General features: G+C 70.5%; 74 protein-coding genes (2 of these 74 running past the window's edge). 10 read left to right on the top strand and 64 right to left on the bottom strand.

The annotated features are described in order from the left end of the window. The 4 genes from HUN58_RS14820 to otsA form a co-directional block, all read right to left on the bottom strand. Nucleotides 1-1,783: the 5' portion of an acetolactate synthase large subunit gene (locus HUN58_RS14820; protein WP_180225066.1), read on the bottom strand. Its footprint begins 38 nt before the window's first position; 1,783 of the gene's 1,821 nt are visible here — the first part of the coding sequence; its start codon is at nt 1,781-1,783; its stop codon lies off the left edge, out of view. A 46-nt stretch (nt 1,784-1,829) separates the two neighbouring features. Continuing rightward, on the bottom strand, nt 1,830-3,524 hold the full coding sequence (gene ilvD, locus HUN58_RS14815; protein ID WP_058742977.1) for a dihydroxy-acid dehydratase: 1,695 nt from the start codon (nt 3,522-3,524) through the stop codon (nt 1,830-1,832). 72 nt (nt 3,525-3,596) lie between these two features. Further along, nucleotides 3,597-4,379: a trehalose-phosphatase gene (gene otsB, locus HUN58_RS14810; RefSeq protein ID WP_254631507.1), complete on the bottom strand. Its 783-nt coding sequence runs from the start codon at nt 4,377-4,379 to the stop codon at nt 3,597-3,599. Next, nucleotides 4,372-5,967: an alpha,alpha-trehalose-phosphate synthase (UDP-forming) gene (gene otsA / locus HUN58_RS14805; protein ID WP_114851531.1), complete on the bottom strand. Its 1,596-nt coding sequence runs from the start codon at nt 5,965-5,967 to the stop codon at nt 4,372-4,374. Before otsA ends, otsB begins: the two co-directional genes overlap by 8 nt. Before the next feature lie 119 nt (nt 5,968-6,086). Between otsA and HUN58_RS14800 the strand changes: the two genes are divergently transcribed. Continuing rightward, a complete protein-coding gene (locus HUN58_RS14800) occupies nt 6,087-7,061 on the top strand; it encodes a magnesium transporter CorA family protein (protein WP_114851532.1) in 975 nt (324 codons plus the stop codon). Between the two features lie 6 nt (nt 7,062-7,067). On the opposite strand, the gene HUN58_RS14795 is transcribed toward HUN58_RS14800, so the two are convergent. Continuing rightward, entirely contained in the window at nt 7,068-8,219 is a 1,152-nt protein-coding gene (locus tag HUN58_RS14795) for an SLC13 family permease (protein WP_180225065.1), read from the bottom strand. A 93-nt stretch (nt 8,220-8,312) separates the two neighbouring features. On the opposite strand from HUN58_RS14795, the gene HUN58_RS14790 reads away from it, so the two are divergent. Then, a complete protein-coding gene (locus HUN58_RS14790) occupies nt 8,313-8,504 on the top strand; it encodes a hypothetical protein (RefSeq protein WP_058728987.1) in 192 nt (63 codons plus the stop codon). Between the two features lie 142 nt (nt 8,505-8,646). Here the strand turns inward: HUN58_RS14790 and HUN58_RS14785 are convergent, their stop codons facing one another. Next, nucleotides 8,647-9,825, bottom strand: a complete 1,179-nt coding sequence (locus HUN58_RS14785) for a mechanosensitive ion channel family protein (RefSeq protein WP_058742981.1) — start codon at nt 9,823-9,825, stop codon at nt 8,647-8,649. Between the two features lie 116 nt (nt 9,826-9,941). On the opposite strand from HUN58_RS14785, the gene HUN58_RS14780 reads away from it, so the two are divergent. Beyond that, entirely contained in the window at nt 9,942-11,486 is a 1,545-nt protein-coding gene (locus tag HUN58_RS14780; RefSeq protein ID WP_180225064.1) for an amino acid permease, read from the top strand. Nucleotides 11,487-11,587: 101 nt separating this feature from the next. Further along, nucleotides 11,588-11,899, top strand: coding sequence for a hypothetical protein (locus tag HUN58_RS14775; protein WP_180225063.1), 312 nt, complete (start codon nt 11,588-11,590; stop codon nt 11,897-11,899). A 58-nt stretch (nt 11,900-11,957) separates the two neighbouring features. Here the strand turns inward: HUN58_RS14775 and HUN58_RS14770 are convergent, their stop codons facing one another. From HUN58_RS14770 to HUN58_RS14755, 4 genes are all read right to left on the bottom strand, one after another. Next, on the bottom strand, nt 11,958-12,170 hold the full coding sequence (locus HUN58_RS14770) for an SCO4848 family membrane protein (RefSeq protein ID WP_180225062.1): 213 nt from the start codon (nt 12,168-12,170) through the stop codon (nt 11,958-11,960). Nucleotides 12,171-12,378: 208 nt separating this feature from the next. Continuing rightward, nucleotides 12,379-13,317: a hypothetical protein gene (locus HUN58_RS14765; protein ID WP_208745573.1), complete on the bottom strand. Its 939-nt coding sequence runs from the start codon at nt 13,315-13,317 to the stop codon at nt 12,379-12,381. Next, nucleotides 13,314-13,799, bottom strand: a complete 486-nt coding sequence (locus tag HUN58_RS14760; RefSeq protein ID WP_208745572.1) for an ImmA/IrrE family metallo-endopeptidase — start codon at nt 13,797-13,799, stop codon at nt 13,314-13,316. The genes HUN58_RS14765 and HUN58_RS14760 overlap by 4 nt, the downstream gene beginning before the upstream one ends. Further along, nucleotides 13,796-14,236 (bottom strand): hypothetical protein, encoded by a 441-nt coding sequence (locus tag HUN58_RS14755; protein ID WP_058742987.1) that lies wholly within the window; start codon nt 14,234-14,236, stop codon nt 13,796-13,798. The genes HUN58_RS14760 and HUN58_RS14755 overlap by 4 nt, the downstream gene beginning before the upstream one ends. Before the next feature lie 71 nt (nt 14,237-14,307). Here HUN58_RS14755 and HUN58_RS14750 point away from each other — a divergent pair, with 71 nt between their 5' ends. Beyond that, a complete protein-coding gene (locus HUN58_RS14750; RefSeq protein ID WP_141862067.1) occupies nt 14,308-14,970 on the top strand; it encodes a YigZ family protein in 663 nt (220 codons plus the stop codon). Nucleotides 14,971-15,328: 358 nt separating this feature from the next. Here the strand turns inward: HUN58_RS14750 and HUN58_RS14745 are convergent, their stop codons facing one another. Then, a complete protein-coding gene (locus HUN58_RS14745) occupies nt 15,329-15,568 on the bottom strand; it encodes a DUF3263 domain-containing protein (protein ID WP_208745571.1) in 240 nt (79 codons plus the stop codon). A gap of 78 nt (nt 15,569-15,646) precedes the next feature. On the opposite strand from HUN58_RS14745, the gene HUN58_RS14740 reads away from it, so the two are divergent. The 5 genes from HUN58_RS14740 to HUN58_RS14720 all read left to right on the top strand — a co-directional run bounded on the left by HUN58_RS14740 (nt 15,647) and on the right by HUN58_RS14720 (nt 17,701). Continuing rightward, nucleotides 15,647-16,030, top strand: coding sequence for a hypothetical protein (locus HUN58_RS14740; protein ID WP_208745570.1), 384 nt, complete (start codon nt 15,647-15,649; stop codon nt 16,028-16,030). Between the two features lie 28 nt (nt 16,031-16,058). Continuing rightward, complete coding sequence (locus HUN58_RS14735) at nt 16,059-16,349, top strand: hypothetical protein (protein WP_208745569.1); 291 nt, start codon at nt 16,059-16,061, stop codon at nt 16,347-16,349. Then, a complete protein-coding gene (locus HUN58_RS14730; RefSeq protein WP_208745568.1) occupies nt 16,349-16,609 on the top strand; it encodes a hypothetical protein in 261 nt (86 codons plus the stop codon). The genes HUN58_RS14735 and HUN58_RS14730 overlap by 1 nt, the downstream gene beginning before the upstream one ends. Nucleotides 16,610-16,665: 56 nt before the next feature. Next, nucleotides 16,666-16,872, top strand: a complete 207-nt coding sequence (locus tag HUN58_RS14725) for a hypothetical protein (protein WP_208745567.1) — start codon at nt 16,666-16,668, stop codon at nt 16,870-16,872. A 73-nt stretch (nt 16,873-16,945) separates the two neighbouring features. Next, entirely contained in the window at nt 16,946-17,701 is a 756-nt protein-coding gene (locus HUN58_RS14720; protein ID WP_208745566.1) for an SGNH/GDSL hydrolase family protein, read from the top strand. Between the two features lie 56 nt (nt 17,702-17,757). On the opposite strand, the gene HUN58_RS14715 is transcribed toward HUN58_RS14720, so the two are convergent. The 53 genes from HUN58_RS14715 to HUN58_RS14455 form a co-directional block, all read right to left on the bottom strand. Further along, nucleotides 17,758-19,212: an SGNH/GDSL hydrolase family protein gene (locus tag HUN58_RS14715; RefSeq protein WP_208745565.1), complete on the bottom strand. Its 1,455-nt coding sequence runs from the start codon at nt 19,210-19,212 to the stop codon at nt 17,758-17,760. 11 nt (nt 19,213-19,223) lie between these two features. Next, nucleotides 19,224-19,601 (bottom strand): hypothetical protein, encoded by a 378-nt coding sequence (locus HUN58_RS14710; RefSeq protein WP_141861714.1) that lies wholly within the window; start codon nt 19,599-19,601, stop codon nt 19,224-19,226. Then, nucleotides 19,601-19,786, bottom strand: coding sequence for a hypothetical protein (locus HUN58_RS14705; protein WP_208745564.1), 186 nt, complete (start codon nt 19,784-19,786; stop codon nt 19,601-19,603). The genes HUN58_RS14710 and HUN58_RS14705 overlap by 1 nt, the downstream gene beginning before the upstream one ends. Beyond that, complete coding sequence (locus HUN58_RS14700; RefSeq protein ID WP_208745563.1) at nt 19,783-20,208, bottom strand: hypothetical protein; 426 nt, start codon at nt 20,206-20,208, stop codon at nt 19,783-19,785. Before HUN58_RS14700 ends, HUN58_RS14705 begins: the two co-directional genes overlap by 4 nt. A gap of 3 nt (nt 20,209-20,211) precedes the next feature. Beyond that, the gene (locus tag HUN58_RS14695) at nt 20,212-20,622 is read right to left on the bottom strand and encodes a hypothetical protein (protein ID WP_208745562.1); all 411 of its coding nucleotides are present in this window, start codon (nt 20,620-20,622) and stop codon (nt 20,212-20,214) included. Then, nucleotides 20,622-21,461, bottom strand: a complete 840-nt coding sequence (locus HUN58_RS14690; RefSeq protein WP_208745561.1) for a hypothetical protein — start codon at nt 21,459-21,461, stop codon at nt 20,622-20,624. Before HUN58_RS14690 ends, HUN58_RS14695 begins: the two co-directional genes overlap by 1 nt. A 60-nt stretch (nt 21,462-21,521) precedes the next feature. Further along, nucleotides 21,522-22,166: a hypothetical protein gene (locus HUN58_RS14685; protein ID WP_208745560.1), complete on the bottom strand. Its 645-nt coding sequence runs from the start codon at nt 22,164-22,166 to the stop codon at nt 21,522-21,524. A gap of 36 nt (nt 22,167-22,202) precedes the next feature. Next, a complete protein-coding gene (locus HUN58_RS14680; protein WP_208745559.1) occupies nt 22,203-23,093 on the bottom strand; it encodes a hypothetical protein in 891 nt (296 codons plus the stop codon). Beyond that, nucleotides 23,093-24,214, bottom strand: coding sequence for a hypothetical protein (locus HUN58_RS14675; RefSeq protein ID WP_208745558.1), 1,122 nt, complete (start codon nt 24,212-24,214; stop codon nt 23,093-23,095). The genes HUN58_RS14680 and HUN58_RS14675 overlap by 1 nt, the downstream gene beginning before the upstream one ends. After that, entirely contained in the window at nt 24,207-25,109 is a 903-nt protein-coding gene (locus HUN58_RS14670; RefSeq protein WP_208745557.1) for a hypothetical protein, read from the bottom strand. Before HUN58_RS14670 ends, HUN58_RS14675 begins: the two co-directional genes overlap by 8 nt. 16 nt (nt 25,110-25,125) lie before the next feature. Continuing rightward, nucleotides 25,126-29,052 (bottom strand): tape measure protein, encoded by a 3,927-nt coding sequence (locus HUN58_RS14665; protein WP_208745556.1) that lies wholly within the window; start codon nt 29,050-29,052, stop codon nt 25,126-25,128. A gap of 376 nt (nt 29,053-29,428) precedes the next feature. Beyond that, nucleotides 29,429-29,788 carry a hypothetical protein gene (locus tag HUN58_RS14660; RefSeq protein WP_208745555.1) on the bottom strand — a complete coding sequence of 120 codons (360 nt, stop codon included), beginning with the start codon at nt 29,786-29,788 and terminating at the stop codon, nt 29,429-29,431. A 93-nt stretch (nt 29,789-29,881) separates the two neighbouring features. Then, nucleotides 29,882-30,475: a hypothetical protein gene (locus tag HUN58_RS14655; protein WP_208745554.1), complete on the bottom strand. Its 594-nt coding sequence runs from the start codon at nt 30,473-30,475 to the stop codon at nt 29,882-29,884. Between the two features lie 70 nt (nt 30,476-30,545). Next, nucleotides 30,546-30,968 carry a hypothetical protein gene (locus tag HUN58_RS14650; protein ID WP_208745553.1) on the bottom strand — a complete coding sequence of 141 codons (423 nt, stop codon included), beginning with the start codon at nt 30,966-30,968 and terminating at the stop codon, nt 30,546-30,548. After that, complete coding sequence (locus HUN58_RS14645; RefSeq protein ID WP_208745552.1) at nt 30,965-31,240, bottom strand: HK97 gp10 family phage protein; 276 nt, start codon at nt 31,238-31,240, stop codon at nt 30,965-30,967. The genes HUN58_RS14650 and HUN58_RS14645 overlap by 4 nt, the downstream gene beginning before the upstream one ends. After that, a complete protein-coding gene (locus HUN58_RS14640) occupies nt 31,240-31,605 on the bottom strand; it encodes an HNH endonuclease signature motif containing protein (protein WP_217488537.1) in 366 nt (121 codons plus the stop codon). Before HUN58_RS14640 ends, HUN58_RS14645 begins: the two co-directional genes overlap by 1 nt. After that, complete coding sequence (locus HUN58_RS14635) at nt 31,602-31,949, bottom strand: hypothetical protein (protein WP_208745550.1); 348 nt, start codon at nt 31,947-31,949, stop codon at nt 31,602-31,604. The genes HUN58_RS14640 and HUN58_RS14635 overlap by 4 nt, the downstream gene beginning before the upstream one ends. After that, the gene (locus HUN58_RS14630) at nt 31,949-32,182 is read right to left on the bottom strand and encodes a hypothetical protein (protein WP_208745549.1); all 234 of its coding nucleotides are present in this window, start codon (nt 32,180-32,182) and stop codon (nt 31,949-31,951) included. The genes HUN58_RS14635 and HUN58_RS14630 overlap by 1 nt, the downstream gene beginning before the upstream one ends. A 14-nt stretch (nt 32,183-32,196) precedes the next feature. Then, a complete protein-coding gene (locus HUN58_RS14625; protein WP_208745548.1) occupies nt 32,197-32,694 on the bottom strand; it encodes a hypothetical protein in 498 nt (165 codons plus the stop codon). Nucleotides 32,695-32,706: 12 nt separating this feature from the next. After that, a complete protein-coding gene (locus tag HUN58_RS14620; RefSeq protein WP_208745547.1) occupies nt 32,707-32,856 on the bottom strand; it encodes a hypothetical protein in 150 nt (49 codons plus the stop codon). 17 nt (nt 32,857-32,873) lie between these two features. Continuing rightward, a complete protein-coding gene (locus tag HUN58_RS14615) occupies nt 32,874-34,127 on the bottom strand; it encodes a phage major capsid protein (protein WP_217488536.1) in 1,254 nt (417 codons plus the stop codon). A gap of 21 nt (nt 34,128-34,148) precedes the next feature. Then, nucleotides 34,149-34,883, bottom strand: a complete 735-nt coding sequence (locus tag HUN58_RS14610) for an HK97 family phage prohead protease (protein ID WP_208745546.1) — start codon at nt 34,881-34,883, stop codon at nt 34,149-34,151. After that, the gene (locus HUN58_RS14605; RefSeq protein ID WP_180225061.1) at nt 34,880-36,310 is read right to left on the bottom strand and encodes a phage portal protein; all 1,431 of its coding nucleotides are present in this window, start codon (nt 36,308-36,310) and stop codon (nt 34,880-34,882) included. Before HUN58_RS14605 ends, HUN58_RS14610 begins: the two co-directional genes overlap by 4 nt. Then, nucleotides 36,307-36,513: a hypothetical protein gene (locus HUN58_RS14600; protein ID WP_180225060.1), complete on the bottom strand. Its 207-nt coding sequence runs from the start codon at nt 36,511-36,513 to the stop codon at nt 36,307-36,309. The genes HUN58_RS14605 and HUN58_RS14600 overlap by 4 nt, the downstream gene beginning before the upstream one ends. Before the next feature lie 14 nt (nt 36,514-36,527). Next, complete coding sequence (locus HUN58_RS14595; protein WP_208745545.1) at nt 36,528-38,153, bottom strand: terminase; 1,626 nt, start codon at nt 38,151-38,153, stop codon at nt 36,528-36,530. Continuing rightward, nucleotides 38,101-38,424: a hypothetical protein gene (locus HUN58_RS14590; protein WP_180225058.1), complete on the bottom strand. Its 324-nt coding sequence runs from the start codon at nt 38,422-38,424 to the stop codon at nt 38,101-38,103. The genes HUN58_RS14595 and HUN58_RS14590 overlap by 53 nt, the downstream gene beginning before the upstream one ends. 439 nt (nt 38,425-38,863) lie before the next feature. Beyond that, the gene (locus HUN58_RS14585) at nt 38,864-39,130 is read right to left on the bottom strand and encodes a hypothetical protein (protein ID WP_180225057.1); all 267 of its coding nucleotides are present in this window, start codon (nt 39,128-39,130) and stop codon (nt 38,864-38,866) included. Nucleotides 39,131-39,156: 26 nt separating this feature from the next. After that, nucleotides 39,157-39,357 carry a hypothetical protein gene (locus HUN58_RS14580; protein ID WP_180225056.1) on the bottom strand — a complete coding sequence of 67 codons (201 nt, stop codon included), beginning with the start codon at nt 39,355-39,357 and terminating at the stop codon, nt 39,157-39,159. A 321-nt stretch (nt 39,358-39,678) separates the two neighbouring features. Then, entirely contained in the window at nt 39,679-39,903 is a 225-nt protein-coding gene (locus tag HUN58_RS14575) for a helix-turn-helix domain-containing protein (RefSeq protein WP_141861760.1), read from the bottom strand. After that, nucleotides 39,896-40,336: a hypothetical protein gene (locus HUN58_RS14570; RefSeq protein WP_180225055.1), complete on the bottom strand. Its 441-nt coding sequence runs from the start codon at nt 40,334-40,336 to the stop codon at nt 39,896-39,898. The genes HUN58_RS14575 and HUN58_RS14570 overlap by 8 nt, the downstream gene beginning before the upstream one ends. Continuing rightward, complete coding sequence (locus tag HUN58_RS14565; RefSeq protein ID WP_180225054.1) at nt 40,336-41,241, bottom strand: hypothetical protein; 906 nt, start codon at nt 41,239-41,241, stop codon at nt 40,336-40,338. Before HUN58_RS14565 ends, HUN58_RS14570 begins: the two co-directional genes overlap by 1 nt. After that, nucleotides 41,238-41,531 carry a hypothetical protein gene (locus HUN58_RS14560; protein WP_180225053.1) on the bottom strand — a complete coding sequence of 98 codons (294 nt, stop codon included), beginning with the start codon at nt 41,529-41,531 and terminating at the stop codon, nt 41,238-41,240. Before HUN58_RS14560 ends, HUN58_RS14565 begins: the two co-directional genes overlap by 4 nt. A 35-nt stretch (nt 41,532-41,566) precedes the next feature. Beyond that, the gene (locus HUN58_RS14555; protein ID WP_180225052.1) at nt 41,567-42,067 is read right to left on the bottom strand and encodes a single-stranded DNA-binding protein; all 501 of its coding nucleotides are present in this window, start codon (nt 42,065-42,067) and stop codon (nt 41,567-41,569) included. Continuing rightward, entirely contained in the window at nt 42,067-42,276 is a 210-nt protein-coding gene (locus HUN58_RS14550; protein ID WP_208745544.1) for a hypothetical protein, read from the bottom strand. Before HUN58_RS14550 ends, HUN58_RS14555 begins: the two co-directional genes overlap by 1 nt. Continuing rightward, the gene (locus HUN58_RS14545) at nt 42,276-42,668 is read right to left on the bottom strand and encodes a hypothetical protein (RefSeq protein ID WP_180225050.1); all 393 of its coding nucleotides are present in this window, start codon (nt 42,666-42,668) and stop codon (nt 42,276-42,278) included. Before HUN58_RS14545 ends, HUN58_RS14550 begins: the two co-directional genes overlap by 1 nt. Then, entirely contained in the window at nt 42,668-43,975 is a 1,308-nt protein-coding gene (locus HUN58_RS14540; RefSeq protein WP_180225049.1) for a replicative DNA helicase, read from the bottom strand. Before HUN58_RS14540 ends, HUN58_RS14545 begins: the two co-directional genes overlap by 1 nt. Next, nucleotides 43,968-44,315, bottom strand: coding sequence for a hypothetical protein (locus tag HUN58_RS14535; RefSeq protein ID WP_180225048.1), 348 nt, complete (start codon nt 44,313-44,315; stop codon nt 43,968-43,970). The genes HUN58_RS14540 and HUN58_RS14535 overlap by 8 nt, the downstream gene beginning before the upstream one ends. Further along, nucleotides 44,266-45,075: a hypothetical protein gene (locus HUN58_RS14530; RefSeq protein ID WP_180225047.1), complete on the bottom strand. Its 810-nt coding sequence runs from the start codon at nt 45,073-45,075 to the stop codon at nt 44,266-44,268. The genes HUN58_RS14535 and HUN58_RS14530 overlap by 50 nt, the downstream gene beginning before the upstream one ends. Before the next feature lie 130 nt (nt 45,076-45,205). Further along, complete coding sequence (locus tag HUN58_RS14525) at nt 45,206-45,562, bottom strand: hypothetical protein (protein WP_180225046.1); 357 nt, start codon at nt 45,560-45,562, stop codon at nt 45,206-45,208. Beyond that, entirely contained in the window at nt 45,559-46,620 is a 1,062-nt protein-coding gene (locus tag HUN58_RS14520; protein WP_180225045.1) for a DNA cytosine methyltransferase, read from the bottom strand. Before HUN58_RS14520 ends, HUN58_RS14525 begins: the two co-directional genes overlap by 4 nt. Beyond that, nucleotides 46,617-46,892, bottom strand: a complete 276-nt coding sequence (locus tag HUN58_RS14515) for a hypothetical protein (protein ID WP_180225044.1) — start codon at nt 46,890-46,892, stop codon at nt 46,617-46,619. Before HUN58_RS14515 ends, HUN58_RS14520 begins: the two co-directional genes overlap by 4 nt. Beyond that, nucleotides 46,892-47,383, bottom strand: coding sequence for a DUF6378 domain-containing protein (locus HUN58_RS14510; RefSeq protein ID WP_180225043.1), 492 nt, complete (start codon nt 47,381-47,383; stop codon nt 46,892-46,894). Before HUN58_RS14510 ends, HUN58_RS14515 begins: the two co-directional genes overlap by 1 nt. A gap of 10 nt (nt 47,384-47,393) precedes the next feature. After that, a complete protein-coding gene (locus tag HUN58_RS14505) occupies nt 47,394-47,906 on the bottom strand; it encodes a hypothetical protein (protein ID WP_180225042.1) in 513 nt (170 codons plus the stop codon). Next, complete coding sequence (locus HUN58_RS14500) at nt 47,903-48,328, bottom strand: hypothetical protein (RefSeq protein WP_180225041.1); 426 nt, start codon at nt 48,326-48,328, stop codon at nt 47,903-47,905. The genes HUN58_RS14505 and HUN58_RS14500 overlap by 4 nt, the downstream gene beginning before the upstream one ends. Further along, complete coding sequence (locus HUN58_RS14495) at nt 48,325-48,681, bottom strand: hypothetical protein (RefSeq protein WP_180225040.1); 357 nt, start codon at nt 48,679-48,681, stop codon at nt 48,325-48,327. Before HUN58_RS14495 ends, HUN58_RS14500 begins: the two co-directional genes overlap by 4 nt. Next, the gene (gene bet / locus HUN58_RS14490; RefSeq protein WP_180225039.1) at nt 48,678-49,628 is read right to left on the bottom strand and encodes a phage recombination protein Bet; all 951 of its coding nucleotides are present in this window, start codon (nt 49,626-49,628) and stop codon (nt 48,678-48,680) included. Before bet ends, HUN58_RS14495 begins: the two co-directional genes overlap by 4 nt. Beyond that, nucleotides 49,625-50,785 carry a YqaJ viral recombinase family protein gene (locus HUN58_RS14485; protein WP_180225038.1) on the bottom strand — a complete coding sequence of 387 codons (1,161 nt, stop codon included), beginning with the start codon at nt 50,783-50,785 and terminating at the stop codon, nt 49,625-49,627. The genes bet and HUN58_RS14485 overlap by 4 nt, the downstream gene beginning before the upstream one ends. Continuing rightward, entirely contained in the window at nt 50,782-51,120 is a 339-nt protein-coding gene (locus HUN58_RS14480; RefSeq protein WP_180225037.1) for a hypothetical protein, read from the bottom strand. The genes HUN58_RS14485 and HUN58_RS14480 overlap by 4 nt, the downstream gene beginning before the upstream one ends. Continuing rightward, entirely contained in the window at nt 51,117-51,668 is a 552-nt protein-coding gene (locus tag HUN58_RS14475) for a hypothetical protein (RefSeq protein ID WP_180225036.1), read from the bottom strand. The genes HUN58_RS14480 and HUN58_RS14475 overlap by 4 nt, the downstream gene beginning before the upstream one ends. Then, nucleotides 51,653-51,955, bottom strand: coding sequence for a hypothetical protein (locus tag HUN58_RS14470; protein ID WP_180225035.1), 303 nt, complete (start codon nt 51,953-51,955; stop codon nt 51,653-51,655). Before HUN58_RS14470 ends, HUN58_RS14475 begins: the two co-directional genes overlap by 16 nt. After that, complete coding sequence (locus tag HUN58_RS14465; protein ID WP_180225034.1) at nt 51,952-52,119, bottom strand: hypothetical protein; 168 nt, start codon at nt 52,117-52,119, stop codon at nt 51,952-51,954. Before HUN58_RS14465 ends, HUN58_RS14470 begins: the two co-directional genes overlap by 4 nt. Further along, entirely contained in the window at nt 52,116-52,505 is a 390-nt protein-coding gene (locus HUN58_RS14460) for a hypothetical protein (RefSeq protein WP_180225033.1), read from the bottom strand. The genes HUN58_RS14465 and HUN58_RS14460 overlap by 4 nt, the downstream gene beginning before the upstream one ends. Nucleotides 52,506-52,600: 95 nt before the next feature. Next, a protein-coding gene (locus tag HUN58_RS14455) for an AlpA family transcriptional regulator (RefSeq protein WP_217488535.1) crosses the window boundary here: on the bottom strand, nt 52,601-52,617 show its 3' end. The gene runs 211 nt beyond the window's last position; only the last 17 of its 228 coding nucleotides appear in the window; the start codon falls outside the window, past its right edge — the gene reads right to left on this strand; its stop codon occupies nt 52,601-52,603.

The raw sequence follows: 52,617 nt of genomic DNA, 5'->3' as shown, positions 1-52,617 counted from the left end.
CCCAACTGGGCGCGTGGTCGCGGGCGTACTCGATCGAGGAGTTACCGACCCCCTGCGGGACCATCGGCCACACCATGGAGTCACGGCTCACCACGAAGTCGATGACGACGGGGCGGTCGTTCGTCTCGAGGGCGAGCTTGATCGCGTCGTCGACCTGGTCGGCGCGCTCGACGCGGATGCCGAGGGCACCGTACGCGTCGGCGAGCTTCACGAAGTCCGGCACGCGACGGCTCTCGTGGCCGGTCTCGAGGTCGGTGAAGGAGTGCCGACCGTCGTAGAACAGCGTCTGCCACTGCCGCACCATGCCGAGCGACGAGTTGTTGATGACCGCGACCTTGATCGGGATGTCGTTGATGACGCAGGTCGCGAGTTCCTGGTTCGTCATCTGGAAGCAGCCGTCGCCGTCGATCGCCCAGACCACGCGGTCCGGCTCGGCGACCTTCGCGCCCATCGCCGCGGGGACCGAGTAGCCCATCGTGCCTGCGCCGCCCGAGTTCAGCCACGCGTGCGGCCGCTCGTACTTGATGAACTGCGCCGACCACATCTGGTGCTGGCCGACCCCGGAGGCGTAGACGGCCTCGGGCCCGGTGAGCTCGCCGATGCGGCGGATGATCGCCTGCGGGGCGAGGAGTCCGTCGGTCGGCTCGGCGTACCCGAGCGGGAAGTCCGTCCGGAGTTGCTCGAGCTTGGTCCACCACGCTCTCGTGTCGGCACGGTCCGCGGCGACGTCGCCCCAGGCCTCGAGCAGGTCGACGAGGACCTCGCGGGCGTCGCCGACGATCGGCACGTCCGCGAAGCGGATCTTCGAGATCTCGGCGGGGTCGATGTCGACGTGCACGACCTTGGCGTGCGGCGCGAACTCGTCGGCCTTGCCGGTCACGCGGTCGTCGAACCGCGCACCGAGGGCGATGATGAGGTCGCTGTCCTGCAGCCCGAGCACCGCGGGGACGGTGCCGTGCATGCCGGGCATGCCGAGGTGCTGCGGGTGCGAGTCGGGGAAGGCACCGCGCGCCATGAGCGTCGTCACGACCGGCGCACCGGTGGCCTCGGCGAAGCGCAGCAGCTCGGCGGTCGCACCGGAGCGGACCACGCCGCCGCCGACGTACAGCACGGGACGCTCGGCCTCGGCCAGGAGCTGCGCCGCGGCGACGATCTGCTTGCCGTGCGCCTTCGTGACGGGGCGGTAGCCGGGCAGGTCGATCTTCGGCGGCCACACGTAGGGCGCCGACTTCTGCTGGGCGTCCTTCGTGATGTCGACGAGCACCGGGCCCGGACGACCGGTCGTGGCGATCTGGTGCGCGGCGGCGAGCGTCGCGGGGATGTCCGCCGGGTCGGTCACGAGGAACGAGTGCTTCGTGATCGGCATCGTGATCCCGACGATGTCGGCCTCCTGGAAGGCGTCCGTCCCCATCAGGGTCGAGAACACCTGCCCGGTGATCGCGATGAACGGCACCGAGTCCATGTAGGCGTCGGCGATGGCGGTGACGAGGTTCGTCGCGCCGGGGCCGGACGTGGCGATCGCGACGCCGACCTTGCCGGAGGCCGAGGCGTAGCCCTCGGCCGCGTGGCCGGCGCCCTGCTCGTGCCGGACGAGGATGTGCCGGATCGTCGTGGACGCCATGAGCTCGTCGTAGAACGGGATGATGGCGCCGCCGGGCAGGCCGAAGACGTCGGTGATCCCGAGGTGCTCGAGCGTCCGGAGGACGGCTCCCGAGCCGGTCAGGATCTCCGGCGACCGGCGTGCACCGGCGGCCGCGGACAGCGGAGTGGCTTCCGTGGGCATGAGGTGTTCCTTGCCTGGAGTGATGGCGGTGGTGCGGGTGTCGACGCTAGCCCGTGACCGCGCCCTTGGCGGCGGACTGGACGAGCTTCGCGAACTTCGCGAGGACTCCGCGGGTGTAGCGCGGGGGCAGCGGAGCCCAGCCTGCTCGGCGGGCCTCCAGCTCGGCGTCGTCGACCAGTAGGTCGAGCGAGCGAGCCGCGATGTCGACACGGATGCGGTCGCCATCGCGCACGAATGCCACTGGACCTGCGTCCACGGCTTCCGGTGCGATGTGGCCGATGCACAGGCCGGTTGTGCCGCCTGAGAATCGTCCGTCCGTCAACAGTAGTACATCCTTGCCGAGGCCCGCGCCCTTGATGGCGGCGGTGATCGCGAGCATCTCGCGCATGCCCGGACCGCCCTTCGGGCCCTCGTAGCGGATGACCACCACGTCGCCCTTCTGGATCTGCCCCTCGGTGAGGGCGTCCATCGCGGCACGCTCGCGGTCGAACACCCGCGCGGGGCCCTCGAACACGGCGGCGTCGAACCCGGCGGTCTTCACGACGGCGCCGTCCGGGGCGAAGGAGCCCTTGAGGATGGTCAGGCCACCGGTCTCGTGGATCGGGTTGTCGAGCTTCCGGAACACCTCGCCGTCGAGCTCCGGCGGGTCGATCTCGGCCAGGTTCTCGGCGAGGGTCTTGCCGGTGACGGTCATCACGTCCCCGTGCAGCAGACCGGCCTCGAGCAGCGCCTTCATGATCACCGGGATGCCGCCGTTGCGGTCGACGTCGACCATGACGTACTTGCCGAAGGGCTTCATGTCGGCCAGGTGCGGGACCTTCGAGCCGATGCGGTTGAAGTCGTCGAGGGTCAGTTCGACCTCGGCCTCGTGCGCGATCGCGAGCAGGTGCAGGACGACGTTGGTCGAGCCTCCCAGGGCCATGGCGACGGCGATGGCGTTCTCGAACGCCTCGCGCGTCAGGATCTGCCGGGCGGTCAGGCCGAGGCGGAGCATGTTGACGACGGCCTCGCCCGAGCGGCGCGCGTAGTAGTCACGGCGGCGGTCGGCGCTCGGCGGGGCGGCGGACCCCGGCAGCGACATACCGAGGGCCTCGGCCACGCTCGCCATGGTGTTCGCCGTGTACATCCCGCCGCAGGCACCCTCGCCCGGGACGATCGCGCACTCGATCTCCTTGAGCTCGGCCTCGGTCATGGTGCCGGCCTTGCACGCACCGACGCCCTCGAAGGAGTCGATGATCGTGACCTCCTTGAAGGAGCCGTCGGCCTGCTTCACGTAGCCCGGCATGACCGAGCCCGCGTAGAGGAAGACGCTCGCGAGGTCGAGGCGCGCGGCGGCCATGAGCATGCCGGGCAGCGACTTGTCGCAGCCGGCGAGGAGCACGGTGCCGTCGAGGCGCTCCGCGTTCACGACGGTCTCGACGCTGTCGGCGATGACCTCGCGCGAGACGAGCGAGAAGTGCATGCCCTCGTGGCCCATCGAGATCCCGTCGGAGACGGAGATGGTGCCGAACTGCAGCGGGTACCCGCCGCCGGAGTGCACGCCCTCCTTCGCGCCCTGCGCGAGGCGGTCGAGGGAGAGGTTGCAGGGGGTGATCTCGTTCCAGGAGGACGCGATCCCGATCTGCGGCTTGTCCCAGTCTGCGTCGCCCATGCCGACGGCCCGGAGCATGCCACGCGAGGTGGTCGCTTCGATCCCGTCGGTGACGACCCGGCTACGCGGCTTCACGTCGATGTCAGGCATGGTGCGAGTCTAGGACCGTTTGGGATACCAGCGGGACACGACCCGTCGGACGGGAGGCACGTGGCCGGGTCGTCAGCGCGTCGCGCGCAGACGCCCCAACTGCTTCAGGACGTCGGTGAGCGCGGCCGGGTCCGCCACGCGGTGGCCGGCGAGCGTGTCGCCCTCCCCCACCTTCACGCCCACGTCGCCGTCCCGGAGGACCCGGAAGGCGTCCTCGTCGGTGACGTCGTCGCCGGCGAAGAACACGGCGTCCGCGCCCCGCAGCTCGCGGAGCCGGTCGACGGCGTCGCCCTTGGTCACGTGCCGGACGGCGAACTCGAGGATGTCCTTGCCGCCGCGCTCGAGGACCTCCGGGTCGGCGCGGTGCGCGGCCTCGTGCGCAGCGGCGTTCGCCGCCGCGGCCACCTCGGCGCTCGCCCGGCGCGTGTGCACCCCGTGCCCGGCGGGCTTGTGCTCGACGACGACGTCCGGGAACCGTGCGCCCACCTCGTCGAGCGCCGCGCCGACACGGGCCACGCGGGCGTGCTCGTCCTCGGTCAGGGCGGCCTCGGCGTGGCCGTCGACGCGCCACTCGACGCCGTGCGACCCGACGAGCGCCATGTCCTCCGGCGCGTGCGACACCCGGGCGAGTCCCTCGAGCGGCCGTCCGGAGACGAGCACGACCTCGGTGTCGCGGGCGCGCTGCAGGGTCAGCACCGCCGCCCACGAGCCCGGGAGCGCACCGACCCTCGCGGGGTCGTCGGCGAACGGTGCGAGCGTGCCGTCGAAGTCGAGGGCGACGAGCAGTCGCGGCGCAGCCGCGAGCGTCTCGAGGGCCGACGACAGGGCGGTCGGGTCGGTCGACGGCTCAGGCACCACGTGCCTCCCGGGTGTCCTCGGCGGCGCGCGCGGTCTGCGCGTCCTGGTCGAAGATCGACGTCGTGTCCTGGAGCTGCTCGACGTGCTGGTCACCCGGGTCGGCGGCCGAGGGGTCGAGCTTGGCGCGGCTCGGCGCGTGCCGGTCGAGCGCCTCGAGGAAGGAGCGCGACCAGCGGGCCACGTCGTTCTCGCGGACGCGCTTCCGGAGCGCGCGCATGCGCGTCGACCGCTCGCGGCGGGGCATCTCGATCGCGCGCTGGATCGCGTCCTTCAGGGCGCCGATGTCGTGCGGGTTGACGATGACCGCCTGCTTCAGCTCGTCGGCGGCACCGGCGAACTCGGACAGGATGAGGACGCCGTCGTTGTCCGAGCGGGTCGCGACGTACTCCTTCGCGACGAGGTTCATGCCGTCGCGGAGTGCGGTCACGAGCATGATGTCCGCGGCGAGGTACAGCGCGACCATCTCCTCGCGCGGGTAGCCGTGGTGCAGGTACGAGATGGGCTGGTGCCCGATCACGCCGAGGTCGCCGTTGATCCGTCCGACGGTGAGTTCGATCTCGTCGCGGAGCGCCGCGTACGTGTCCACGCGCTCGCGGCTCGGGCTGGCGACCTGCACGAGCGTCGCGTCCTCGACCGCGACCCGGCCGTCCTCGATCAGCTCGCCGAACGCCTTGATGCGGTGCCGGATGCCCTTGGTGTAGTCGAGCCGGTCGACACCGAGCAGGACCGTCTTCGGGTTGCCGAGGCTCGCGCGGATCTCCTTCGCTCGCTCCTGGACCTCGGGTCGGTGCGCGATCGCCTCGAAGCTCTCGGCGTCGATCGAGATCGGGAAGTGCCGGGCCTCGACGTGGCGCACGGTGATGCCCTTGCGGCTCCGCGGTGCCGCCGGGTCGTCGACCGGGACGTCGATGGTCGAGCCCTTGGTCGTGTAGCCCTTGATGTGGCGGACCGCGCGGAGGAAGTCGCTCGCGTCGTCGTGCCGCTGGAACCCGATGACGTCGGCGCCGAGCAGCCCGTCGAGGATCTGCGCGCGCCACGGCAGCTGCGCGTAGATGCCGACCGGCGGGAACGGGATGTGGTTGAAGAAGCCGATCGTCAGGTCCGGACGGCGCTCCCGGAGCAGGGCCGGCAGGAGCTGCAGCTGGTAGTCCTGCACCCAGACGACGCCGTCCTGCTCGACGATCTCGACGATCTGGTCGGCGAAGCGCTCGTTGACCCGCTTGTACGCGTTCCACCAGTCGCGGTGGTAGCTCGGGTGCTCGATCACGTCGTGGTAGAGCGGCCAGAGGGTGTCGTTGCTGAAGCCCTCGTAGTACTCCTCGACGTCGTCGGCGCTCAGCGGCACCGGGACGATGTGGATGCCCTCGTTGTCGAACGGCGCCACCTCGACGTCCGGCTGCCCGACCCAGCCGACCCACGCACCGTCGTTCGCCCGCATCACCGGCTCGAGGGCGGTCACGAGGCCGCCCGGGGAGTGCCGCCAGCCCTCGTTGCCGTCCTCGTCGACGACACGGTCGACGGGCAGGCGGTTCGAGGCGACGACGAACGCGTAGCGGTCTGGGTCGGTGTCGGTGGGTGCTGCCATGAGGTGCTGGTCTCTCCGTTCCGCCCGGAAGGTGCGCCGGGGTGCGGAGCCGACGGTACCAGCGCGGGGTCAGGCGGTCCCCGGCCGGACGCCCGGTCGCCGCTGGCTAGGCTTCGCACATGGTCGTGACACGGGCGTGGCGGAACGGGAGTGCGGCGGAGCGGGACTTCCCGGTGGACCGCGTCTCGGACCTGCTCGAGCGGGACGACGACACCTTCGTCTGGGTGGACCACACCGAGCCCGGGCCGGAGGACCTGCGACACGTCGAGGACGAGCTCGGGATCCACGCGCTCGCGCTCGAGGACGCCCTCGAGCCGGGGCAGCGCCCGAAGCTCGACCGGTACCGGCAGAGCCTGTTCCTCGTGGTCTACGACGTCGACGGCATCGACGACGACGGCGAGCTCGTGACGCACGAGGTGAAGGCGTTCGTCAGCCGGCGCGCCCTCGTCACGATGCACGGACCGGACGTCGACATGGCCGCGGTCGAACGACGGCTCGACGCCAACGCCGACGTGTGCGACCACGGGGTGCCCTGGCTCGTGTGGGGGCTCCTCGACGCGGTCGTCGACCACGCCACGGTCACCGTCGAGGACATCGAGGCGCGGATCGAGGCGCTCGAGGACGACCTGTTCGAGCACGGCAACCCCCGCGAGCAGCAGATCCAGCGGCGGTCGTTCCGGCTCCGGAAGGCGCTCGGCGTCCTCCGGCGCCAGGTCGTCCCGACCCGGGACAGCGTCGCGTCCTTCCTGCACGGCGACGCCGAGTCGATCCAGGACGGCATCCGCCCGTACTTCCGGGACGTCGAGGACCACCTGGTCTCCGTCGCGGACTCCGTCGACCAACTGCGTGACGCCGTGTCGAGCGTCCTCGACACGAACCTCAACCTGGCGTCGAACCGGCAGAACACCGTGATGAAGAAGGTGACGAGCTGGGCGGCGATCATCGCGATCCCGACGGCGATCACGGGCTTCTTCGGGCAGAACGTGACGTTCCCGGGCGAGGGGCACTGGAGCGGGCTCGCCGCGTCCGTCTCGCTGATCCTGGCGACGTCGCTCGTGCTCTACCGGGTGTTCAAGACGAAGGACTGGCTGTAGCCCGGGTCAGATCTGCAGCGCGAGCACCCCGGCGACGACGGTGAGCGGTGCGACCACGCAGCCGAGCGCCATGTAGCGCCCCCACGACAGGTGCACGCCCTCGGACGCGAGCCGCGCGTGCCAGAGCAGCGTCGCGAGCGACGCCCACGGCGTGATGAGGCAGCCGGCGTTCACGCCGACGAGCAGCGCCGCGTAGCGCAGGGCCTCGTGCCCCGCTGCCGGCTCGAGCACCAGGTACGCCGGCAGGTTGTCGATGGCGTTCGCCGCGACCGCACCGGCGCCGCCGAGCAGCAGGAGCGAGCCCGTCCCGGTGCCGCCGGACAGCGCGTGCACGACCGGGTCGGTCAGGCCCGTGGTGTGCAGCGTCTCCACGACGACGAACAGCCCCGCCGCGAACAGCAGCGTCGACCACGGCACACGGGACGGCCGGAGCTCGGACGGCGCACGGAAGGCCGCGACGACGACGAGCAGCACCGCCGCCGCGAGCGCCGCGATCCACACCGTGACGCCGGCGGTGAGCGCGACGACGAGGGCGACGAGCACGACGGACGCGGCCCAGAAGAACACCGGGTCCCGCGGGCGCCGGACCTCGACCGGGGTGTACCGGCCGAAGAGCTTGCCGCGGAACACGACGAGGAGCACGGCGCACGGCACGACGACCCCGGCGAGCGCCGCCCACACCATGAGCCCGGCGAACGGGATCGGTCCGTCGAGCCCGATCTTGTCGACCGCGAGCAGGTTCGTCAGGTTGGACACCGGCAGCAGCATCGACGCGGTGTTCGCGAGCCAGACGGTCGTCAGGGCGAACGGCATCGGGGGCAGGCCGACCCGGCGGGCGAGCGCGATCACGATGGGCGTCAGGAGCACCGCGGTGGTGTCGATCGACAGGAACACGGTGCAGACGACCGCGAGCACGACCACGGACACCCACAGGCCGATCGTGCGGCCACCGCCGACGCGCGCGGCGAGGTCGGCGAGCCGGTCGAAGACGCCCGCGTCGGCCGCGAGCTCGGACACGACGGTCAGCCCGAGCACGAACGCGAGCACCGGGACGACACGCTCGGCGAGGGTTGCGAGGTCGGGCAGGGGCAGGAGGCCGAGGACGACGCACACGGCGCCGACCACGAGCAGCACTCCCCCGATGATGGCCTGACGCACGGTGACTCCTCGACGCTCGGGCCGGGCAGGGCGACCGGCGGCGCTCCAATGTAGCGGCCGGTAGCGTGGCGGGGACGACCAGAGGAGGAACCGGTGCGGAAGTTCATGTTCAGCGGTGCGGTGTGGAGTTCGATCATCAGCGGCTACAGCGTGGTGCAGACGACGCGGCAGGGGCCGCGGGACTGGCGCCTCGCGCTCACGTGGATCGCGTGGCTCGCGACGACGATCGTCGCGCTCGGCACGGTCGTCGAGGACGACCGCGCGGTGAAGGCGCGTCAGCGCTAGGTCGCCAGCGCGACCACCCATCGGACGGGAGGCACGGTGTCGGCTGGCACCCCTCCCTCGCAGGCTCGGTCGGCGCGCCCCGCGTGACGCTGGCGCGTCACCGCTGAGCGGGGCGCGCCCATCCGTCGTGTGGTCGCGTCCCTCAGCGCGCGGGCGGGACGTCCTCCGGGCGGATGCCGGACGTCTGGATCGGTCCGGTGAAGAGCGCGGAGCGCTCGTCGCCCTCGCGGAAGAGCGAGGCGTCCTGCTCCTCGGTGCGCGGTCGGGCCTTGCCGACCGCCTCCCGGCCCTGCGTGACCTGCACGCGCTGCCGCGGGAGCGCGTCCGGGTGCTCGCGCTGCACCCACTCGACCATCTCCTCGCGCACGTAGCAGCGCAGGTCGAACAGGCCGCCGGCGTCCCGGGCACTGACGAGGATGCGCACGCGCACCAGGCCGCCGACCGCCTCGGTGACCTGCAGTACCTTGGTACGGCCGTCCCAGATCGTCGACGTGCCGAGGATCCGGTCGAGCTCGGTGCGCATCTCGGTCGGGCTGATCCGCCAGTCGAGGTCGAACTCGACGGCGCCGAGGAGTTCGCTGCCCGTACGGGTCCAGTTCTCGAAGGGCGTGCTCGTGAAGTACGTCGACGGCAGCACGAACCGGCGGTCGTCCCAGAGGTGCACGACGACGTAGGTGAGGGTGATCTCCTCGATGCGCCCCCACTGCTGCTCGACGACCACGACGTCGTCCACCCGGATCGACCCGGAGAACGCGAGCTGCATCCCGGCGAACACGTTGCCCAGGGTCGACTGCGCCGCGAGGCCCGCGACGACCGAGATGAGCCCCGCCGAGGCGAGCACGCTCGCACCGGCGGCCTCGACCCCGGGGAACGTCAGCAGGATGGCGCCGACCGCGATGATCACGAGGACCGCGACCGTGAGCCGTCGGATGATGAGGACCTGCGTGCGGATCCGCCGCGCAACCCGGTTGTCCGGGACGTCGACGCGGTAGCGGTGCAGGCCGAGGTCCTCGAGGAAGATCGCGATCTCGCAGGCGAGCCAGCAGCCCACCGCGATGGTGACGATGAGGAACGCGTGCGAGACCTCGTCGCGCCACGGGTACGCCTCGGTGTTCCGCGGCACGCTGGCCGCGAAGGCCGCCCAGGTCAGGGCGACGAGGAGCATCGAGCGGAACGGGTGCTTCGTGCGTCGGGAGAGCACGGCGGCCCAGCGTTCCCGTCGGGCGATCGTCCGGAGCACGAGGTGCAGGACGAGCGCGGCGGCGGCCGTCACGAGCAGGGCGATCCCGATCGCGACGAGGAGTCGGAGGAGGGTGTCCATCGGTCCATGCTGTCCGGTCCCCCACCGGTCGTGTTCAGCATCGCCCGGACCTGTGGTGTCGTTCAGGTCGGCACTCCGTTCCACCCCGGCGCGGACACGCATGTAGGTTGGCGCGCATGACAGCGCAGAACGACACGGGTGTGTCCCGCACGCCCGCGAACGACTTCTCGCACGAGCAGGAGGGCTACCAGCACGGTCTGAAGCCCCGGCAACTGCAGATGATCGCGATCGGCGGGGCCATCGGCACCGGACTCTTCCTCGGCGCGGGCGGCCGCCTGAACACGGCGGGACCGGCCCTGGCGGTCACGTACCTGGTCGCGGGCATCTTCGCCTTCTTCATCCTCCGGGCCCTCGGCGAGCTCGTGCTGCACCGCCCGTCCTCCGGGTCCTTCATCTCGTACGCCCGCGAGTTCTACGGCGAGAAGTTCGCGTACGCCGCCGGGTGGATGTACTTCCTGAACTGGGCGATGACGTCGATCGTGGACACCACCGCGGTCGCGCTGTACCTCCACTACTGGAGCGCGTTCACCGCGGCGCCGCAGTGGCTCCTCGCACTCATCGCCCTGGTCGTCGTGCTCGCCGCCAACATGGTCGCGGTCAAGGTGTTCGGCGAGCTCGAGTTCTGGTTCGCGCTCATCAAGGTCGCCGCGCTCGTGGCGTTCCTCGTCATCGCGCTCGTCTGGCTCGTCTTCGCGTTCCCGGTGGAGACCGGCGGCGAGGCCGTCCGCACGGGCTTCTCGATCTGGCAGGACAACGGCGGGCTCATCCCGAACGGCGTGCTGCCCGCGGTGCTCGTCGTCCAGGGCGTCGTGTTCGCCTACGCGGCCATCGAGCTCGTCGGCACCGCGTCCGGCGAGACCCAGGACACCGAGAAGGTCATCCCCCGCGCGATCAACTCCGTCGTCTTCCGCATCGCGGTCTTCTACGTGGGTTCCATCGTGCTCCTCTCGCTCCTGCTGCCGTACACCGCGTACGACAAGGACCAGAGCCCGTTCGTGACGTTCTTCTCGTCGCTCGGGAACCCGCAGGTGGGCGCGATCGCGGGCTCGATCATGAACTTCGTCGTGCTCACCGCCGCGCTGTCGTCGTTGAACGCCGGCCTGTACTCCACCGGCCGCGCGCTGCACTCGATGGGCATGAACGGCTCGGCGCCGAAGTGGACCACGAAGATGTCGAAGGGCGGCGTGCCCTACGCCGGCATCCTGCTCACCGCGGCCTTCACCGTCGCGGGCGTCGCGCTCAACTACTTCGTCCCGGCGCAGGCGTTCGAGATCGCGCTGAACGTGGCGAGCCTCGGGATCATCACGGCGTGGGGCACGATCATCCTCTGCCAGATGCGCCTGCGGCAGTGGGCGAAACAAGGCCTCGCGAAGGAGCCGACGTTCCGGCTGCCCGGCGCTCCGGTGACGTCCTGGCTGACCCTGGCGTTCCTGGCGTCGGTCGTCGTGCTCATGGCGATCGACTACCCGGTCGGGACGTACACGATCGCGTCGCTCGTCGTCATCATCCCGCTGCTCGTCGTCGGGTGGTTCCTGCAGCGTGACCGGATCCTGCGCATCGCAGCACTCCGCGAGGGCGTGACCGGGCCGTACCCGATCGGCGTCCGCGACCCGGCGAACCAGGTCCGTCGCGGCAAGGACGGTGGCACCGGGGGCGAATGATCCCGCACGGACGGTCCGCGCATCCCCACGACATCCGGAATGCGCGGGCGGTTCGTCCCGGAACCTTCCACGGGTCCGGCACGCGTCGGTACGATCGGCGTGTGCCGGACCCTTCTGTCTCCCCCGCCCCGACGTTCGACCTGCAGCTGACCTGGCGTGGGACCGTCGGTCGGATCCGGGTGTACGACGAGCTCGTGCAGGCCGAGACGAGCTTCGAGCGGGACGCCCTGACGCAGGTCCCGATGGACGAGGTGCGGGGCTGGCGCATCGAGCCGTGCGACTTCGACGCGGTGTGCGTGGAGTTCGTCACCGCGTCGGACACCTACCGGGTGCTGCTCGACACGTCCGACGAGCGGATCGCGGCGCTCGTGCTCGGTCGGGCGCTGGGCGACCCGCTGCCGTCCGAGTCCTGAGGCGCGGCGCTGCGGCGCGGCGCGGCGTCCGGACGTGGTCCCGACGCTGCGGCGCGGGTCAGGCCAGCAGCAGGACGCCGGCGACGACCGCGGCGAGGGCGATCGCGAACGCGATGAGCAGCAGCACGAGGTGCACCGAGTAGAAGGTCGTCGGCTTGCCGGCGGCGTCCCGCGCCCGGGCGTCCTTCGCCACGCGCTGGAAGAACCGGGGCCACGTGACGACGTTGAAGACGGCGGCGACGAAGAGCACGATGGCGGCGAAGACGGTCACGCGACGAGTCTAGACACCGCACCCATCGGCCGCTGCGCTCGGGAACCGCCGGTGCCGCGGGACCCGGGGGTGCTCGGCCGCCCCCAACGCGGCCGAGTCCGCCCCGGCGCACCACACGACGTGTAGCACGTGCTACAGACCCTACACGGCTGGTCCACAGGAGGTCGAGCCGTGCTCGGGAACGTGATCGTTCCGATGCAGAACGACGTCAGGCCGTGCCCGCCGCATCGTCGAGCGCCGACTCCGCGGCGGCCAGGACGGCACGGTCGTCGGGGTCGAGCGGACGGCGGGCTCGTCGCGCGCCGTCGTTGATCTCGACGATCAGGCGGCTCACCCGGGTGGCGGCGTCAGTGGACTCGGGGTAGGCGTTGTCCGTGCCGATGCGCTCGTGCAGCGGCTCCAGCGCGGCCAGGGCGGCGTCGAGACGCCGGCTCGTCCGACGACGCGCGACCTGGTGGCCGATGACGAGCAGGAGCATCCCGGACGCCGTGCACAGCACCGCGCCGGGGGTCGTGACGTCGTACGGCAGGGACAGGGCGTGGGTGACGTCGAGCCGACCGGCGACGTGCGCGAGGTCCATGACGACCACCACGACCATGCGGACGACACCGAGCACCCCGCCGAGGACGATGAACCACAGGCCGAGGCGGTCGGCGGCGGTGCGGGCCTCGCGCAGGTGGAGCACGCAGATGACCGCAGTCGCGGCCAACGCCGTGCCGAGGTACGCGGTCTGCGCGATCGAGTACACGGCGGCGGCCGGCTGGTCCCCGGCGACGAGCATGAACGTCGTGGTCGTGGCGGGACGATCGAGCGCGACGAACGCCCCGACGACCACCACGACGACGACCACGCATGCGATGACGATCGTGGTCCGCAGCCACGGACGTGCGGCGCCGACCGCCTTCGCGACGCCCCAGAGCAGCGTGCTCGTCCCGGCGACCATCAGGCAGTCGCTCAGCACCGTGACGACGTTCTGCCCGCCCAGCAGGGGGTCGAGCCAGCGGTACAGCGGGTCGACGTTCGTGACGACCGTCGCCGCGAACAGCAGGAACGTCACCGCGAGGGTGCGGTCCTGTCCGCGCTGCAGTCGGAGGAGGACGACGCTCCCGACGACCAGCACGAGCGCCTGGGCGACGGCGAGGATCACCCGAAGACCCCGCGGAAGGCACTCGGCCGGCCGCGGTGCCGTCGGATGAGACCCGCGAGCTGGTCGGCGAAGAGCTCGGCCTGGTGCTCGTAGTCATTCGTGAACATGCCGCGCGCGAGGGCGCGTTCGACCTTGTACTCCGGCACGTCGGGGATGACGTCGCGGACGTAGGCGGACTGCGGCGCGTGCTCCTGGTGGCGGTGCAGCACGTGTCCGAGCTCGTGGCCGATGACGAACGCCCGGAAGGTCTCGGACGCGGTGGGCGAGATCATCACGAGGTGCTGGTGCTCGAGCGTCGCGACGAAGCCACAGACGGGCTCCTCGCTGAGGAACGACTCCTCGCGCACGACGATCGGCTTGCCGACGTGGTCCGCGGCTGCGGCGACGGCCTGGTCGATGTCCGACCAGCCCTCGCGCTCCCCCCTCGTCCAGAACGCCCGTACCGAGGCGGAGACGTCGCCGTGGCCGGTCGGCCCGGTCATGCGACACTCCCCCGCGCCGACTCCTCCTCGAGCACCCGTGCGATGCGCCGCAGGGCGTCGGGCGAGAGCTCCCCGGGGAACGTCCGCGCCGCGAAGCCACTGACCCGAGCCGAGCGGAGTGCCCGCACGAGCTCGATCTGGGCACCGATCCGCTCCGGGACCGCACTGTCCTCGAGCAGGAAGCGCTCGTCCACCTCGAAGAAGCCGGCGAGCACGCGGAGCAGGTCCGTGTCGCGGTTGCGCCGGCCGTCCCCGGAGATCATGTACGTCCACTTCGCGCGGGAGAGCGAACCGCCCTGCGCCGCGACGTAGTCCTCGACCGCGGAGAACGGCACCGGGGCGCCACGCTGCGACTCCTCGAAGTCGAGCAGCAGGTTGAGCCGGCGCGCGAGCTCGGCCGCGTCGAGCGCGCCACCCTTGGGATCGGTGGTCGTCATGTCGATCGGACTCCTCCCCAGTCGCCAGCGGTGCACGCCATGGTAGCGCGGTCCCGCCGTAGCCTGTCGGGATGTCCCGCGTCCTGCCCTCGACCGTCGCTGGCACCGTCGAGCACGAACGGACGGTCAACCGCTCCCGGTTCATCGCGACGGTCGAGCCGGTGGTGGACGTCCCCGACGCCGAGCGGGTGGTCGCCGAGGTCCGACGCCGGTACTGGGACGCGCGGCACCACTGCACGGCGATGGTCACGGGCGTCCTCGGGGACCAGGCGCGGTCCTCCGACGACGGCGAACCGTCCGGCACCGCCGGCGTCCCGATGCTCGAGGTCCTCCGGCGCCGCGACCTGACCGACCTGGTCGTCGTCGTGACGCGGTACTTCGGCGGCGTCAAGCTCGGCGCCGGTGGGCTCGTCCGGGCGTACTCGTCGGCCGTCTCCGAGGCGCTCGACCAGGCAGCACTGGTCCGACGAGCCGAGCGCACCCGGGCCACCGTGGCCGTGCCGCACGCCGAGGCCGGCCGGATCGACAACCTGCTGCGCGACTGGGCCGGACACCACGACGCCACGTTCGACACCCCCGAGTACGGCGCCACGGCCACGTTCTCGCTCTGGGTGCCGGAGGACGCCCTCGACGCCCTGCGCGCCGACCTCGCTGCCGCCTCGGCCGGGACGCTCGTCCCCGAGTCGGGTCCGACCCGCGTGGTCGACCTGCCCGACACGACCTCCGGGGCCTGACAGCACCCGACGGCCGACCGATCGCGCCCGGCGCGGACGAACTGCGGACGGCCACAGATCCGTCCCGCTGGATCTCGTCGAGATCCACACCCCGCGCGTGTCGCGTCGCTCGCCCCCGAGAACATCGCCGGACAACGAAACAGGCCCGGTCGGGATGATCCGACCGGGCCTGCTGTGTGGTGCGCCCCCTCGGACTTGAACCGAGAACCCACTGTTCCAGAGGCACGTTCCCACCAATCTCTCCCCAATGCTCTCTGGTCCTGGTCAGCCCGCGAGTCGGCTGGCACCGCTACCCCCGCAATCTCCACGAGTTTCTGCCCATTTCGGCCTCTTTCCGCTGGGTAAGCGCTGGCGCCGATCACGCCGCGAACGTCCGGGCTGCTCGAGCGCGCACGCCGGCTTCCGTCGACCGGATCACGCGGTGCGCGACCACCGGGAACGCCTCGAGCACGTCCTGCCGGCGCACCAGCTGCAGAAGGACCTGCCGGTACCGCACCCACGACAGGCCGAGCTCGGCCCGGACAGCCGCCTCCTTGCCGCGGTCGTTCCGCGGGTGCTGCTCCTCGAAGGCCAGGATCGTGCGCTCGTCGTCGTTCATCGCGTCCAGCGTCTCTCCGCCCACCGACACCCGCACCGGGGCTGTACGGGGCGCACAGCGTCCGGCAGCATGAGCGGCATGGGGACACGCATCACCACCGCCGCGGCCGTCGCGCTCGCGCTCGTCGCGCTCACCGGGTGCACGCAGCAGCCGACGTCAGCATCGCAGGGCGCCGTGAAGGCCGCGTGCGAGAAGAAGGTCGGACCGTCCGTCGTCGCCTGGTGGCGCGACCAGTACGACGAGACCCCGTGGAAGGTCATCGACACGCACAGCCTCGGCATCGAGAAGGGCTCCGAGAGCACCGCCGACGCGACGGTCTTCTACGTCTCCGGTGAGTCCTCGGTGCAGCGCGAGGAGACCGGGAACATGGCCGAGGCGGTGCGCTGGTCCTGCTTCGCGCAGTACACCGCCGACGACCCGCAGACCGTGTCCGCGTCGATCCGGGAGATCCGCCCTCGCTGATGTCGGCGGCCGCGGTCACGATGACCGCGTGACCGAACACCGGTGGGCCCCACCCGAGCACCAGGACGTCCCCATCTACGCCGCCGACAGCCTGCCTCTCGACGCGATCGGCAGCCCGGAGCCCGTCGACCCGCCGCAGCCCGTCACCGTGCACGATCTCCGGTTCGACCAGATCGGCGTGCTCCCCGAGGTGAAGGCGTTCGCCGTTGCCCGGTCCGACGTCGCCGTGTTCGTCGAGATCGCCTGGCAGGGACGACTACAGCGCGCCTGGGTGCCGCGGGACACGGTCACCACCCGCACGCTCAAGCCGCGACGCTGATGGCCGTCCGACGCCGCGACCGGTGGCGGCTCGTCGACGCGTACTCGCTCCCCGAGGCAGCACGAGGCGGCCCAGAGGTCGACCTCCCCGCGCCGGACCCGGTGCTCGCCTGGGTGCAGTTCCCCGACCGCGTCCTCGAGCTCGAGGGCCGCGTGATCGCATACACCGACCGCGCCGTGCTCGTCGAGTGGGGCCGTGGCCAGGGCGCCGACTGCGCGTGGGTGTGGCGGGACGCCGTTCGTCCGATCACACGACCGTAACCTGCCGCACTGGCGTGTCGGCGCGCAGGAGCTCTCAAGCCCGCAGGATGTGCTCCATGCACGAGACTCACTACCCTCACGAACCCTCGAAGCGCACGGTCGTCATCCTCGAGCGCGACACCGGCGACGAACACGTCACGATCGACACCAGGCCGCTCGAATCGATCGAGGTCGAAGGGCAACGGTGGACCCTCGTCCGCCCAACGCGGCTCGTCAACGGCACTTGGCTGCCCGCGCGCTACCGTCCAACCACCGAGCGCTGAACGACGAAAAGCGCCCCGCACCCTCGAAGGAGGGGCGGGGCGCATCCTGAGCGTCGCTTAGGATCAGCACATCATGGGGAACGGATTCGTGGACTGGTTCAGCCGGTCGTACAAGGGCATCATCATCGGGCTGCTGGCGGTGTTCGCGGTCACCATGGTCGTGCTCGCCATGCAGCACGTGAAGGCCTCCAACGCAGCAGAGGGTGCGACACCGCGACCCATCCCCACGTTCACCAGCCCGGCCGACGCCCGACCGCTCGTGCACTTCCTCGGCGACTCCTACACCTTCGGCTACGGCGCCAACTCCGCCCGCACCGCCCTGCCCCGGGAGATCGCGCAGAAGCTCGACTGGCGCGCCGACGTCGACGGCGTCGGCGACACCGGCTACGTCACCACCAGCTCGAAGGGCGGAGACACCTTCGTCGACCGGGCGAGCAAGATCCCCGCCGACGCGAAGTACGTCGTCGTCATGGGCGGCGTTAACGACTCCAAGAACTACGACGCCAACCCCGCCGCGTTCACCGCCGCCGTCGACACCACGTTCGACAAGATCCGATCCGCCGCCCCGGAAGCGAAGCTCATCGTCGTCGGCCCCTTCTGGCCCTACGACCCCAGCGCGCCCGGCGTCGTCGCGATGGACAGCATCGTAAAGCAGGCCGCATCGAGCCACGACGCGACGTTCATCGACGCGCTCAAGGCCGGCTGGATGAAGGACCCTTCCGTCGCGGACAACATGCTCCCCGACAACCTGCACCCGAACCAGAAGGGCTACGACGCTCTCGCTGGCTTCGTGAGCGCGGCGATCGCCGAAGCCGTCCCGAGCGCCTGACGAACGACGAAAGAGGCCCCCGCCGCTCCACAGAGGAGCAGCGGGGGCCTTCGTCGTCACGGGGTGATGAACTCCACGAGCGCGGTCGCGATTTCCGCGTGGCCGCGGTTCGACGGGTGGACCGAGTCCGCGTACCAGCCCGCCGGCGCACCGTTCACCTTTGGGAGGACCGTGGTCAGGTCGAGCACGTCGATCGTGCTGTCGTTCGACGCGATCGACTTCATCGCCGCGACGTAGTTCGCCCACGCCTCGACGAGCGTGTTGTTCCGTTCCGGGCCGGCGACGAGCACGATGCTCGGTGCCGCCGTGCACGCCGCCTTCACGTTCGAGATCAGCGTCGACAGGTTCGACTGGTACGTCGCTGCCGAGACCTTCGTCGCGTCGTTCTCGCCGAGCTCGACGACGACGAGCGACGGCTGCACGTTCGTCACGTGAGCCAGCCAGTCCGTCGCGGTGCCGCCCGAGGGCGTCGAGATGAAGTTGGCGGCCGTCCACCCGAAGTGCCCAGACTCCCAGACGCGGATCCCGCGGGTCTCGTCACCGTTGTAGACGTAGAGGCCCTCGATGATGACGTAGCCGGAGTTCAGGGCGATCGTGATGGTGTCGGTCACGCCAGAGAGGCCGGCGATCGTAGTCGTCTGACCATCGGCGTGCGCACCGCTCGTGTTGACCGTCGTCGTCGCACCACCGTTCACCGAGTACGTGAACGAACCCGTTCCGGTGTCCCGGAGCCAGGCGATGCGCACGGACGTCGCCGACACCGTGAACGTGATCGGGGTCCCAGCGGCGAGCTGCACGCCGCGCTTGCCGAATCCAAAACGGAAGTCGGACGTGTAGGACCCCGAGGGATCCTTCGGGTACGACGCGATGATCGGGTTTGCCGTCAGGTAGTTCGAGCCGCCTGCGACGCCGCCTGTCGGGTGGAACGCTCGGATGCGGTCGCGGAACGCGTTCACGAAGCGGAACGCGCGCGCCGTCGCGCCCTCACCCTCGGTGTAGCTGTCGCCGATGATCACGATGTCGCACGGTGTCTGGTGTCGGGCACCGAGCTTGCTGAGGAAGGTGCTGATCGCGGACGTCTTCGCCTTCGCGTACCGCTGCCGGTACACGCTCGTCCCCGAGACGGGCGACCCGCCCAGTCCGGCGTAGCGCTTGTCCAGCTCCGCACGTGAAGCGCTCGAGGCGTTGCCGACGTACCCCGCGACCGCCGCATCGCCGACAGCCGCCGATCCGGCCGCGTCCGACGCGGACTTCGCTGCCGCGGTAGCGGAGGTAGCCGCTGCTGACGCTGACGACGACGCCGCGGTAGCAGAGGTCGCCGCTCGGCCGGCGATCGCGTTCGTGTCGCCCCACAGCGTGTTGAAGTCGCGGACGCCATCGCCGGACAGCCAGTCGTTGTGCGTCGCGTCGATGACGTGCAACGGCTCCCCGGGCCCGTAGACCCGGTTCTCCCCCTGGAACCACTCCAGGGACCCGCGCCGGACCCGGATCTCCGAGTACGTGGTGGCCATGCTTCCTGCTCTCAGTCGTGCGCCGCAGCGCGGGAGTCGTGACGCCGCTCGATCGGCGGCGTCGGGGTCGGGGTGTGTCGGCGCTCGCGGACGACGGTGAAGAACACCAGCACCCAGACGACAGCGACGAACGTGTACACGGCGAACGCGAGCGCACCCAGGCCGTCACCGGACGTCTGCGGGCCGCCGGACGCGATCGTCGCGACGATGCGCCGCACCAGCACCAGCGCGAACACGGGCACCGAGCCGACGAACAGGCCGAAGAACACCGTCCCGAGGACCGACCGGTACCAGGGCGAGCCCAGCCCGTACAGCAGCGCCGTCAGCAGCGCGAACACGCCCGCCACCGTCGCCGGGGCCGTCGCCCACGTGTTCAGCCAGACGTCCATCAGTGTTCCCCTCGGATGATCGCGCGCATCTTCTGCGCGAAGTGGTTCTCTTCCCTCGACTGCCGCAACTGCGCGAGCGGCCCCGTGCGGATCGTGTCGAGGAGCATGTCGAGTCGGTGCGACGCGGACCGTGCCTCGTCCCGGGCGCGGCGTGCTTCCTCGCGGCCAGCGGTCTGCTCGTTCATGGCGTCACCTCAGCGGCTTGCTCGATGGAGCCCAGCAGGTGGTTGGAGAGCTGCGCGTACTCGACGCCGAGCTCACGGACCCCGGTCTCGGCCTTGTCGGCGCGCTTCGACTGCTCGTCGTGCGCCTCCTGCCAGAAGTCCCGGGACTCCTTCATCTCGGCGTACCGGGCGTCCTTCTCGCGCAGGACCGCGGCGTGGTACTTCTCGAGGTCCTCGATGCGGCCCCGGTGGTCGCCGATCGTCAGGATCCGCCTGGTGGCGAACAGCACCACGATCAGCGCTAGCCCGGAGCCTTGGATTATGTCCGACACCGACAAGGTGCCGGACACCCAGTCCCAGAAGCCGGCGGGCGCCGAGTCGGGGGTGGACACGGTCGATGCGAGAAGCCACTGCATGAGGCCCACCCCCGGGATGATCGTCACGGCCTACTGAGCCGTGGTGGTGTCGTCGTCCTGCTCGAGCCGGTAGTCGACGGTCGACGGTTCGACCGCCGCTGGCTGCAGGTCCGACGTCTTCGCCGCGGTCCGCTCCACCACCACCGCCTTCGGCTCCGAACCGAGCCCGATGTGCGTCAACCACCCGTTCACCGCCGGGATCGCCATCACCCGCGACAGGGCACCGGCGACCGCGGTGATCACACCGGCCGCGGACAGCAGCCACAGGTACACGGTCCCGTCGACCGGCAGCCCGAGTGCGCCGATGATCGTCGGGAGGACCGCGGCGAACGTGATGAACGCCGGGATCCCGACCTGCACGATCGTCCGCAGCACCCGCTGCGTCGCGTACCAGATGTCCTGCGTCTCGAGGCCGGTCGCCTCGTGCTTGCCGTCGGCCATCAGAACTTCCCGTCGTAGTAGGGGTCGACGGTGCCGCCGGCCTTCTTGATCGCCCGCAGGCGGGTCTGGAGCTCGTCGACGCCGATGTTCAGCCCGAGGTCCGTGAGCCGCTTCCGGATCACGGCGTCCTTGTTCTGCCCGGGCGCGAGGATCCCCATCGAGCGGCCGAAGCGGTACGCGTCCGCCTCTCCGTCGGTGTGGTAGGCGGCGCGCAGGCCGTCCAGGACGGCGATGTCGCCGCCGAGCGGGGCCTTGCCGGCCACGGTGACCATCTGCATGGTGTCTTCTCCGATCTCGAGATACGGGTCCGGCGGCGGTGCCGCCGGCGGTGCAGGAGTCGTCGGCTTCGCCCTGTTCGGGCCGGCGGCGACGAACGCGCGAGCGTCCGGGTAGGGCGGCACCTGCTCCGGCCGGGTCGCCATCTCGTGGTGCCACGGCTCGCCGAAGTTCACGCCCGTCCAGGTGCCGCCGCGGCGTTCGATCTGCGTGTGCAGCCACGCAAACTCGATCGACGAGAGCGCCCGGTTCGACCCGTCGGCGCGGGTGACGCCGATGTCGATCGCGTTGCCATGCTTCTCCTCGTCGTGCCGGGACGTGAAGGGCGGAGCGACGACGACACCGAGCGCCGCCCGGTTGTTCCAGAGGTACGTCTGCCGTGGCCGGGACCGCATGCCCTCGTTGACCGACAGCCGGTCGAAGGACTGCTGGTCGGCCTTCATCTGGTCGAAGTCGACCTTCACGGACAGGAACTGCAGCGCCATCCGCTCGGACGACACGAACTGCTCTACGCCGCGGAGGTCGTCGTAGGACGACAGGCCGACGCTGAATCTGGCGACCATGGGTCTCCCTTCATGACGAACGCCGCCCCAAGTAGGACGGCGTGGTGGAGCTCGTACCGGTCAGTACTCCGCGGAGACGAGGAGCCCGGTGCTGTAGATCGCGCCGGGGGCTGAGGTCGAGTTCGCGCGGATCTGCAGCGCGACAGTGAGTGGCTGCCCTGTCCCGACCACAGGCACGTTCCACGCCGCACCGGGTGTGAAGGGGATGTACGCAGCAGCCTGCTGCGAGTGGAACGCGACCGGGCCCGGCTGGGCTGCGCCTCCGACGGTCAGGGTGAGGCTGCCCGCGAAGGCGCCATCCGACGCGTTCTTCCCCATCGACGTGACACCCGAGCACCGCAGCGTCGCCGTGCGGCCGTTGGGGATCGTGACGGTCGTCGACGCCAACACCGTCGTCTCGTTCGGGCCGAGGCCGACGATGCCGCGGCTCGCGTACTTCGTGTCGCGCACTTGAGGGAACAGGACAGCCCAGGAACCGGACGTGAACCGGTACTCGTTTCCGTCGGTGGTGTCGCCCCAGATGAGGCCCTCCCACGTGCCGTTCTCCTCAGTGACGGCCGCGTTTCGCTGCGCGGTGGAGCCGACCTTCCGGTTGCCGACCGTCGCGGCGTACGCGGCAATCTCGGTGAGGTCGGCGCCGTCGTCGGATCCGCCAGCCGCCGAGTAGATGCCGTTGCCCTTGGGGCCGTGGTCGTCCGCTGCCATGCGGGTTCCTTCCGTCGGTACCCGCTCGTCGCGGGGTCAGTAGGTGGAGGTGATGCGCAGCGCCCCGGACTGGGCGTCCGCGGCGAGAGCGGCGAACTTGTTGAACCCGCCGTGCGCGAGGCCGATCCCCGCAGCGGAGCCATCGGAGAGCGTCTGCCCGAACTCGACGGGCAGCTCGAGCCACGTGCCGGACGTGACCGGGATCGGTCGGGCGTTCGCGATCGCAGGCGCGCCGCCGGGGATGACGTCATGAGGGTGCGTGCCGATGTTCGGCGCAGCCCCGAACTTCGACGCGAGGTTGACCCACATCTCGATGCGGGACACCGGAGCGCCCCGCAGGGTGTCCCGCACCTTGCTGCCGAAGAACCAGGCGCCGAGCGTCGAGTCCGACGCCCACGGCTGCCACCACCGACCGCCCGAGAACGAGCCCGCATCGATCGCGGTGAACGTGTCCACGTGCGTCGACGGGCCGGCGCTCGGCGGCGGCGCAGGCGGCTCCACCGGGAGCGGATTCGTGGACAGCACGCCGACTACGTGTGCGCCGTCGGACCACACCAGGCGGACCTTCTGCGACGCCGACAGGGTGTCGCCCTGGTTGTAGGTGGCTTGCACCTGGCCGGCGTCCGTGTCGACCGTGACGTAGTCCGACGCGGCCGACACGACCGTCCCGACCGGGGGCGGCATCAGCACGGGGCCCGTGTAGTAGAACTTCACCCCGCCATCCGGAGGCGTGACCGCGAGGAGCCACACCTGCTCGCCCACCGACGGCCGGTACTCGGACATCGTCTGCGCGCTCACCCGGCCGACCGCGTCGCCGTTCGACACGTCGCACTGCACCGTCGCGCCGTCGCGGCTGACGTACTTTGCCAGCCAGACCGTCACTCGGGAGCCGTCACCCATGCCGAACAGAGCCGCTGCGAGGTCCACTACTGCACCTCCAACGTCATCTGCTGCGTCGCCGACTCGGACCGGTCGAGGGTCTTCACCCGGCCGACGATCGTGTCCCTGCCCGCCTGACGCACCTCGAGGACGTCTCCGACCTGCCGCAGCGGGTTGAAGACCTCCTCGACGGGCACCTCCCTGGTCCGCAACGACGACACCCGCGGCAGCAGCTGCGCCGCGTACGCATTTGCCTGCTCCCGAGTCGTGATGAAGTCCGACGAGTAGTAGTAGGTCACCCGGCCGTACGGCGACGGCGACCCATCCGGATTCACCGCCCGCAGCGGGCCCTCCGTGATCTGCGCCGACCCGAGGATCTGCACGTCCGACCCGTCCGACGCCGACGAACGAACCGCGACCCGGTTGTAGACCTTCTCCGCCGACATCGAGTTCCCGACCGAAACGACCGTGCCATCCGACCCGTCCGTGAGGACGTCCGTGACGGCCGGCCAATCGAGGGGCCGCTGCCCGATCGACCCGTCAGGCCGCATGTACGGTTCCGCATCGATCAGCGCGAGCAGGTCGTACAGCGGGTCAAGGCGTTCCTCCTCGTACGCGAACGACCCGGGGATCGGCCCGTCGGGGAGCTCGCGGACGATCTGGAAGCCGGTGATGCGCTGCGCCTCCGTCAGCACCGACAGCTTCTGCGGCGGCGACGACGGGACGTCGAAGCGGTCCTTCTGCGTCTTCCGCATCCGGTCCATCAGCGTCAGCTCGACGGTCGACCCAACGGGGATCAGCCGCCCGCCGAACTCCTCGAGATGGTCCGCGGCGCTCGGGACCTCGTCGATGCGGTACCAGCCCATCTGCACCCTGCTCTGGAACGAGCCGGCCGTGACGAGCACCGCGATCGACAGCTCGGCGCCGAACGGGGCGAGCATGTCCGACGCGGCACGCGGTGTCAGGGACGCGGCGAAGGCCGACGTCCACACCACCGTGCACGACCCCGACCCCTGCACCTTCGCAATGCGATCGTCCGTGAACGACGGCCGGGTGATGTCGACGTTCGCCATCCGGCGACTGCCGGCGTAGTAGACATCCGCGATCCACTGCACGTCGAACGAGCCGGAGCCGAGGACGTCGCGCAGCTGCTCGGTGCTCTCACGCATCGGCAACCCCCGCCAGCGAGTAGTCCGAGTCCCGCTCGAGGCGGGTCGCGTACGCCGCCGCACGGGCCGCTCGGGTCGGGTAGGCGGCGTCGATGTCCTTGCGCCGCAGGACGGCCGTCACGAGCCCGGGAGCGGGCGGCCGGGCCTCCGTCGCCTCGAACGTGAACGTGATGTCCTCGCGGCCGATCTGGATGTTCACCGGCACCTCGTGCACCTCGTCGACGGACGCGTAGAACGTCCGCGGGAGACGCATCGGCGGCGGAGTCCGGATGCACACCACCCCGGCGCCGCGGCTGCCATACCGGCCGAACACGGCCTGCAAGCGGTCAGCGTCCGCCAGCGACCGGGTGAGGAGCTCGAACGGGACCGCAGCGACACCGCGCCGCTGGCCGCCGATACGGGTCGCGAACTCCGCGCCCTGCACGTAGACGAGCTCGCCTGGCGTCGACCGGGCGACGTCCCCGGCGGTCTTCGACAGTCGCAGCGGCGACACTGCGACCGACGGATTCAGCGGTTGGTGGATCCACGTGTCCGCCACGTCGAGCGTCGTCGAGGTCTCCGTGAACCCCAGCGACGTGTCCGTCTCGTCGAACTGCTCGGCCCGGTACTGGATCGGCACCCCGAACGGTGCCTCCCAATCGACAAGGGTCGTGCCGCCGATCGCGGACTTCCGGATCCCGCCACGCACCAGCGTGGTCCGGCCGTCCGCGATTCGGTACACGTCGACCGCTGCCGTGCCCGGCTTCACGTCCGCGACGATGATCTGCACCGACGGGACCGGACGACCTTCCGGGAGCGGCGTCAGGGCGGGGGGATACACCGTCGCCGGGTTCCCCCCGTCCAGCGTGTCCGGGAAGACCGAAGCCGGGCCCCCACCGTCGACGATGTCGGCCATCTGGTCTTCCTTCCTGTCAGCGGACGCGAGTGCCGCGTCCGATGCGGTCCCCGAGGGCGTCCTGCGAGCGGCGGATCTTCACGTCCATCACCCCGAGCAGCGCGCCGCTCGAGTCGACGAGCGTCACCTGGTCCGGGAAGACCGGCGACGTGCCGCCAGTCGGCGCGGCCGAGGCCGTTCCAGAAGCCGACCCGGTGACCCCGAGCGCGACGTTCCGGAACAGGGACACGTCCGAGTCCGAGATGCCAGCGTTGAACTGCTCCATCAGCGCCTGACCCGACGTCCGCAGGCCGGTCCAGCCAGCCCCGGAGAACGGGCCCTCCTTCGCAGGCGAGTGCGGCAGGAAGGCCTTCACCTTCTCCACCACGGACCCGATCGCGTCACCGACCGCGCCGATCATCGACTTGATGCCGTCGATCAGCCGGCCGATGATCGCCTTCCCCGCGGAGAACAGGCTCGAGCCGATGCCGATCACCGCGTCGACGATGCCGCCGAAGATCGCGCCGACCCCGGAGATCGCCGACCTGAAGAAGTCGAAGACCCCGGAGAACACCTGCTTGATGCCGTTCCACGCCATCTTCCAGTTGCCGGTGAACACCCCGACGACGAACGTGATCAGGCCCGTGAGGACACCGATCAGCGCCGTGATGACCGGCATCAGCGCGGAGATGATCACCTGCACCAGCTGCAGCACCGGGCCGAGGACCGCGGAGAACAGCGAGATCAGCGGCGGGAGGATCGCGCCGATCAGCTGCAGCAGCGGCGTCAGCAGCGGCAGGAACGCCGCCACCAGGCCGAGCACCGCCGTGATCAGCGGCATGATCACCGGGACGAGCTGCGCGATGAACCCGATCAGCTGCGTGATGATCGGCAGGAGCGCCGTCAGCACCTGACCGAGCACCTGCCCGAACGTCGTCGCGATCTGGATGACGATCGGGATCAGCTGCTGGATGATCGGCAGGAGCGCCGAGATCACCGTGGTGAGGATCGGCCCGAGGGCCTGCACCACCGCGGTGATGATCGGCAGGACGATTGCGAACGCGGCGCCGAGCGCGTCACCGATCGTCGCCGCGAGCTGCGTCAGGATCGGCGTCAGCGCGGTGATGACCGGCGTCAGCGACGCGATGACCGTCCGGATCACCGGGACGACCGACGTCGCCAGCGCCGTCAGGGGCGGCAGGACCGAACCGATCGCCGAGGCGAGCGCCCCGGCGAGGGCCGCGGCGACCTGCCCGACGAGCTGCGCGATCGGGACCAGCAGCGGTGCGAGCTGCGCGATGATCCCGACGAGCGGGTCGAGCAGCGGCACCACCGCACCGATCGCGGTCGCCAGCGCAGACCCGATCGCAGAGAACGCCGGCATCAGCGCCGAGACGACGCCGGTGAGGACCGGGCCGAGGATCGACGCGAGGTTGCCGACGGCAGTCGCGATCTGCGAGAACGCGTCACCGAACGCTCCACGGAGCTCCGGGGACACGGCGAGCAGCGACCCCAGGAGCCCGAGGATGATCCCGAGCGGACCCGAGATCAGCGGCAGGAACCGTCCGATCAGCGGCAGGTTCGCCGCAACACCGGACAGGCCCGCGATCACGAGACCGATCACCGGCCCCAGCGCGACGAACACGGAGCCGAGCCCGTCGAACCCGGAGAAGTCCAGGCCCGACAGCGCACCCTTCAGGGCGGTGAACGCCCCCGAGATGCGCTCGAGGCCCGCGCCGACCGCCGCCTGCAGCGACGGACCGATCGCGTTCGACACCGCCGTCACCGCCGGGGTGATCGCATCGAGGCCCTGCGTGATGGTCCGGAAGACCTGCACGAAGATCGGGTAGACCCCCGTGAGGAGGCCCGCGCCGAACCGGCTGAACGCCGCGCCCATGTTCTTGAACGCGCCGACCGTGGTCTGGCCGATGGCCACCGCGCCGTCGCCGACCGCGACCTTCAGCGCCTGCTGGAAGTGCTGAGCGTCAACCTCGCCGCGCTGCAGGCGGTCACGCAGCTCCTCCTGCGTCTCGCCGTACACCTTGCGGAGAGCGGCGTAGATCGGGATGCCTCGCGTCGCGACCTGGTTGAGGTCCTGCGTGTACGCCTTGTTCTGCGCCTGCACCTGGTTCATGACCAGGCCCAGGTCGTTGAAGTTCACCCCAGCGATGGCGGCCGCGTTCGCGGACGTCTTCAGGTAGTCCGTGAGCTCCTTGCCGGGCTTCACGCCCGCAGCGACCGCCGACGCAGCACCAGTCACGGCGTCAGCGAGCGAGAACTGCGTCCCGATCACGGCGTCGTTGGCGTTTTTCATGATCTCGGCGACGTCCTGCGACGTGTTGCCGAGCGCCTTGAGCTTCGCCTGCGCCGTCTCGATCGAGGCGAGCCGGTTGAAGCCAGCACCACCTGCCGCCGCGACACCGGCCGCGACGGCGAGGCCGACGCCCTTGAACGTCGACGTCACCGCGGTCGCCGCGTCGGCCGCGAGCGACCGGACGCTGTTCATCGCGGACGAGAAGCCGGCAGCGATCGCCGACCCCGCAGCACCCGCGACGGGGCCGAGCCCGCGGAACCCGGACGCGACCGCCGAGCCCATCTTCTGCATGGCCGCGACGACGGTCTGACCTGCCTGCCGGACCGGCTCGGGGATCAGGTTGATCGCGCCGACGACACCGGTCCGGATCGCGGACCCGACAGCGACGGCCGCCGTCTGCACCGGGGCGAGGCCCTTCGCGACCGCGGCGCCGAGCGTCCCCATCCGGCCGGCGAGCCCGGCGGCGGCGATGTCGGCGCTGCGGAACCCGGCGGTGAAGTTCACGAACGGGCGGACGGTCGCCGTGCCGAACGCGACGACCGACGCGATCGCCCGGTCCATCGTCGACCGCACAGCCCCACCGAGCGTCCCCATGCGGCCCGTCAGGACGGACGCGGCACGGGATGCGTCGAGGAACCCGGCGCGGAACTGCGAGAACGGCGCCGCGACGTTCAGCGCGACGGTCTGCGCAGCCGTCGACACCGTGTCGAACACGCGGCGTGCGCCGGCGCCGACCCGACCCAGGATCCCGAGGAACCCGGTCGCCCCGAGCGCCGCGTCCGCGAAGCCCGCGGCGATCTGCCGGAACGGAGTCGTGAACGCGTTGACGAACGAGACGCCGAGCGCCCGGACGGGAGCGAGGAGGCGGGCGACCTGCCCGCCGAGAGTGCCGAGGGTCCCGGTGAACGCCGACGCCGCAGCGTTCGCGTCCCGGAACCCGGCGACGAAGTTCTGGAAGCCCGACGACGTCCGGGAGGTCGCCAGCCGGACCGCGTTCAGTCCGATCTCCAGCGGCGCCAGGGACAGCCGTGCGAGGCCGCCCAGCGCGCCCGTGACGCCGGAGAACGCGGACTGCGCCGCACGAGCGTCCGCGAACCCCGACCGGAACTGCGAGAACATCATCGAGAAACTCGCGCGGGCCCGCTGCGTCGCCCGCGTCTCAGCGCCGACCGCGGCGGTCTGCGCGGCACGAGCCGCCGCGAGGCGTTCCGACGCGGCGCGCGTGTTCTCCTGCGTGACGACGAGGCGCCGCTGCACCGCGGCGAGGCGCTCCTCGGCGGCGATCGCCTGCGACGACGTCGCGCCGAACCGGGACCGCACCTCGAGGAGGCGGGTCTCGGCGACGCGCACCTTGCCGGCGGCGTCCATCTCAGCGAGACGGGCCGCCGACAGGGCGCGTGACGACTTCGACACGTCGGCCGCGAGTGCCTTCAGCGTCGCGTCGGACACGCCTCGGGTGCCGCGGGAGAACGCCTGCCGGAACCCGGACCCGGCGCCGTCGCCGGCGTCGCGGCCGGCGCGGGAGAACGCGCGCTGGAAGCGGCGGCCGGAGTCCGCGGTGGTCCCGTCGACCTCCCGAGCGACTGCACGGCGGAAGCCGCGGAGCGTCGGGAAGATGGCTACCTGACCGGAACCGACCTCGGACGTCATCGGTGCCCCTCTCAGTCGTGGAACGCCGAGTACCGCTTCAGCGTCGCCTTGAGCGCCGTGCGCTCCTCGTCGGTGACCTTCTCGGCCGTTTGCTCCGGGTCAGGCCACGGCCAGACGAACTCGAGCGGCTTCGGCTGCTTCTTCTCGTCGCGGTTGACGTTGACCGTCGTCGACGCCGCCGCGATCGTCGCGACGTCGACCCAGGTGGCGGGCCAGTCCCAACCAGCGAGAGAGGCGTGGAACCACGAGCCTGGGGTGTCCCGAAGCGTCTGTACGTGATCCCACGCCTCACCATGCGTGTACGTCTCGCCGAGCTCGTCGAGGCTGAGCCCGAACCAGCGGCGGAAGTCGGCGCGCAGCGGGCGCCGGTGCTCCTCTACGAGTTGGAGGAGCGCTGCGATTCCCCCACGGTGGCCTGCGCCTTCGCCGCGAACTCCTCGAAGAAGCGCCCGACGATCTTCTGCGTCTCGAAGATGTCGAGCTCGTCGAGCTTGCGCGGGGTCTCGGCGTCACCGAGGTCGTCGAGCATCGCGAACAGCTGCTTCATCTCGTCGTCGATCTCCGAGATGCGGCGGAAGACCTTCGTCTTCACCTGCAGCGGGAGCACGAGCTCGCCCTGCGTCGACGTGAGGACGTGGAGGTTCTTCTCGATCAGGCGGAACTGCGGGAACTCGGGCTCCGGCGTCTTCTCGATCGTCGGGGCGGCGGGCTCGGTGGTGAACGCGGAATCGGTCATGGTGTGGATGCCTTCCTGGTCGTGGATGCGAGCGTGGATGCGTGGTGAGGTGCGGGGCCGCCGGCATCCACAGCGGCGGCCCCGCGGTCAGGGTCAGGAACCGGTCGTGCCACCGTCGACGGGCGGCTTGATCAGCCACTCGCCGAGGTGCTTGTTCCCGAGGTCCGGGGAGCGGTCGATCTTGAAGGTCACCTCGACGCCGTTCACCTCGCCGCGAGTCGACTGGTCGACCACAACGCCGGTGATCGTCGCCTTGCCCGCCTGCCGGCGGCGGATGACGCCGTTCTTGAAGATCTCCTCGGTGAACAGCCGGTACTCGGTCGAGTGGCCGGCCGCGTCGATGAGGATGTAGCCGTTCGCGTCCGGCACCGCGCCCGACAGCAGCTCCTGGGTGAGCGCGTCGTACTGCGCGAGCTTCACGACGAGGGTCGCGTTCGCGAGACCCGACGGGATCGAGTAGCCGTCCTGGAAGAAGACGATCGGGTCGCCGTCCGCCTCGAGCGTCCAGTTGTGGCCGCCGTCCTCGGTCTGCAGACCCAGCTTCCGGAACGCCTCCGCGAGCTCGAGGTCGTACGCCTTGCCCGCGGCCGGCGTCAGCAGCGCGGTGGTGATCGGTGCGATGCCGACGGACCCCGAGATCGGGATGCCGACGGCGGTGATGTCGTTGCCCTGCGAGTCCGCAGCCATGTTGCTCCTTCAGAGAGACGCCCCCGGCTGCTGCCAGGGGCGATGTGGTGGTGGGTGGGTGTGGATGCGGTCAGAGAGGCTGCCCGACGACGACGAACGTCACCGTGGTCAGCGTGCGCGCGTACGCGGCGTCCTCCGGTACCCAGTAGGGGCCGTTGACGCCGTCCTCCGGCACGTACGCGATCGGGTTGCCGGGTTCGAGGCCAGCCAGGTCCCCGGCGAGCGCTGTGACGAGCCGTGCGAGGTCCATCGCCGGCTTCGGGGCCGCCTTCGTGCCGGCGAGGACCGACAGGTTCACGTCCCGCTCGGCGGAGATCGCCGACTTCGATGGACCCGAGTTGTCGCGGACGATCAGCATCACCGCGGCCGTCGGCTCGTTCGGGCCAGGCTCCCGGTTGCTCACCAGGACATCCGGACGGCCACGGGCGGCGAGCTCGGCGCGGAACCGGTCGCAGAGATACTGCTCGAGGTCCGCGTAGATGACCGCGGTCACCGCTTGCGCTTCCGGAGCGCGCGGACGAGGTTCCCGGTGCGGGCCTCGATGATCAGCGACTTCGAGTCCGACGCGACGATGAGGTGCACAACGCGGTGCGCGCTGGTCTTCTTCCGGCGGACGATGCCCGCCCGGTAGGCGCCCGTGTCGACCGGTGCCGAGGCGCGCGCGTCCGTCGCGATGCCGTCCGCGATCCGCGACACCAGGCCGTCGACGCGCGACGACTTCAGCAGCTCGTCGAAGTAGCGCTCGTTGAACGTCATCTTCGCCATCAGGGCCTCTTCCTCGCGCGGTACTCGCGAGCTCTCGCGTTCACGCACTCACGACAGCGGCGAGTACCGTCCGGGCGAACGTACGTGTTGGCCTCGCTGTAGGAGTGCCCGCTCGGACACTGGAAGGTGACGGCGGTGCGGCGATCGATGTTCTCCGCTCGCGTGACAGGCTCGAGATGGTCAGGGTTGACGCACTGCTTGTTCCTGCAGAGGTGATCGAGCTCGAGGCCTTCCGGAATCGCGCCGCGGTCACGCTCGTACACGACGCGGTGGGCGTGACGACCCCGGTACTTGCCGTACCCGTCGGGGTTTTTCGTCCCGATCCAGTTCCAGCAGCTCTCGGTCTTGTCGATGAGCTGGTTCACCCCAACACCTCCTCGAGCGGGATCTCCTGCACCGGCTGCCACCCGGTGAACGGGTTCGTGTCGGCCTCGGGGGCCGCGGTGACCGTGTACGTGTGAGCGCCGGAGACGATGCGGTCGCCGACGCGCACGTCGGCGCCAGGGTCGCAGTAGAGCGACTTGGTCGTCACGACTTCGCGCCGCAGCTCGCCGTCGACCGGCGAGGACGACGACGAACCGACGAACGCGCCGGCGATCGTGAGCGTGTCCGGGGCCGTCCAGTCCGCGCCGACGGGCCGCTGCGAGTACGGGTCCAGGATCGGCGTCGCGCGGAGGCGGACGACGGTCGCGCCGGCCGCGAACTCCATCAGCCGTCCAGCGAGGCGCGAATCACGTCGAGCATGTCCGCCTTCGTCGTCGCGTCGCCGAGGTCGACGTCGTGCCGGTCCGCCCACGCCCTGATGTCGCCGTTGTGGGTGTGCTCGTCCGGTGCCGGGTCGTCAGCGGGCGCCGGGACCGCGATGCCCGGAGCGCGGTAGTCGTCGGCGACCTCGTCCGGGACCGTGAACTGGTTCCCGCGGTGGTCCGTGATGTTCACCATCGGTGGTCTCCTCGTCAGAGCCGGTACGGCTCGAGCGTTGCGAGCTCCGTCTGCAGGAGCTGGATGTCGTTGCCGCTGTAGCGGACGTTCGCGGGCCCGACCGCCTGGGAGACGATCTGCCCGCCCGGGCCGCCGCCGCGCGCCGCCGCGGTCGCGATGACGCCGGCGACGTCGGGTGCCTCGGTGACCTCGTACCCGTGGCGGAGGGTGATGCTGATGCCGCCGAGTCGGGACGACCAAAGGCCGCCGTCGCGCAGCTCGAGCATGCCCTTCCCGGACACGTCGACCTGCGCGAGGACGTCGCGGCCGTCCGAGGTCGCCGCGGTGACGTCGAGGATCCGGCCGGACGGGACCAGGAGCGTGCGCTGCCCGGTCCCGTCCAGTCGGATCGTCTCGGTGATGACGGGCGCGACGTGCCAGCCGCAGAACCGCCGGACGGCGCCCTGCGCTGCGTCGAGCCAGAACTGCGGCGACCGCGGTCCTGGTCCGACGATCGGGGGGATGCTCGTCACGCCCGTCACCTCCTACTTGCTCTCCGGCGCGGCCGCCTTGTTGCTGACGACCTTCGCTTTCGGGGCGGCCTTCTTCTCGTCGACCGTGACGTCCTTCGCGGCCGCGGGGATGTCCTCCTCGCGGTACCGGACGCCGTTGATGACCTTCATCTGGCTCGTCATCTGCTGCTCCCTCCCGATCAGGCGGCCGGGCCGCCGTGCACGAGGTACGCGGGCTTCCAGATGACCTGCATCGCGCGGAGCTCCGCACGCACGTAGGTCATGTTCCGCTGCGCGTAGTCCTTGTGCTGGTTGAACGCCTGCACCGACAGGCCCTCACGGTCGAGGAGCGCCACCTGGCGGAAGTCGCCGAGGAGGAACTCGCCGGGCTCGATCGCCTCCGACAGGATGCGGGGGCGGCCCCAGAGCGTCTGCGGGCCGGTGCCGAAGGGGCCCTGGCCGTAGAAGCGCTCGTTCGCGTCCTGCAGCAGGTCGATGTTCTCGTCGTCCTCCGGGTTCAGGAGGATCGCCGCGACCGTGCCGCCCTGCAGCTGCGTCACCTTCGTGATGGCACGGCGGACGGCCTTGACGAAGCCCATCGGGCCGTCGGCGGTCGCGTACTCCTGCTCCTGGACACCGGTGGTGTTCAGGATGCCCTTCGGGATGCCGTTCGTGCCCGAGCCGTTGAGGAGGGTGTCCTCGATGACCGAGTCGAGCGAGTACCGGAGCTCGTTGTCCATGTAGGACGCGAACGCCGGGGCGTCGGCGAGGAGCTGGTTCGTCGCGTCGTAGCCGTCGGCGTACGTGTACGCCTTCGCGTCCGCGAGGGTCGTGGTGAGGTCCGAGACGGGCTTCAGCGCCGCGTTGTCCGTCGCCGAGGTGGCCTCGGGGACGATCTTCGCGTTCCGGGTCACCGAGGTGACCTGGACGTACTCGAAGTTGCCGGCCGCGGTGCCACGCGAGACGACGTCCAGCAGGGACAGCGTCGGCCGCTGCACCTGGTCGACGGTCGGCACGCGGATCGGCTGAATGTTCGCGATCGGCGACGTGAGCGCCTTGCGGTTCGCGTCGAAGTCCTTCAGCGAGCCGATCCGGACCGTGCCGATCTGGATCGGGGTGCCCTGGCCGACGCCGGAGGGGTTCTCCTTCTTCCACGCCTGGTACGGCGCGGACTTCATGAACCGCTCGCCGAGCGGCACCTCCGTGCCGTCCTCGTCACCACGCTCCGCGTCGCCGGTCTTGCCCGGCTCGGTGACGACCTTCGACAGCTCGGCGAGCGACTTCTCGCCCGCCTCGATGCGCGCGATGCGGTCGCGCAGCTCGCCGGCCTCCGCCGCCTTCGCCTCGATGGACTTCGCCTCCTCCGCGTCGAGGTCGCGCCCGGCGGCCTTCGCGGTGTCGACGATCGACTGCATCTCGGAGACGAGTGCAGCCAGCTGTGCCTTGAGTCCCACGATGGGGCTCCTCTCTGCCTGCTAGAGCAGGCCCTGGATGGTTGCTTCCGCCAGTGCTCGAGCTGCGGGGACGGTCGTCTGCTCCTCGGACTTGGCCGCGGGCGGCTCCTCGTCCTTGGCGTCGGGCGTGCCGGCTGCCTTCTCCTGATCGGTGGTGGTCGCCAGAGCGCCCTTGAGCGCGGTGATCGCGCCCTCGAGGTCTTCCCTGGCCTCGGTCGGGACGATCTGCCCCGCCTTCACGCCGGCAGCGACCGCGAGCGCGGCCGACTTCACGGCGAGGATCTCGGTCTCCTGGTTCGCTCCCACCGGCACGACGGACACCTCGTGGATGGTGAGCTTCCGGAGCTCGTAGTAGTAGCCGTCGTTCTCGGACTCGACGAGCGCGCCCTCGACGACGTCGTACGCGAACGACATCTGCTTGACCAGGCCGGCCTTCAGCAGCTTGTACGTCTGCGCGCCGTTGTTGATCGACGTGTCGAGCTGGACGTGCACGAACAGGCCGTGCTCGTCCTCCTTCGCCTCGATCGTCTGCCCGATGAGCATGTACGGGTCGTCCATCCGGTGCCGCCAGTAGACCGGGATCCCGGACCCGTTCGGCCCGAAGGTCTTCAGCGACTCCGCGAACGCGCCCGGCAGGACGACGTCGCCGTACGAGTCCTTGTTACCGAACACCGACGCGTACCCGGTGAACTGGCCCTCGCCGTCCGGCGCATCGGCCTTGACCTCGATGTCGACGGTCTTCGTCTTCACGGTCACGACTCCTCCTCGGCGCGGAACCGCTGCTCCGCCTCGGTGTTGAACTGCTTCGCGACGGTCGCCGCTTCGATGACGTCGACGCCGGCCTTCACCAGGTCGGCGACGAGCTCGCGGTCCCACCGCGGGCCGTCCCACCAGTCGGCGCCGGCCGCCTTCTGCGACCGGACAACCTGCTCCTGCCGGGCCGCGAACTTCGCGAGCACCGAGCCGGTCTTCCCGTCCTGCGGGGACGCCTGACCGCCCACGAGGACGTTCAGCGGCGTGATCAGCTCGTCGCCGCCGTCGATCGCGGACATGTTCTGCTTCGCGCGCGCCTCGTTGCGGGTCATCCACGGCGCCCCGACGGACGTCGACAGGACGCCGGCCTGCTCCTCGAACGAGCCGCGCATCTTCGCCTCGACGTTCGCCTCGACGTACTGGTCCGGCGTGCCGAGCAGCGGGACGAGGGTCGCGTCGAGCGTCTGCTCCCACGCGGAGATGTACGGACCCAGCGCGGGGCCGTAGAGCATCTCCTTGAACGCCTTGATGTTCGAGAAGGTGCCCTCGCGGGCGCCGACAAGCTCGGGCGCGATGTGGAACGCCGCTGCGACCTCCGCGTCCGTCAGCTGACGTCCCTCGAGGTCGAGGGTGTCGCGGGGCCGGAACGCGTCGACGGCCTTGTACTGCATGCCGTCCTCGAGGACCGGGGTGCCGCCCTCCTGGCCGCCGCCGCGGGAGAAGTTCTGCCACGAGCGGCCGAACCGCTCACGCGCACCGTCCGCCCACGGGGTGTTCGCCGGCCGCTCGATGACGCCCGCGGTGCGTGCGCCGTTCCGCCAGATCGACCGGCGGTACCGGACCGCCTCCGTCTGCTCGTCGAGGAGGTCGCGGAGGGTCTTCAGGGGCGACGTGCCGCTGGCGCCCTTCGTCGCGTAGCCGGCGTCGAGGATGAACCCAGCCGGGTCAAGCTCCTGCACGGTCCCGTCGGGCTTCCGGACGTTCACCGACGTGATCCGGTCGAGCGCGTCCGCGGCGAACGTGACCAGGCGGGCCGGGATCCGGACGAGCTCGTAGCCGTCGTCGCGTTCGACGATGCGGACCGCGAACCGGTCATAGATCAGGCCCTCGATGAGGACCCGCTCCCAGAACCGGTACGCCGTCTCGCCAGGGGCTCGCGACGGCCGCCGCAGCACCTCGGCGAGCGCCCCGTCACGCACCCGGCGGCGGTCCTGCTCGCCGACGAACTCATAGAGGTGCATCGGGACCGACGCGATGTTCCGCGCGGCGAACCCGACGACCTTCCGGATCGACGGCTGGTTCTTCCACGACGGGTCGTTCGACAGCTCCGCGGCCCACTCGACGAGCGGGATCCCCGGGTCGACGACCTCAATGTTCGTGCCGGCGAGGTGCGTGGACAGCTCGCCGAGAGTCTGGAACACGGCGCTCATGCGGGCACCACCTGCACGTACGCGATCCGCGCCGTCGGGACGAGCACCGAGCCGTCGACGGGGACCGGGGTCGGCCCGTCGACGGCTCGCGCGTCCACGAGGGTCACGCAGGTGCGGGTCGCGGACTCGACGACGCCCTCGAGGGCCGTCTCCGCCGTCACGACGATGACCGTCCGGCCCGTCAGGGTCTTGAGCTCACGCACGCGCGGTCCCTTCATCAGACCACGAGCAGCTCCTCGTCCTCGTATGCGGACGTGAACGGCTCGGGGGGTTCGGTGTTGTCGTGCGCCCACTGCGCGGCCGAGACGGCGACGATCGGGGCGATGTCCACGACGCTGTTGATGCGGTCCCAGACGCGGACCTCGTTGAGCTTCCGGGACACCGCGCCGGACACGGCGAGGTTCAGCGACTCCTGGTCGCCGCGGTGCCGGAGCGTCCGCTGCCGGACCCGGTCCTTCGTCTGCCCGGCCGACGAACCGAGCGCGGTGCCCTCGATGCGGTGCACGGTCAAGCCGGCCTTCTCGAGCGGTTCCGCGAACTCGGCCGACGGGGCGCCGCGGGTCTGCAGCGCGACCTCGGTGATGCCGTTCTTCTCGGCCGCGCGCTTCACCGCGTCGACAACCCAGAGCATGCCGGGGCGCTGCGCGATCAGCTCGCAGTGCAGCAGCCCGTCCGCCCGGTCGCCGACGACAGACACGTACGTCATCTCGCGATCAGCGCCAGTGTCGACGCCGAGGATCCACCGTGCCCCCTCGGCGGGCTCGGACCAGGGGTCCGCGCAGTCAGCCCACGCGCCCGCGTCGAGGTGCGCGTCGATGCTCGCCGTGACCCACTGGCAGAGCACCTCGGTCTTCGTGACGACCTCCGGCTCACCGGAGGCGAGGTCGGAGAGCAGCTGCTCGACGTTGTAGCCGTACCCGATCGACGGGTTCGACTGGAAGTACCCCTCCGGGTCGTCGATCGCCGCGTCCTCGTGCGCCGACCACTCGAACAGGCCGTTCGTGGTGTCGTGCTCGTTCGCGAAGTCCTCGGCGGCCTGCAGCCCCGTCTCGACGTACTCGGACCACAGCCGGCACGTCTCCGTCGCGGACGCCCGCAGGTCAGCGAGCACCACCGACCGGGCGTCGCCGGCGGACGAGATCGCCCACATCTGCGAGTTGAACGTGCCGTTCAGCGTCTTCGAGAACGCCGCCCAGCCGTCCCACGTCTTCTGCTCCCGGAGCTCGTCGATGATCGCTCGCGCCGTCGAGTCGCCGCGGGCACCGCCGGACGCGAGCGCCGCGATCTCGTACCGGGCCCCGTTCGCGAGGCGGATCGCCTCAGACCCGTTCGTCGTCGACGGCGTCCGCGACTGCTTCGCGAGCACCGGGACCAGCACCTCGCGCTCCGCCGGCGTGAACCGGTCCGGCCAGCGCAGCACCTCCGGGTTCGACCGCTCGAGGACGCGCCGCCACACCTTCTTCGCCGTGTCGCGGTCCTGCGCCGTCCCGAGGACGAGGAAATCGTGCGCCGCGATGTGGTCCGGGAACGACTCCGAGTCCACGAACAGCCACCACGCGGCAAGCACCTCGATCAGCTTCGTCTTCCCGTTCTGGCGGCCGACGATGATGATCACCTTGCGGAACCGGTACGTGCCGTCCTCGAGCAGCTCGAGCGCGTGGATCAGCAGCCAGCACTGCCACGGCCGCAGCGTCACGCCGAGGTACACCCGGGCGAACTCGATCACGTGGAACCCGTGCGACGTCTCCGGCGACAGCGGCCGGAGCGGACGCGTCCAGACGCGCGGCTCCTCACGCCCCTTGCCGCCGCGGAGGGCGACCCTTAGTTGCTGCGAAACCTGCAAAGTCCAGGACCTCCTGATCAACCGGCGCCTTCTCCTCCGAGGAGACCTCGTCGGCGTCGGCCGGACTCGGCACCGGCGCGCTCGGCAGGGCCGCGGACCCGGGAGCGCGATCCAGCACCCGTCGGACGTCCTTCAGAGCCGACAGGTACGCCGAATACGTCCGCGACCCGCCACCCTCGTCCATCTCCTTCGCCAGCGACTTCACCAGCGCGACGAGCGGAGCCTCCTCGGGGATGCGGAGCAGCCCAGTGGCCTTCAGCATGCGCGTCACAGCGGCCCTGTGCTCCCGGCTGGCGGCCTTTCGTCCCTCAGGCATGATCTGGGGCCTCTCTGGTTGCAAAAACGCGTCAGAAACGCGGGGGGAGAGGAACACTTATGGCGGGGGGTGCTTCGTGTTCTGGGGTTGTGGCGATGGTGACGCCCCTACCCGGGTTGTGTCGGGTCTTGTACTGCCTGACTTGTGTCAAGGCTTGTAGCACCACTTGTGTTGCCTCTTGTATTAGGGTTTGTGGTGCCCCTTGTACCAGGCTGGTCAGCCCTGCCCGTACCGTGCACCACCCAGGGCGACGGGGTCACGTCCGTCCCCTGTGAGGTGGCACTCACGACGTCGCCCATCACCCGGTCGAGTTCGGCCACAGCGTCCGGGTGGAGGGGCGGCTCTGGGCGTCGGTTCGTCCGCGTCCGGTGTGCGCTGAGGTGCGGGTCCTCGGTCACAGCCATGCGCGGGACAGGGTGCCAAGGCCAGCGCGCGGGGCGCCGTTGCCGCGGTCGCGGTTGCAGCCCCGATGCGACGGGCGTCCGTTCGCGGGGTCGTCGTAGTGCTCGGGGTGGGTGGATGCAGGCCAGTAGTGGTCGTACTCGAACGACCCGTCCGTGCTGCTGTCTGGGACGGTCCAGTCGATCGGCTGCCCGCACAGCCAGCACGGTGCGTCCTCGGCCGCCCAGGCGGTGCGGCGTTCCTCGCGGACGGCGCGCATCCGGCGAGTCGACGGGTGGTGCTTGCTCACAGCACGTCGGCCGTCTTGCAGATCAGCTCCCGGACCGCGGCGGCCGGCGCGGTCGCGACTGCCGTGTACCGGATCGTCACCGGCCCGTCGGTGGGGAGCGCGTCGATCTGGACGGTGCCGAGCTGCGCGCCCGCCGGGTCCACGCCTGCGGCCTCGAGGACCGCGCGGTCGAAGTCGTTGCCGAGACTGACGGCCATCGGTGCTCTCCCGTCGTGTAGGTCCGGCAGGGACGCAGGTACGCCTCGGAGCCTGGAGGTCCCCGTGATGAGCGTCCTTCGCGGTCCTGTGGCAGCCCGCGTTGACGTCCCCGCCGAAGTCTGCGGGCCGGCGCGCTCCCGAAAGCTGCCGGCCCGGGATCCGTTCGCCTCCGACGGCCGGGCGGATCAGCCCGTGGCCCGGGGCAACGACGCCTCACCGGGGGTGCGACGAAGGCCCCCACCGGTGATGGTGAGGGCCTTCGGAAGCGTGCTGGCAACCGTGACGTAGTGGTTGGCTGCCGCAAGGCTAGCACGGGTTTGTCAGGTACCGGGAGGTGTCCGTCGTGCGGCGTGTCCCCACCGGCCGGTCTTGCGCTTCAGCTGGCGGCGTCGGTACTCGGCTTGGACCTCCTCGCGGCGAAGGAGCTTCTCCCTGCCCCGGCCGTAGACCGTGACGGCGCCGCTGGTGATGTAACCGCTGAGGGTCTGGCGGGTGATGCCGAGGTGCTTGATCGCCTGCGCCTTCGTCCACCAGTCGTCAGCCACCGCCACCGCCGCTCTCGATCGCGAGCATCGTCTCCCGCGCCTCGACGTAGAAGGTGCGGCCGCCAGGCGAGAGCATGTACGGCAGCATCACCTCGTCGAGCGACGCGAGGCCCGCGTCGATGAGGGCCGCCTGCGCCTCGAGCCAGTCCTTCGCGATCCGCCAGGCCACACGAGCGGCCTGCTCGGTGGTCTGCTTCGCGCGGGGAACCTTCGCGTCCCGCTGCATGGCGGCGAGCACGCCGGCGGTCCGCACGGGCAGCTCGAACTCACGGATGCCGTAGTCGGTCTTCATGGTGAAGCCGAGACCGGCCGGGGTGCCGTCGTCGTCGAACAGGGTCGAGATCCGCTGCACTCCACGGCGAGCGAGGGCGGTCTGGATCTCCCCCATCGTCTTCCCGACCGCGATCTCGGTCGTGTAGTTCAGGATCGGCATCAGTCCTCACCCCACTCGACCGCCGTGCCGGTCGCGAGCGACCGGTGCGGCCCGTCATGCCCGAGACGCCGCGCGCAGACCGCGGGCCGCCGCTGCACCATCGCCGTCGCCGCGCACGCCGGTGCTGCTCGCGGCTTGTCGAGGGGTTCCCCGTCAGCCGGGTAGTAGCCGTGCTCGTCGTAGAACCGGAGCACGGCGCCACGGTCCCAGACCTGCCGCTCCTCGCGCAGCTCCTGCATGAGCTTCCGTGCGGTCTTCTCCGACGCGAGGTACGTCGCGCCCGGCACGGTGTCGTCGCAGTGGTCGCAGCGGACCACGAAGTCGGTGACGTCCTCCGAGGCCCACTCGGCGCCGACGGCGTAGTGGTCGCAGACCTCGCAGGGGCGGGGCAGCACCTGACGCTCCCGCTGGGGTCGGCGCGGGTACTTGCCGAACAGCGGGCGGAAGATGTCGCCGATGTCGGTGACGAACACCTGACCGCTGTCGTGGAGCACGATCGCGTCCCACCGGATGAGGAGCCACGTGACGAGGATCTTCACGAGCTCGCCCGCGCCGGCCGGGGTGGCTTCGGCTCGGAAGCCCTGCTCCTCGTCGCCGCGCTTCCACACGACGACGACGGTCGCCGGCGGGTTCACCTGCAGGGCGTCGGCCCAGTAGGTGACCCACTGGATGAGGCGCGCGTACGCGTCGTCGGTGTCGTCGATCGCGTCGGCGCGGAACGGGAGCGGGGCCTCCTTCGACGCGGCGCGCGGCATGCCGTCGCCCATGACACCGAGGGACGGGATGGCGAGGGACCGGGCGTAGGCGATGAGGCCGGCAGCGTCGTTGAGCTGTCGACGGGCGCGGACCGCGGCGAGAGCGAACGCTGTCTCCGCGTCGACCTCGGGGGTGATGGTGTCGGTCACGGTGCCTCCTTCGTGATCGGTGCCGCCCAGGGCGACGGGTGTGCGGGGAGCTGATGGGTTGCGACCCAGCGGTCGCGGTTGCGCTGTCGTTCGATCCATCTGGCGAGTCTCACCACGAGGTAGAAGCTGCGGCCGATCACTTCGGCCGCCCGCACCGCGGTCCGACCGATCTCGGCGATGGCGTCTCCGAGCTGCTGCATGAAGCGGCTGAGCTGGGGGATGATGCGGACGAATGCCACAACCTGCCGGCCCTGGTTGCGCAGACGTCGTCCGGCCGCGCGGTCCTTCATGCGGGGGAAGTTCTCCCGCGTGCGTGCCCGGCCCATCAGAACGGGGTCTCGTCGTCGTACGTCGCGTCGCCCTGCGGTGCCGACCACGTGCTCTGCGGCTGCTGCTGGCTCCCCTGCGTCGCCCACGCCTGCCCGCCGCCCTGCTGCCCGCCCTGGCCGCCGTCACGGCCGCCAGAGGCCCGCGTGACCTGCGCCGTCGCGTACCGCAGCGACGGGCCGATCTCGTCGACCTCGAGCTCGATGCTCGTGCGCTGCTGGCCCTCACGGTCCTGGTAGGAGCGCTGACGGAGACGGCCCTGCGCCATGACGCGCATGCCCTTCGTCAGCGAGCCCGCCACGTGCTCGGCGAACTCGCGCCACACGCTCGCACGGAGGAACAGCGCGTCGCCGTCCTTCCACTCGTTCGCCTGACGGTCGAACGTCCGCGGCGTCGACGCGATCGTAAAGTTCGCCACCGCCAGCCCGTTCTGCGTGTACCGGAGCTCGGGGTCCGCGGTGAGGTTCCCCACCACGGTGATCACGGTCTCGCCAGCCATCAGTTCCTCGTCTCTGCCGCCGTGGCGGCCTTCGTAGCGCCGGACCACTCCAGGGCCCGGTCGATTGCCTTGTCGATGAGGTCGCGGAGCTCGGCGGCTTCCGCGATCTCGAGCTGCACCTGAACGCCGCGGGCCTCGACGGCGACGCCGCCGAAGTCGTCCGCCCACGCGTCGGCGATGGTCTCGGTCTTCGTGCGCTGCACGCCCATCAGGCGGTCCGCCGGTCGATAGCGCCGATCCACTGCTGGGCGACGGCCGCGACCTGCACGAGCTCGGCGCGGAGCTTCGTCGGGTCGTCCTCGGCCAGCGCTTCGAACACCTCCTCGAGGAGGATGTCGCTCCAGGCCACGTTGTCGTTCTTCGCGGCGATGTCGGTGTTGGCCTTCGCGGTGTCGCTCAGCTCGGTCGCTGTCCAGCTGTCCAGCGGGCTGGTCTGCTTGGGGGCGTGCACGTCGTAGCTGTACGGGAAGTCCCCGAGGAGCATCACGCGCGGCCCAGTTCCGTCGGGGTGGTTCTGCTCACCCCACTTCGCGGCCTGACGGTCCCGCTCGTGCAGCACCTCGACCGCAATCGCCTCTTCCTTGTCCGTCTTCGCGCTCATCACGCCGCCTCCGTCCCGTCGAGGGCCACCGCACCGTACGGCGACCACGTCCTGTCCCTCAGCCGCGCGAACTGGCCCTGCCAGATCAACGACACCTCCCCCAGCTCCCCGTGCCGGTTCTTGCCCACCGCGACCGTCAAGTCCGCCGGCGTCTTCCGGTCGTACGAGAGCAGCAGCACCGAGTCCGCGTCCTGCTCGATCGACCCCGACTCGCGGAGGTCCGACAGGATCGGCACCCGCGACTTCCGGCCCTCCACGAGACGGTTCAGCTGCGACAGCGCGATCACCGGCACCCGGAGCTGCTTCGCGAGCAGCTTCAGCTGCCGCGACACCGACCCGACAAACTCCTGCCGCGACTGCTTCGGATCGCCGCCCTCCATCAGCTGCAAGTAGTCCACGACGACGCCGGCGAGCTGCCCGCGGCGCGACACCGACCGGATGTACGCCCGCATCTCGGCGAGCGTCGTCGACTGGTCGTCGATGAAGATCGGCGCGCCCTGCATCTTCTGCCGGGCGATCGCGACGCGCTTGCGCTGCTCGTCGTTCAGCGTGTGGTTCCGCAGCGACTTCATGTGCACCTCACCGAACTGCGAGATCAGCCGGAGCTGCAGCTCGTCCTCGGACATCTCGAGGGACACGTAAACGACCATCCCGCGGCGCGCGAGCGCCGTCGCGAGGTTCATCCCGAGGATCGTCTTCCCCTCACCGGGCCGGGCACCGACGATGATCAGATTGCCGGCCGCGAGACCGCCGATCACCTTGTCGAGCGACTCGAACCCCGTCGGAGCGAACTCCGGCTTCTCCTCGAGCCGAGCGATCGCAGCGTCGAGGGTGTCGCCGACGGCGTGCACGTCCACGCGGGTGTGCCGCGCGACCTGCTCGAGCTCCTGCTGCGCCTCGTCGACGAGCTTCAACGGGTCACCCTCGGTCGCCGCACCCATCGACATGATCCGCTGCCCGGCACCGTGCAGGCGGCGACGGATCGCCTTCTGCCGCACGATGTCCGCGTAGTAGCCGACGGACACGACCGACCCGACGAGCGTCGTCAGCTCGAACAGGTAGCCGATCCCGCCGGCGCGGGTCATGTTGCCGGTCTTCTCGAGCTCGTTGCTGACCGCGATCACGTCCGACGGCTCGTCGCGCTCGGCGAGAGCGATCGCCGCCCGGGCGATGACCTCGTGCTTCGGCTGGTAGAAGTCCGTCGGCGCCAGCGTCTCGAGCGCCGTCCAGATCGCCTCCCGGTCCAGGAGCATCGCGCCGACGACGGTCTGCTCCGCCACCTGGTCGTACTGCTGCTCGTCATCCATGCCGCTCCACCGCCTTGATCCACTCCATGTCGTGCTCGTGCTCGTCGAACTCCTCGACGGTCACGCCGTGTGCCGCGCACCACGCCGCCTTCTGCTCCGCCAGCAGCTCCGCCGTCGCGTCCGCTCCGTGCCGGGGTGTCGGCGTCGCGAGCTTCAGCACGTCCGCCGGCATCACCCACCGGTGCTCCTCGCGGTAGTGCTGCCGCACCGCCTCGAGCGCGTCCTCGAACTGCAGGTGCCCGATCAGCTGATGCCACGTCCGGGCCGACAGCTCCGACAGCACCCGACCGTCAACGCCCTGCGCCCAGAGCAGCAGCTGCGCCACTTCCGAGACCTGCATGCGCTTCCTCCTCTCGCAGTCGTTGGACGAGCGCGACACTCTCCGCCACCCGCTCCTCACCGCGACCGGCCCGAGCGACAGGCAGCGGCTCACCCCAGCGCTCCTGGTTCAGCCAGTAGATGAGGCCCGGCACGAAGTGCTTCGGCGTCGTCAGCCGGTACGCGTCTCCGTGATTAGCGATCGCCGCGGCAAGCTCCTCAGCCGTGATCGTCTTCGCTCTCACCAGACGCAGGAACTTCTCCCGGGCGGGCTTCTTCTTCTCTGCCTTCGGCCAGTGCTTCCAGGCCGCCTCGAAGAGCTCATCCGATGTGGCGATTCCGCCAGCCTCCAGAGAGCACGTAGTGCTCTCCCCTTCTTCAAGGGGTCTTATAGGAGGATTCGGCGATTCCGCCACATCAACATCTGTTGATTCCGCCGCTTCGATGTGGCGATTCCGCCGCATCAGGGTGCGGTACGACTTCGTGTGGTCCCAGTTCCCATCGAGGGCGTGCTCGACGACCTCCACGTGCCCTTGCTCCTCCAGCCGGGCGAGTGAACGCCGGACCTGGTCCACGGACAGGCCGGACGCTCGGGAGACGTCCGCGAGGTTCGCCCGCCACCACACCTTGCCGTCGCGCTCGTAGCCGTACGGGCTGCCCTCAGCAGACCGGAATCCAACCAGCGTCCACACGATCGCCGGGTTCGCGCCCAGCCGCTTGACGAGCGCCGCGCGCACCTGGATGAAGTCCGGTGCCGTCGCTTCTTCGACCGGGATGACCATCAGCTCTCTTTCTCTCGTTTGTCCATCTCGCCCGCCTCGATGCGCGTCCTCATGCCCTCGGCGACCGCCGCGACGACAGGGTCACGGTGGGCTTCCCATCGGGCCAGGTGCGCCAGCACAGCCGCCCTGCTCAGCCCCACGACACGACCCCCGGGAACACCGGCACCACCTGACCGTCATCACGCAGCAGGACCATCCCGTGCACCGCGTGCTGCACCTCCGTCAGCTCCGGATCCGCGTGACCGCTGATCTTGATCCCCCGCCGCAACGCCTCCGCCTGCCACTCGGGATCCGACTCGATCAGCCCGTTCACGTCCGACTCGAGCCACACCACGTTCGACAGCCGGTGCTTGTCCGCCCTGCCACCCATCCCGCCCTGACGGTGCTGCGGGACGAGCGTGTCGCCCTCGTTGCCCGTCCACGCGGACCGGCGGCCGTCGCGCTCCTCGAGGGCCGCCAGGAGCACCTTCGGGGTCTGCGAGCTCATGCCGCCACCGCCGTCGGCATCTCGCGCACGCCAGCCGTCGCAGCCGCGAGCACGTGCTGCCCGAGCAGCGGCGGTACAGCGTTCCCGATCTGCAGGAACTGGGCCCCCTTGCCGCCCGCCCAATCGAACCCTCGGGGGAACGACTGGAGCACGGCAGCCTCATCAGGCTCGAGCCGCAGCGATCCCGGACGGTCCTGCCGTGAGACGCCACCCTTCACGAACTCGGACCGGCCAGGGCCGCCGACTCGTGGGTCGGCGACGATGGTGGTGGCGGGCCGCTGGAAGCACCAGTCGGGGCGGCTCGTGTACCGGGCGAGCTTCGCGATGGGCTCGGCTCCGCCCGTCTCAGTGCCGCCACCGGTGATCGTTGGAGCCGGGCGTCCCGACAAGCCCCAGCCGAGGGCATCGGCCATGCTGATCCACGAGTGCACGCCCGCATCTCGGCGCTCCGGGTCTCGGGCGTAGAAGCGCGAATGCGTTGGCGTCGGCATGCTCGCCTCGAGACCGTCGCGCCGCGCGATGAGGATCGCGCGGCGTCGAGTCTGCGGCACCCCGTACTGCTCGGCGCTGAGGACGCCTGTCACGACCGAGTAGCCGAGTTCACGCATCACAGCCGCGTACGCCTCCCACACGGGGAGGACGGGCACGACCTGCTCGAGCACGACGTACTGGGGGCGGTCGCGGTAGACGTGCGCCAGCGGGGTGAGCACGAGAGCGGTACGCGGGTCGAGCGAGACGGTGAGTGCGTGGAGCGCGATCGGGTCCCGCCACAGCCCAGCGTGGACGGCTGCGAGCACCTCGTCGAGCGCCTTTCGCCCCGCACCCTTGCCCGCGGCGCTGAACGTCTGGCACGGCGGGGACGCGATGAGGAGTTCGTAGCGGCCGACCCCGTGCACGCCGAACAGGCCATCCCAGACGTCCCGGTAGATCGTCTCGAGACCCGCGCGGCGTCGTGTCTCGACCACGGTCGCGGCGTTGTCGACGCCCCGGTCCGTGATACCGAGCGCGCGGCAGGCGAGCGCCCACCCGACGCCAGCGAACAGGTCCAGGGCGATCACGCCGCGTCACCGCCCGGCACCACCGCGACCCGAGCCGCACGCACCTCCACGACCACGGTCGCGTCCACCGTCCACGCCTGCTGCACACCGATCGACCCCAACGGCCGCACCTGCACCGTCGTGATCGGCTTCCCCGTCAACCCAGTCCCGTGCGACACCGCCACGACCACGCCGCGACGCTCACCGTCGAGCCCGTGCTCCGGGACGACGACCGTCTTCCCGAGCGCGTCCGACCCCAGGTCGCCCGCGTAGCACTTCCGTTCGTCAGCCATCACGCACCTCCGACGAACTCGAAGTGGCTCCTGTTGCCGGTGTGGGCGCTGTACTCGCCGTCGACCGTCCACGCCGCCTTGTAGAGCACCGGGCTGCCGTCGTCCACGACCTCCTCAATCCGGCCGACTCCGAGATTCACGCACTCGCCGTGACCGGACGCGGGAAGGACTCGCACTCGGTCGCCGACTTGCAGCGGCATCGGCACCCCAGCCGGCATGGAGCGCGGCGCAGTCGCTAGCTCGCCGCCGAGCGCCCCGTAACCACACAGGTCCACCCACGAGTCCTCGTGCGACGGCGACGACACGATCCGCGACACCTTCAGCTGCACCAGCATCAGCGCCACCATCTCCGGCGCGATCGCCTCCATCCCGAGCATCGCGCCCCACAGGGCACCGATCCGGCCGAACGACTTCTCCGGCGGCCCGTACAGGTCCGCGCGGTCCTTCGTGATCAGCTCGCCAGCCGTGGCGAGCACGTTCTCCCGTTCCATCACGGGCCTCCTACCTCTGCTCCGGGACGAGCCCGTGAGCCTGAAACTGATCCGCCGCACGCTGATCCGCGCGATCGGTCCTGTGGTTGTCGCCCGCCGCAGCGAACGTGTCGAGGAGCTTCCGGAGCCACTGCTCCCGCTTCTCCGCGACGAGCAGCTCGAGCAGCAGCCGGTGACCGTCGTCCGACGCCTCCGCCATCTGCTGCGCCAGAGCCCGAGACGTCTTGTTCGCCGCGACCTCCCGCACCGTCGTCGCCGCGATGTAGTGCTCGTGCTTCGCCTTCGCCGTCGCGTACGCCGAGCCCGCGTCCCGCAGGAACTGCGCGACCTCGAACCGCATCGCGATCAGCTGCGCACCGTACGACCCGCTCACCGTCCGGCCCACCGCGTTCACGAGCGCGACGTGCAGCCGGTCCTGCCGGTCCGGCCGGTGGATGCCGACCGACGCGAGCACCCGCAGGATCCGAGGGTCGAGGCCCGGCTCGTCGATGACCTCGCCCGTGCCGGCATCCACCGCGCTCACGAGACCTGCTCCATGGTCGGCGGGGTCACGTCGCGGATCGTGGACGGGTCGACGGCTGACGCGGGCATGAGCGTCGAGTAGCCGTCGTTCTCGGCGTACAGAAACGTGACACCGTCGTGGTCCCTGGCGACGGTCCACCGCTTGCCGAGTTCGAGCAGCGTCCCCGATTCCAAGTCCTCGATGCGGGGCTGGTCGGCGGTCGTGGTCGGCTGCCACACGAGGGCGTCGGCCACCACGTCGAGCACTCGCGCTACCGCCGCGGTGAGGTTGCTCCCGCCGCCGGGGTAACCACGCCGGATCTTGTCGGCGTAAAGCCGCAGCATCGCCGGGTCGGTGTCGTTCGGTCCCTTGTAGGCGACGTCAGCAGCCTCACGCAATTCCTCGATCAGCGACACGGGCATCTGCACCGTCGGCTCAGTCATCGGTCGGCTCCGTTCTGCTTCTGGGCCTCGGCGCGGATGTTGAACGCGATCCGGGTACCGGTCGCCTGCACGACGGGGAACTGATTCAGGTCCGCGAGCGTCACGCCAATCGAGTCCCGTTCTGCGATCTGCGCGGCCTGCTCCCAGGCGTCCTCGGCAGCCGGTATCGGCTGCGAGAACAGGGCGAGCACGGCGTCGGCCATGCCGAGGTACGCCGAGCGCACCCACTCGGGCAGCTCGGCCCAGATGATCCGCGCCGCGGGGGTCTGTTGCTGGACGTACAACGTCTCCGCGATCTGCTCGCGTGTCGGCAGCGACGCGGACACCTGCACGGACGGCTCCTCGCCGCTCATCGGTCGTACCCGCTGCTCGGCGCCGCCTGCTCGACCTCGGTGCCATCGAGCACCCCGTCGACCGTCTCCACGTCCTCGTCCGCCTGCGGCACCTCAGCAGTCGCCCAGTCCGTCACCGGCTGCCCCTGCTCCGCCCACTGCGGCGCCGCCTCCGGCTCCGACGGCTTCTCCGCCTCCGCCAGGACCACCAGGCGCGCCTTCACAGCCGCCTCGAGCTCTGCCGACCGCTCCGGCTTCGGGATCCGCCGCCACAGCGCGTTCGCCTCGTCCCGCGACGACACCGCCGCGGCCGCAGCGAACCAGTCCTCCGACGGCTCCACCACCTCAGCGACCAGCGCCGGCTGCTCCGGCTCCTGAGGACGCTGCTGCTGCGCACGACCCGCCTGCGCCTGGTCCATCTCCTCCGTGGAGTACAGCCCCGACAGGTCCTGCGGGAACGCCTTCCGCAGCGCCAGCATCTCCGCGCACTTCCCGAGCATCAGCGCCGGCATCTTCCGCCACATGTTCCCGCCGGCGTTGTACGCGTCGAAGGTCGCCACCGCGTACAGCGGCTCCACGAAGCCCTCCCGGTGCACGCCCACACGGGCCGCCTTCGGCGCGTCCGACGCGAGCCACACGTCGACCCACGTCACACCGTCCGACGTCCACTGCGTCGCCGTCTGCCCTCGGTACTGCCCGGTCCGCTCGGCGACGAGGCGCGCCCCGTCGATCGACACCTGCGTGCCCCACTTGCCGCCACGCTCGATGCAGTAGATCTGCCGCGCGATCGGGTCGAGCCCGGTCCGCGCCGCGTGCATCAGGAACGCCTCGACCACCGGGCGCGGTGCCAGCCGCCGGTTCGCCGCCGGGCCCGTGACGAGGCCCGCGGCCTCCACGAGCGCCCGCTCAGACGCGTTCCACTGCGTCTCGTCTCCCGTCGTGGGGAGTGCCACCACTGCGTTCGTCACGCCGCCTTCTCCTTCTTCGTGTCCTTCGCCGCGGTCACCCGCAGCGCCGCCTTCTTCTTCACGACGCGCTCCGTGCCCGTCTGCCGGGCGAACGCCGTCTCGTGCGCGGCCACGGCCAGCGCCTCCACGCCGAGCGCGTCTCGCGCGCTGTCCAGCTCCGCCTGCGCCAGGTCCCGGCGCCTGTACAGCTCCGGGTTCGCCGCCCGCGCCGCGTCCTCGTCGATGCCGAACACCGGCTCCTCCTCGACGACCGCCGGCGAGAACGACACCCGCGTCAGGGCCGTCTCCTGCAGCACCGGCTCCCCCGCGTCGACGCGCTCGAGGATCGAATCCCACGACTTCTTCTTGAGGTCCGCGCCGGCCTTCTCCTCGTCGAGCCCGCGCAGGTAGTTCACGGCGAGCGTGTCCAGCTCCTCGTCCACCACCGGCCCATCACCAGCACGCGCCGCCGCCAACGCAGCGTCGAGCCGCTCGAGGAACGCGTCCGCGATGGCGACGAGCTCCGCGAACAGGTCGTCGTCGAACGAAACCCACGCCGTCGGAACGAACAGATCCAGCGGCTCCGGCTCCTGGAACTCACCGCCCCGCCACTGCCAGTCGCCGTCGTGCTGCTCCCACGCGTACAGCGACCGCCACGCACCGATCACGCCCGTCACCCAGGTCTGCTGGATGTCGTAGCCCTTCTTCCGGTACGCGTCCGTCTCCGGCGCGATGTCGACACCCGACGTCTTGATCTCCGACACCTCGAGGCGGCCGTCCTCACCGACCCGGATCCCGTCCGGCGACGCGAGGTGCCGCGGGTTCGACGCCGAGCGGAACACCCGCGACTCCGGCAGCATCCCGAACTGCTCACGCAGCTGCTCCGCGATCACCGGCTCCCGCGTGTTCCCCCACGCCGTGAACCGGTTCCCGCCGAAACCGCCAGCCGCGGCCGCCTCGACCTCCCCCGGCGACGTCGCGAGCAGGAACGGCAGCTTCTCCGCGATCAGCTGCTCCTCGGTCTTCCCCGGGTAGCCGCGACGCTTCAGGTACAGGTCGCGCACCTCGGTCGCCGTCACGCCGTGGGCGCGCTCGTTCAGCCACGCCGGCCGGTCCTTGTCCGACGCCCCGGCACGAGCCTCGAGCTCGGCGGGCAGCGTCACCGTCGCGGCGCTCACGCCTCGGCCCCGTCCGGGCTCGCGAGGTCCTCGTCGACAGCGGACGTGTCCTCGCCGAAGATCCCCAGCGTCTCGTTGCCCGTGCGCACCTGGTACGCCGACTGCTGCAGCGCCTGCGCCGCCGCGACACCGTCGCCCTCCATCGGCTCGATGTGCACGGCCTTCACCCGCGACTGCCGGCCGTCGGCGGTGTCCAGGTGACCGATCACCTCGTACGTGACGATCGCCGTCACCTTGTGGCCGAGGTGCGCGGCCGCGAGGCGCTCGTCGACCTCCACCTCCTGCAGCCCGTCCCGGGTCTCCTCGAGCTTCAACTTCATGATCTGCACGCTCACGACGCGCTCCTTCCGTCAGTCGGCCAGGACACGGCGCCCATGGCCTCGATCTGCTGCTTGCTCGGCTCCCCGTCGATGGGGCAGCCGATGGACCGGGCACCCATCGCCGCGAGGGCAAGGGCGTCGGCCACGTTGTGGTCCCGGATCGCCAGTCCGGGGTGACGGGCCCGCATCGCAGCGAGCACCGCCCGCTTCTCCGCCTTGCCGCTCCCGGCGGCGTACTTCGCGCGGGTGGTCGGCGCCACGACGACGACGTCATGTCCGCGCTCGAGGAGGCCGCCGCGGACGATCCACCGCTGCGCGTGCCGCTCGTCGGGCTTCCCGAACCGAGACCCCCACGACGGCCCCTCGAGGACGACGAGCGCACCCGCCGGCACGTGGCCGAGGGTCTGACTCGCGGTCGCCTTGATGCGCCGCCAGGCGCGCAGCGGGGTCTCGTCGGCCGTCGCGTCGATGCGGTGCAGGAACACCTGCCCGGCCCGGATGACCGCGACGCCCGTGTTCGCGAGCGACAGGTCGAGGCCGACGACGATCACGACTCGGCCCACGGCGTGACCGACCAGTGCTCGGACACCATCTGGTCGAGGTAGCCCTCCCACCCGCAGCCCTTGCACGTGCCCCACCGCCGCAGCGGGTTCTCCACCCGCTTCGCCATGTGCCAGTCACACGCGAGCACCGGCTCACCGCCCTCACGGCACGACAGGATCCACTCGACGTCGTTCCCGCAGTCGCCGTCCGGCAGCAGCGCCTCGCACGTCCGCTTGCCCTCCGACGGCTGCTCGACGGTCATTCCGGCCAGGGCCTCGTCGAGCGCCTCGCCGAGCGTGACCATCACGACAGCACCTCGTCGAGCAGGCCCAGCGCGTCCAGCACTTCGTCCGTGTGCTCGCCGGCGTACTTCCGCACGACGGCCTCCGCGCGGTCGATCGTGTCGAGCGTCGGCCCCGTCGGCCGCGGGTCCTCGGTGCGCAGGTCCTCCGGCGCGATGTGCCCGATCATCGGAGCACCCGCGGCGTCGTCGCCATGCGGAGGCCGCCGAAGAACCACAGCGCGACGATCAGCACGACCTGGCCGCCCCACATCGGCGCGTGCGCCAGACCGGCGACGAGCGCGACAGCGATCGAGACGACGAACCACGGGACGCCGCGGCGGAGGACCTGCACGACGCGGAAGTCCCGCGCCTCGGTACCGGACCGCCAGCCAACCGGGATCAGCTTGTGCAGCCGGATCGTCGTGACGTCGTGCACGCCGTCCCAGACGGTCGCCCACACGGCGTCGCCGGCGTCGGAGAGGTCGAGGACCAGCACGTCGCCGAGGTCCGGGAGGGTGATGAGGTCCCGCTTCCGCAGGTCCTTCGGGAGGATCGAGAGCCCGATTTCGGGCATAGGCGTAGCCATGGACATGTGTCGTTGCCCCTTCAGAGGGTGAGGAGAGATCCCGCCGGGAGTCGGATGCCCGGCGGCAGAAGATCAGGGAGAGGTCAGGCGGCGGTGCCCT

The organism is Curtobacterium sp. Csp1 (assembly GCF_013347185.1).
This window is presented reverse-complemented; position numbering and strand designations above follow the sequence as displayed.

Coding starts and splice junctions, on each gene's coding strand:
- ilvD (WP_058742977.1), bottom strand. CDS start 3,524: ATGCCTGACATCGACGTGAAGCCGCGTAGCCGGGTCGTCACCGACGGG.
- otsA (WP_114851531.1), bottom strand. CDS start 5,967: ATGGCAGCACCCACCGACACCGACCCAGACCGCTACGCGTTCGTCGTC.
- HUN58_RS14800 (WP_114851532.1), top strand. CDS start 6,087: ATGGTCGTGACACGGGCGTGGCGGAACGGGAGTGCGGCGGAGCGGGAC.
- HUN58_RS14785 (WP_058742981.1), bottom strand. CDS start 9,825: ATGGACACCCTCCTCCGACTCCTCGTCGCGATCGGGATCGCCCTGCTC.
- HUN58_RS14780 (WP_180225064.1), top strand. CDS start 9,942: ATGACAGCGCAGAACGACACGGGTGTGTCCCGCACGCCCGCGAACGAC.
- HUN58_RS14760 (WP_208745572.1), bottom strand. CDS start 13,799: ATGACCGGGCCGACCGGCCACGGCGACGTCTCCGCCTCGGTACGGGCG.
- HUN58_RS14755 (WP_058742987.1), bottom strand. CDS start 14,236: ATGACGACCACCGATCCCAAGGGTGGCGCGCTCGACGCGGCCGAGCTC.
- HUN58_RS14750 (WP_141862067.1), top strand. CDS start 14,308: ATGTCCCGCGTCCTGCCCTCGACCGTCGCTGGCACCGTCGAGCACGAA.
- HUN58_RS14745 (WP_208745571.1), bottom strand. CDS start 15,568: ATGAACGACGACGAGCGCACGATCCTGGCCTTCGAGGAGCAGCACCCG.
- HUN58_RS14740 (WP_208745570.1), top strand. CDS start 15,647: ATGGGGACACGCATCACCACCGCCGCGGCCGTCGCGCTCGCGCTCGTC.
- HUN58_RS14730 (WP_208745568.1), top strand. CDS start 16,349: ATGGCCGTCCGACGCCGCGACCGGTGGCGGCTCGTCGACGCGTACTCG.
- HUN58_RS14725 (WP_208745567.1), top strand. CDS start 16,666: ATGCACGAGACTCACTACCCTCACGAACCCTCGAAGCGCACGGTCGTC.
- HUN58_RS14720 (WP_208745566.1), top strand. CDS start 16,946: ATGGGGAACGGATTCGTGGACTGGTTCAGCCGGTCGTACAAGGGCATC.
- HUN58_RS14715 (WP_208745565.1), bottom strand. CDS start 19,212: ATGGCCACCACGTACTCGGAGATCCGGGTCCGGCGCGGGTCCCTGGAG.
- HUN58_RS14710 (WP_141861714.1), bottom strand. CDS start 19,601: ATGGACGTCTGGCTGAACACGTGGGCGACGGCCCCGGCGACGGTGGCG.
- HUN58_RS14705 (WP_208745564.1), bottom strand. CDS start 19,786: ATGAACGAGCAGACCGCTGGCCGCGAGGAAGCACGCCGCGCCCGGGAC.
- HUN58_RS14695 (WP_208745562.1), bottom strand. CDS start 20,622: ATGGCCGACGGCAAGCACGAGGCGACCGGCCTCGAGACGCAGGACATC.
- HUN58_RS14690 (WP_208745561.1), bottom strand. CDS start 21,461: ATGGTCGCCAGATTCAGCGTCGGCCTGTCGTCCTACGACGACCTCCGC.
- HUN58_RS14685 (WP_208745560.1), bottom strand. CDS start 22,166: ATGGCAGCGGACGACCACGGCCCCAAGGGCAACGGCATCTACTCGGCG.
- HUN58_RS14675 (WP_208745558.1), bottom strand. CDS start 24,214: ATGCGTGAGAGCACCGAGCAGCTGCGCGACGTCCTCGGCTCCGGCTCG.
- HUN58_RS14670 (WP_208745557.1), bottom strand. CDS start 25,109: ATGGCCGACATCGTCGACGGTGGGGGCCCGGCTTCGGTCTTCCCGGAC.
- HUN58_RS14665 (WP_208745556.1), bottom strand. CDS start 29,052: ATGACGTCCGAGGTCGGTTCCGGTCAGGTAGCCATCTTCCCGACGCTC.
- HUN58_RS14660 (WP_208745555.1), bottom strand. CDS start 29,788: ATGACCGATTCCGCGTTCACCACCGAGCCCGCCGCCCCGACGATCGAG.
- HUN58_RS14655 (WP_208745554.1), bottom strand. CDS start 30,475: ATGGCTGCGGACTCGCAGGGCAACGACATCACCGCCGTCGGCATCCCG.
- HUN58_RS14645 (WP_208745552.1), bottom strand. CDS start 31,240: ATGGCGAAGATGACGTTCAACGAGCGCTACTTCGACGAGCTGCTGAAG.
- HUN58_RS14635 (WP_208745550.1), bottom strand. CDS start 31,949: ATGGAGTTCGCGGCCGGCGCGACCGTCGTCCGCCTCCGCGCGACGCCG.
- HUN58_RS14630 (WP_208745549.1), bottom strand. CDS start 32,182: ATGGTGAACATCACGGACCACCGCGGGAACCAGTTCACGGTCCCGGAC.
- HUN58_RS14620 (WP_208745547.1), bottom strand. CDS start 32,856: ATGACGAGCCAGATGAAGGTCATCAACGGCGTCCGGTACCGCGAGGAG.
- HUN58_RS14605 (WP_180225061.1), bottom strand. CDS start 36,310: ATGAGCGCCGTGTTCCAGACTCTCGGCGAGCTGTCCACGCACCTCGCC.
- HUN58_RS14585 (WP_180225057.1), bottom strand. CDS start 39,130: ATGCGCGCCGTCCGCGAGGAACGCCGCACCGCCTGGGCGGCCGAGGAC.
- HUN58_RS14580 (WP_180225056.1), bottom strand. CDS start 39,357: ATGGCCGTCAGTCTCGGCAACGACTTCGACCGCGCGGTCCTCGAGGCC.
- HUN58_RS14570 (WP_180225055.1), bottom strand. CDS start 40,336: ATGCCGATCCTGAACTACACGACCGAGATCGCGGTCGGGAAGACGATG.
- HUN58_RS14560 (WP_180225053.1), bottom strand. CDS start 41,531: ATGAAGGACCGCGCGGCCGGACGACGTCTGCGCAACCAGGGCCGGCAG.
- HUN58_RS14555 (WP_180225052.1), bottom strand. CDS start 42,067: ATGGCTGGCGAGACCGTGATCACCGTGGTGGGGAACCTCACCGCGGAC.
- HUN58_RS14550 (WP_208745544.1), bottom strand. CDS start 42,276: ATGGGCGTGCAGCGCACGAAGACCGAGACCATCGCCGACGCGTGGGCG.
- HUN58_RS14545 (WP_180225050.1), bottom strand. CDS start 42,668: ATGAGCGCGAAGACGGACAAGGAAGAGGCGATTGCGGTCGAGGTGCTG.
- HUN58_RS14540 (WP_180225049.1), bottom strand. CDS start 43,975: ATGGATGACGAGCAGCAGTACGACCAGGTGGCGGAGCAGACCGTCGTC.
- HUN58_RS14535 (WP_180225048.1), bottom strand. CDS start 44,315: ATGCAGGTCTCGGAAGTGGCGCAGCTGCTGCTCTGGGCGCAGGGCGTT.
- HUN58_RS14530 (WP_180225047.1), bottom strand. CDS start 45,075: ATGGTCATCCCGGTCGAAGAAGCGACGGCACCGGACTTCATCCAGGTG.
- HUN58_RS14525 (WP_180225046.1), bottom strand. CDS start 45,562: ATGAGCTCGCAGACCCCGAAGGTGCTCCTGGCGGCCCTCGAGGAGCGC.
- HUN58_RS14515 (WP_180225044.1), bottom strand. CDS start 46,892: ATGGCTGACGAACGGAAGTGCTACGCGGGCGACCTGGGGTCGGACGCG.
- HUN58_RS14510 (WP_180225043.1), bottom strand. CDS start 47,383: ATGGAACGGGAGAACGTGCTCGCCACGGCTGGCGAGCTGATCACGAAG.
- HUN58_RS14500 (WP_180225041.1), bottom strand. CDS start 48,328: ATGACTGAGCCGACGGTGCAGATGCCCGTGTCGCTGATCGAGGAATTG.
- HUN58_RS14495 (WP_180225040.1), bottom strand. CDS start 48,681: ATGAGCGGCGAGGAGCCGTCCGTGCAGGTGTCCGCGTCGCTGCCGACA.
- HUN58_RS14465 (WP_180225034.1), bottom strand. CDS start 52,119: ATGATCGGGCACATCGCGCCGGAGGACCTGCGCACCGAGGACCCGCGG.
- HUN58_RS14460 (WP_180225033.1), bottom strand. CDS start 52,505: ATGCCCGAAATCGGGCTCTCGATCCTCCCGAAGGACCTGCGGAAGCGG.